Annotated in this window: 52 protein-coding genes (1 of these 52 running past the window's edge); 28 read left to right on the plus strand and 24 right to left on the minus strand. The window is 67.0% G+C overall.

Annotation, left to right across the window (positions count from 1 at the left end; genetic code table 11):
* The 4 genes from F3J10_RS10805 to F3J10_RS10820 form a co-directional block, all read right to left on the minus strand.
* On the minus strand, positions 1–257 hold a 257-nt coding region (locus F3J10_RS10805), incomplete at its 3' end, for a DUF4880 domain-containing protein (protein ID WP_167242053.1).
* 4 nt (positions 258–261) lie between these two features.
* On the minus strand, positions 262–771 hold the full coding sequence (locus F3J10_RS10810) for a sigma-70 family RNA polymerase sigma factor (protein WP_025102208.1): 510 nt from the start codon (positions 769–771) through the stop codon (positions 262–264).
* Between the two features lie 238 nt (positions 772–1,009).
* Positions 1,010–2,389: an ATP-binding protein gene (locus F3J10_RS10815; RefSeq protein WP_167242054.1), complete on the minus strand. Its 1,380-nt coding sequence runs from the start codon at positions 2,387–2,389 to the stop codon at positions 1,010–1,012.
* A complete protein-coding gene (locus tag F3J10_RS10820) occupies positions 2,386–3,048 on the minus strand; it encodes a response regulator (protein WP_025102206.1) in 663 nt (220 codons plus the stop codon). Before F3J10_RS10820 ends, F3J10_RS10815 begins: the two co-directional genes overlap by 4 nt.
* Before the next feature lie 718 nt (positions 3,049–3,766).
* Between F3J10_RS10820 and F3J10_RS10825 the strand changes: the two genes are divergently transcribed.
* Together F3J10_RS10825 and F3J10_RS10830 are read left to right on the plus strand one after the other, a co-directional pair.
* Positions 3,767–5,506 carry a hypothetical protein gene (locus F3J10_RS10825; protein ID WP_167242055.1) on the plus strand — a complete coding sequence of 580 codons (1,740 nt, stop codon included), beginning with the start codon at positions 3,767–3,769 and terminating at the stop codon, positions 5,504–5,506.
* The gene (locus tag F3J10_RS10830) at positions 5,503–5,802 is read left to right on the plus strand and encodes a hypothetical protein (RefSeq protein ID WP_167242056.1); all 300 of its coding nucleotides are present in this window, start codon (positions 5,503–5,505) and stop codon (positions 5,800–5,802) included. The genes F3J10_RS10825 and F3J10_RS10830 overlap by 4 nt, the downstream gene beginning before the upstream one ends.
* Positions 5,803–5,955: 153 nt before the next feature.
* On the opposite strand, the gene copD is transcribed toward F3J10_RS10830, so the two are convergent.
* The 4 genes from copD to F3J10_RS10850 are packed head-to-tail and all read right to left on the minus strand — an operon-like array spanning position 5,956 to position 10,084.
* The gene (gene copD / locus F3J10_RS10835) at positions 5,956–6,879 is read right to left on the minus strand and encodes a copper homeostasis membrane protein CopD (RefSeq protein ID WP_240155512.1); all 924 of its coding nucleotides are present in this window, start codon (positions 6,877–6,879) and stop codon (positions 5,956–5,958) included.
* Entirely contained in the window at positions 6,876–7,262 is a 387-nt protein-coding gene (copC, locus tag F3J10_RS10840) for a copper homeostasis periplasmic binding protein CopC (RefSeq protein ID WP_167242057.1), read from the minus strand. Before copC ends, copD begins: the two co-directional genes overlap by 4 nt.
* A gap of 54 nt (positions 7,263–7,316) precedes the next feature.
* Positions 7,317–8,174: a copper resistance protein B gene (locus F3J10_RS10845; RefSeq protein ID WP_240155515.1), complete on the minus strand. Its 858-nt coding sequence runs from the start codon at positions 8,172–8,174 to the stop codon at positions 7,317–7,319.
* 8 nt (positions 8,175–8,182) lie between these two features.
* A complete protein-coding gene (locus F3J10_RS10850) occupies positions 8,183–10,084 on the minus strand; it encodes a copper resistance system multicopper oxidase (RefSeq protein WP_167242059.1) in 1,902 nt (633 codons plus the stop codon).
* Positions 10,085–10,304: 220 nt separating this feature from the next.
* On the opposite strand from F3J10_RS10850, the gene F3J10_RS10855 reads away from it, so the two are divergent.
* The 3 genes from F3J10_RS10855 (at position 10,305) to F3J10_RS10865 (ending at position 12,764) form a co-directional block, all read left to right on the plus strand.
* Positions 10,305–10,976, plus strand: a complete 672-nt coding sequence (locus F3J10_RS10855; RefSeq protein WP_046582068.1) for a heavy metal response regulator transcription factor — start codon at positions 10,305–10,307, stop codon at positions 10,974–10,976.
* Positions 10,973–12,376, plus strand: a complete 1,404-nt coding sequence (locus F3J10_RS10860) for a heavy metal sensor histidine kinase (protein ID WP_167242060.1) — start codon at positions 10,973–10,975, stop codon at positions 12,374–12,376. Before F3J10_RS10855 ends, F3J10_RS10860 begins: the two co-directional genes overlap by 4 nt.
* Positions 12,377–12,494: 118 nt before the next feature.
* A complete protein-coding gene (locus F3J10_RS10865) occupies positions 12,495–12,764 on the plus strand; it encodes a DUF4148 domain-containing protein (RefSeq protein WP_167242061.1) in 270 nt (89 codons plus the stop codon).
* Positions 12,765–12,841: 77 nt separating this feature from the next.
* Here the strand turns inward: F3J10_RS10865 and F3J10_RS10870 are convergent, their stop codons facing one another.
* Positions 12,842–13,165: a DUF4148 domain-containing protein gene (locus tag F3J10_RS10870; protein WP_167231917.1), complete on the minus strand. Its 324-nt coding sequence runs from the start codon at positions 13,163–13,165 to the stop codon at positions 12,842–12,844.
* Positions 13,166–13,433: 268 nt separating this feature from the next.
* On the opposite strand from F3J10_RS10870, the gene F3J10_RS10875 reads away from it, so the two are divergent.
* From F3J10_RS10875 to F3J10_RS10895, 5 genes are all read left to right on the plus strand, one after another.
* Positions 13,434–14,183 (plus strand): hypothetical protein, encoded by a 750-nt coding sequence (locus F3J10_RS10875; protein WP_167242076.1) that lies wholly within the window; start codon positions 13,434–13,436, stop codon positions 14,181–14,183.
* 60 nt (positions 14,184–14,243) lie between these two features.
* Positions 14,244–14,642, plus strand: coding sequence for a histidine kinase (locus tag F3J10_RS10880; protein ID WP_167242062.1), 399 nt, complete (start codon positions 14,244–14,246; stop codon positions 14,640–14,642).
* Positions 14,643–14,949: 307 nt separating this feature from the next.
* Positions 14,950–15,465 (plus strand): hypothetical protein, encoded by a 516-nt coding sequence (locus tag F3J10_RS10885; protein ID WP_167242063.1) that lies wholly within the window; start codon positions 14,950–14,952, stop codon positions 15,463–15,465.
* 311 nt (positions 15,466–15,776) lie between these two features.
* A complete protein-coding gene (locus tag F3J10_RS10890) occupies positions 15,777–18,035 on the plus strand; it encodes a TonB-dependent siderophore receptor (RefSeq protein ID WP_167242064.1) in 2,259 nt (752 codons plus the stop codon).
* A gap of 118 nt (positions 18,036–18,153) precedes the next feature.
* Entirely contained in the window at positions 18,154–18,942 is a 789-nt protein-coding gene (locus tag F3J10_RS10895) for a hypothetical protein (protein ID WP_167231884.1), read from the plus strand.
* Between the two features lie 6 nt (positions 18,943–18,948).
* On the opposite strand, the gene F3J10_RS10900 is transcribed toward F3J10_RS10895, so the two are convergent.
* The 3 genes from F3J10_RS10900 to F3J10_RS10910 form a co-directional block, all read right to left on the minus strand.
* Positions 18,949–20,661, minus strand: coding sequence for an amidohydrolase (locus tag F3J10_RS10900; protein WP_167242065.1), 1,713 nt, complete (start codon positions 20,659–20,661; stop codon positions 18,949–18,951).
* A 390-nt stretch (positions 20,662–21,051) separates the two neighbouring features.
* The gene (locus F3J10_RS10905; protein ID WP_166912594.1) at positions 21,052–22,356 is read right to left on the minus strand and encodes an ATP-binding protein; all 1,305 of its coding nucleotides are present in this window, start codon (positions 22,354–22,356) and stop codon (positions 21,052–21,054) included.
* Positions 22,353–23,015: a response regulator transcription factor gene (locus F3J10_RS10910; protein ID WP_166912593.1), complete on the minus strand. Its 663-nt coding sequence runs from the start codon at positions 23,013–23,015 to the stop codon at positions 22,353–22,355. Before F3J10_RS10910 ends, F3J10_RS10905 begins: the two co-directional genes overlap by 4 nt.
* Before the next feature lie 263 nt (positions 23,016–23,278).
* Here F3J10_RS10910 and F3J10_RS10915 point away from each other — a divergent pair, with 263 nt between their 5' ends.
* From F3J10_RS10915 to F3J10_RS10950, 8 genes are all read left to right on the plus strand, one after another.
* The gene (locus F3J10_RS10915; RefSeq protein WP_240154582.1) at positions 23,279–23,677 is read left to right on the plus strand and encodes a Fur family transcriptional regulator; all 399 of its coding nucleotides are present in this window, start codon (positions 23,279–23,281) and stop codon (positions 23,675–23,677) included.
* 297 nt (positions 23,678–23,974) lie between these two features.
* Entirely contained in the window at positions 23,975–24,955 is a 981-nt protein-coding gene (locus tag F3J10_RS10920) for an AraC family transcriptional regulator (protein WP_167242066.1), read from the plus strand.
* 184 nt (positions 24,956–25,139) lie between these two features.
* A complete protein-coding gene (locus tag F3J10_RS10925; protein ID WP_025100166.1) occupies positions 25,140–26,198 on the plus strand; it encodes a sugar ABC transporter substrate-binding protein in 1,059 nt (352 codons plus the stop codon).
* A gap of 70 nt (positions 26,199–26,268) precedes the next feature.
* The gene (locus F3J10_RS10930) at positions 26,269–27,105 is read left to right on the plus strand and encodes an ATP-binding cassette domain-containing protein (protein ID WP_025100167.1); all 837 of its coding nucleotides are present in this window, start codon (positions 26,269–26,271) and stop codon (positions 27,103–27,105) included.
* Positions 27,095–28,354, plus strand: coding sequence for a sugar ABC transporter permease (locus F3J10_RS10935; RefSeq protein ID WP_167242067.1), 1,260 nt, complete (start codon positions 27,095–27,097; stop codon positions 28,352–28,354). Before F3J10_RS10930 ends, F3J10_RS10935 begins: the two co-directional genes overlap by 11 nt.
* A 22-nt stretch (positions 28,355–28,376) precedes the next feature.
* Entirely contained in the window at positions 28,377–29,105 is a 729-nt protein-coding gene (locus F3J10_RS10940; RefSeq protein WP_166912588.1) for an SDR family oxidoreductase, read from the plus strand.
* A 40-nt stretch (positions 29,106–29,145) separates the two neighbouring features.
* Positions 29,146–30,768, plus strand: a complete 1,623-nt coding sequence (locus F3J10_RS10945) for an FGGY-family carbohydrate kinase (protein ID WP_167242068.1) — start codon at positions 29,146–29,148, stop codon at positions 30,766–30,768.
* Between the two features lie 130 nt (positions 30,769–30,898).
* Entirely contained in the window at positions 30,899–31,654 is a 756-nt protein-coding gene (locus F3J10_RS10950) for a hypothetical protein (RefSeq protein WP_084152566.1), read from the plus strand.
* Between the two features lie 75 nt (positions 31,655–31,729).
* On the opposite strand, the gene F3J10_RS10955 is transcribed toward F3J10_RS10950, so the two are convergent.
* Together F3J10_RS10955 and F3J10_RS10960 are read right to left on the minus strand one after the other, a co-directional pair.
* A complete protein-coding gene (locus tag F3J10_RS10955; protein ID WP_226285356.1) occupies positions 31,730–32,518 on the minus strand; it encodes a polysaccharide lyase family 7 protein in 789 nt (262 codons plus the stop codon).
* Positions 32,519–32,875: 357 nt separating this feature from the next.
* Complete coding sequence (locus F3J10_RS10960) at positions 32,876–34,099, minus strand: acyl-CoA dehydrogenase family protein (RefSeq protein ID WP_167242069.1); 1,224 nt, start codon at positions 34,097–34,099, stop codon at positions 32,876–32,878.
* Between the two features lies 1 nt (position 34,100).
* Here F3J10_RS10960 and F3J10_RS10965 point away from each other — a divergent pair, with 1 nt between their 5' ends.
* The 4 genes from F3J10_RS10965 (at position 34,101) to F3J10_RS10980 (ending at position 37,231) form a co-directional block, all read left to right on the plus strand.
* Complete coding sequence (locus tag F3J10_RS10965; RefSeq protein ID WP_167242070.1) at positions 34,101–34,361, plus strand: hypothetical protein; 261 nt, start codon at positions 34,101–34,103, stop codon at positions 34,359–34,361.
* A gap of 173 nt (positions 34,362–34,534) precedes the next feature.
* A complete protein-coding gene (locus F3J10_RS10970) occupies positions 34,535–35,458 on the plus strand; it encodes a spherulation-specific family 4 protein (RefSeq protein ID WP_166912584.1) in 924 nt (307 codons plus the stop codon).
* Between the two features lie 171 nt (positions 35,459–35,629).
* Positions 35,630–35,893 (plus strand): helix-turn-helix transcriptional regulator, encoded by a 264-nt coding sequence (locus F3J10_RS10975; RefSeq protein WP_205195364.1) that lies wholly within the window; start codon positions 35,630–35,632, stop codon positions 35,891–35,893.
* A gap of 6 nt (positions 35,894–35,899) precedes the next feature.
* The gene (locus F3J10_RS10980; RefSeq protein WP_025100176.1) at positions 35,900–37,231 is read left to right on the plus strand and encodes a type II toxin-antitoxin system HipA family toxin; all 1,332 of its coding nucleotides are present in this window, start codon (positions 35,900–35,902) and stop codon (positions 37,229–37,231) included.
* Between the two features lie 66 nt (positions 37,232–37,297).
* On the opposite strand, the gene F3J10_RS10985 is transcribed toward F3J10_RS10980, so the two are convergent.
* Genes F3J10_RS10985 through F3J10_RS11000 form a run of 4 tightly spaced genes read right to left on the minus strand, consistent with a single transcriptional unit; the run spans position 37,298 to position 44,172 of the window.
* On the minus strand, positions 37,298–38,830 hold the full coding sequence (locus F3J10_RS10985; RefSeq protein ID WP_161783306.1) for an efflux transporter outer membrane subunit: 1,533 nt from the start codon (positions 38,828–38,830) through the stop codon (positions 37,298–37,300).
* A 10-nt stretch (positions 38,831–38,840) separates the two neighbouring features.
* Positions 38,841–42,026, minus strand: a complete 3,186-nt coding sequence (locus F3J10_RS10990) for an efflux RND transporter permease subunit (protein WP_167242071.1) — start codon at positions 42,024–42,026, stop codon at positions 38,841–38,843.
* A 50-nt stretch (positions 42,027–42,076) separates the two neighbouring features.
* Positions 42,077–43,291 carry an efflux RND transporter periplasmic adaptor subunit gene (locus tag F3J10_RS10995; RefSeq protein ID WP_166912580.1) on the minus strand — a complete coding sequence of 405 codons (1,215 nt, stop codon included), beginning with the start codon at positions 43,289–43,291 and terminating at the stop codon, positions 42,077–42,079.
* A 35-nt stretch (positions 43,292–43,326) separates the two neighbouring features.
* Complete coding sequence (locus tag F3J10_RS11000) at positions 43,327–44,172, minus strand: alpha/beta hydrolase (protein WP_025100179.1); 846 nt, start codon at positions 44,170–44,172, stop codon at positions 43,327–43,329.
* Positions 44,173–44,351: 179 nt separating this feature from the next.
* Here F3J10_RS11000 and F3J10_RS11005 point away from each other — a divergent pair, with 179 nt between their 5' ends.
* On the plus strand, positions 44,352–45,362 hold the full coding sequence (locus F3J10_RS11005; RefSeq protein ID WP_013689313.1) for a LysR family transcriptional regulator: 1,011 nt from the start codon (positions 44,352–44,354) through the stop codon (positions 45,360–45,362).
* A gap of 92 nt (positions 45,363–45,454) precedes the next feature.
* Here the strand turns inward: F3J10_RS11005 and F3J10_RS11010 are convergent, their stop codons facing one another.
* From F3J10_RS11010 to F3J10_RS11020, 3 genes are all read right to left on the minus strand, one after another.
* On the minus strand, positions 45,455–46,477 hold the full coding sequence (locus F3J10_RS11010) for an Ldh family oxidoreductase (RefSeq protein ID WP_167242072.1): 1,023 nt from the start codon (positions 46,475–46,477) through the stop codon (positions 45,455–45,457).
* A 167-nt stretch (positions 46,478–46,644) separates the two neighbouring features.
* Entirely contained in the window at positions 46,645–48,207 is a 1,563-nt protein-coding gene (locus tag F3J10_RS11015) for an APC family permease (protein WP_167242073.1), read from the minus strand.
* Between the two features lie 268 nt (positions 48,208–48,475).
* Positions 48,476–49,396 (minus strand): dihydrodipicolinate synthase family protein, encoded by a 921-nt coding sequence (locus tag F3J10_RS11020; protein WP_013689310.1) that lies wholly within the window; start codon positions 49,394–49,396, stop codon positions 48,476–48,478.
* Positions 49,397–49,971: 575 nt separating this feature from the next.
* On the opposite strand from F3J10_RS11020, the gene F3J10_RS11025 reads away from it, so the two are divergent.
* Positions 49,972–50,280 carry a DUF4148 domain-containing protein gene (locus F3J10_RS11025; protein WP_025100182.1) on the plus strand — a complete coding sequence of 103 codons (309 nt, stop codon included), beginning with the start codon at positions 49,972–49,974 and terminating at the stop codon, positions 50,278–50,280.
* 326 nt (positions 50,281–50,606) lie between these two features.
* Here the strand turns inward: F3J10_RS11025 and F3J10_RS11030 are convergent, their stop codons facing one another.
* On the minus strand, positions 50,607–51,683 hold the full coding sequence (locus F3J10_RS11030) for a purine nucleoside permease (RefSeq protein ID WP_167242074.1): 1,077 nt from the start codon (positions 51,681–51,683) through the stop codon (positions 50,607–50,609).
* Positions 51,684–52,089: 406 nt separating this feature from the next.
* Positions 52,090–53,151, minus strand: coding sequence for a selenide, water dikinase SelD (selD, locus tag F3J10_RS11035; protein WP_025102149.1), 1,062 nt, complete (start codon positions 53,149–53,151; stop codon positions 52,090–52,092).
* Between the two features lie 216 nt (positions 53,152–53,367).
* On the opposite strand from selD, the gene F3J10_RS11040 reads away from it, so the two are divergent.
* Positions 53,368–54,204 carry a DMT family transporter gene (locus F3J10_RS11040; RefSeq protein WP_017918438.1) on the plus strand — a complete coding sequence of 279 codons (837 nt, stop codon included), beginning with the start codon at positions 53,368–53,370 and terminating at the stop codon, positions 54,202–54,204.
* A 34-nt stretch (positions 54,205–54,238) separates the two neighbouring features.
* On the opposite strand, the gene F3J10_RS11045 is transcribed toward F3J10_RS11040, so the two are convergent.
* Entirely contained in the window at positions 54,239–54,709 is a 471-nt protein-coding gene (locus tag F3J10_RS11045; protein ID WP_025102147.1) for an Lrp/AsnC family transcriptional regulator, read from the minus strand.
* Between the two features lie 156 nt (positions 54,710–54,865).
* On the opposite strand from F3J10_RS11045, the gene F3J10_RS11050 reads away from it, so the two are divergent.
* From F3J10_RS11050 to F3J10_RS11060, 3 genes are all read left to right on the plus strand, one after another.
* Positions 54,866–55,804, plus strand: a complete 939-nt coding sequence (locus F3J10_RS11050) for a 2-dehydropantoate 2-reductase (protein WP_166912577.1) — start codon at positions 54,866–54,868, stop codon at positions 55,802–55,804.
* 186 nt (positions 55,805–55,990) lie between these two features.
* Positions 55,991–56,416: a DUF6088 family protein gene (locus tag F3J10_RS11055; protein ID WP_025102145.1), complete on the plus strand. Its 426-nt coding sequence runs from the start codon at positions 55,991–55,993 to the stop codon at positions 56,414–56,416.
* Positions 56,379–56,741, plus strand: the 5' portion of a protein-coding gene (locus F3J10_RS11060; RefSeq protein ID WP_166912576.1) for a nucleotidyl transferase AbiEii/AbiGii toxin family protein. The gene runs 684 nt beyond the window's last position; only the first 363 of its 1,047 coding nucleotides appear in the window; its start codon is at positions 56,379–56,381; its stop codon lies beyond the right edge, outside the window. Before F3J10_RS11055 ends, F3J10_RS11060 begins: the two co-directional genes overlap by 38 nt.

Consider the following 56,741-nt stretch of genomic DNA (forward strand, 5'->3'; position numbering starts at 1 on the left):
TCCGGCGCCGCGCGGGCCGGCAGCAGCGCGGCCCGCGCGGCGCCGGCATCGACGCCGCCGGCCAACTGCGAGAAACGGCCCTGCATGGTCTGGATATGGCACCACGCGGCTTCGTGCAGCGGATGCTCGGCGCGCCAGCGCTCGAAGCCGCCGAGCAGGGCCGGGTCGCGAGCGCCCTCGCCCTGCAGATCGACCCACCATTGCACCGCGCGCCGCGCGATCTCCGGCGGAATCGCCGAGGCTGCCTCGTGCTTCATCGGTTCAGAGCGCCATCGCGAAGAAACACCGGGCCGCGGCCTTGACCAGGTGACGCTTGACGGTGGACAGCGAGAGGCCGAGCTCGGCGGCGATCTCGGCCTGCGTGAGGCCGTCGAGCTGGGACAGCAGGAAGGCCCGCTTGGCCGCGACCGGCAGCCCGTCGAGCAGGCGATCGATTTCGAGCAGGGTCTCCATCACCAGCGCGCGCGTTTCCGGCGAAGGCGCCACCGCCTCGGGCTGCGCGGCCAGCGCCTCGAGATAGGCCTGCTCGAGCTGCTCGCGACGCCAGTGGTTGTAGAGCACGCGCTGCGCGACGGTGGTCAGGAAGGCACGCGGCTCCTCGGCGCGGATCGGCTCCTCGCGGGCCAGCAGGCGCAGGAAGGTGTCGTGGGCGAGATCGGCCGCGCGATGCGCGCAGCCGAGCTTGCGTCCGAGCCAGCGCTGCAGCCAGGCGTGATGGTCGCTGTAGAGCAGATCGACTTCGCGGTGCAGCAGCAGTTTGTTGGCCGACATCTAAGCTCTCCCGGCCGGGCGCGGCGGGTTTCAACAGGTAAATGAGAATGATTATTATATACAACAACAAAAATCATCTCGAAAACTATCTGTCGGCTTCGCGTCGGCGGGAAGGCAGCCCAGATGCGGATGCACGGCCTCGCCGCGCCCCGCGCGGGACGCGGCGACGAGCACCGAGGAAGGAAAAAACGGCGATATCGGCTCCGGGCCGCCGGGCGCGCCACGAGGCAGCGGTACTTCAGGCAGCGACGGCCAACACCTGCCCCTCGAAGCGCACCTCGACCGCGAGCCCGAGCCCGCAAGGCCCGTCGCGCAGGACCACGCGGGCCCGATGCTGCTCGGCGATGCGCTGCACGATCGACAGGCCGAGCCCGCTGCCCGATTCGGCGACGCCCTGCGCGCCGCTGCCGCGATAGAAGCGCTCGAACACGCGCGCTCGATCGGCCGCCGGGATGCCCGGGCCGGTATCGCAGACCTCGATCACCGGCACGCCGCCGGCATCGCGCCGGGTGCGCACGTCGATGCTGGCGCCCGCTCCCGCGTAGCGGATCGCGTTGTCGACCAGGTTGTTGAGCAGCACGCGCAGCGTATCGGCGCAGCCGGGTACCACCAGCGCGCCGCTCGCGTCGGCGCCGAGATCGACGCGCCGCGCATCGGCCAGGCGCGAGCGTTCGCCGACCACCGAGCGAGCCAGCGCGGCGAGATCGACCGGCTCGAACGGCTCGGCCTGCGTCTGAGGCTCGAGCCGCGCGAGCGTCAGCAACTGCTCGGCGAGATGACCGAGCCGCGTCGCGCCGGCCTGGATCTGCGCGATCACGCGCAGGCGCTCGGCCTCGCTGCCGGCGCGGCCGAGCAGCTGCGCCTGGATCGACAGGCCCATGATCGGCGTGCGCAGCTCGTGCGCGGCATCGGCGATGAAATGGCGCTGCAGCGTAAACGAAGCGTCGAGCCGCTGCAGCAGGTCGTTGATGGCGCCCGCGAGGGGCCGCACCTCGTCGGCCACCGCCTCGGCATCGAGCGGATCGAGATGCGTCGCGTGGCGCTGCCGCAAGCTTTCGGCGATCGCCCGCAGCGGCCGCAGCCCGTAGCCGATGCCGAACCACAGCGCCACCGCCAGCAGCGGCAACAGCGACAGCACCGGCCACAGCAGATGGACGGCGATGCGCGCCAGCGCGTCCCAGCGTGCCGTGCGCGGCTGCGCGACCCGGATCGTGGTGCCGGCTCTCTCGCGCACGTAGCTGTGCCAGCGCTGGCCATTGGCTTCGAGCGTGCCGAGCCCCGGCGCGCCGGGCGGCGGCAGCACGATGCCGGGATCGGTGGTGAAGGCCAGCCGGCCGCCGCGCCAGAGCTGCAGCACCACGTCGTCGGCGTCGTCGAGCTGGCGCGCCGGCGCCGCGCCGTCATGGCCCGCGAAGGCGGGCAAGCCATGCTGATTGATCTCGATCTGGCGCGATACGCTGCGCAACTGGTCGTCGAGCAGCACGTCGAGTTCGCGCACCGCCGCCCAGTAGGTGCCGGCGCTGGCCAGCACGCCCACCACGCAGGCGGCCGGCAGCAGCCAGATCAGCAGCCGGCCGCGCAGCGAGCCGGCCAGGCGGCGCCAGGGCGAGCGGCTCATGCCGCCTCGCTGATCCGGTAGCCCACCCCGCGCACGGTCAGGATCGCGACGTGGCCGAGCTTCTTGCGCAGGTTGTGGATATGCACCTGCACCGCATTGCTCTCGATCTCCTCGCCCCAGCTGTAAAGACGCTCCTCGAATTGCTCGCGCGAGATCACCGCGCCGGGATCGACCATCAGCTCGTGCAGCATCACGAACTCCTTGGGCGACAGCGCCACCTCGTCGCCGCCGAGCCAGACCTGGTGCCGCACCGGATCGAGCCGCAAGGCGCCGGCCGACAAGGTGGTCTGCGCGCGGCCAGAGTGGCGGCGATTGACGGCGCGGATGCGCGCCAGCAGTTCCTCCAGCGCGAAGGGCTTGACGAGGTAATCGTCGGCGCCGGCGTCGAGCCCGGCGATGCGATCCGACAGCGCGTCGCGCGCGGTGATCACGATCGCCGGCAACGCATCGTCGCGGCGCCGCAGCGAGCCGAGCAGGGACAGGCCGTCCCGCCCGGGCAGGCCCAGGTCGAGCAGCATCAGCCCATAGGGCGTGGTGCGCAGCGCGAGCGAGGCGGCATCGCCGTCGCGCACCCAGTCCACCGCGAAACCTTCGTGGCGGAGTCCTTCCTCGAGCCCGCTGCCGATCAACGGGTCGTCTTCGACGAGCAATACGCGCATGGTGGGGTTCCGTGAACGGGCGGCCCGGCACTTCGGGCACGCATCGAGCACGGATCATAGGCAGGCGATGCTTAGGGGGTACTTAGCTGTGTCGATGCGCTCGTCCGCGATGGATCGCGCCCTGGTTTCAAACCTGGATGTCACCTCGGCTCCCGCGCCCCGAGCACCGCGACCGCCAGCAGCAGCGCCATTGTGCGAGCGGGCTCGAGCCGGGGTACCAGGCGATAGCGGTTCAAGGCTGTCTCAGCGGTTGTAATGCTTCTCGTCGGAAAGCTCCACGGCTACATGGGATCGAGCTTTCGGAAACTCAAGATGGCATCGGGGAGTCCTCGTGCAATGCTCAGCCACCGACCGTTCTACGATTTCGCACTTTGCGCAAGCAACCGGCCCGATGTTGTCAGCACGGCGTCGAGCAATGTTGTCGTTCTCGTCCAGCGATGCCGCGCACCAACGAAATGGTCCCGCCTCTTGCTCCAGAACAATCTCTCTGCAGCCCGTCGCTGCCATCCATGCTCCTTGAGGACACGCAAGTTTCTCGTGCGAAAGCGATGAGCTCCATGACGTAGTCACCCAATGGGCAAACCTGGACATCAATAGGGCCAGAATTAAATTCTGCGCAGGATCAAGCAAAACCATCAAAACATGACAAATCAGATTTCCATATATAGAGATCATCGGAGAATAAAAACTCACCAATCCTCGAAATACACCAATTTCCATGACCTCCCTGGGCAACGCCACCAATCGAACTTTATTAATCTATGTCGGCGGGGATGCCGCGATGAATTTATCAAGAGCCTCCACCGGGCAAGAACTTGTTTCCGCGTCAGGTCAGACCATCGCTTTATTAGGCACGATTTCTCCCGCGAGCGTTCTGGCAACCGCCCCCGCGGCAGCAACCACCACACTCGGAAAAATAGCAATCGACATTCAATCAGGCAACGCCCCTTCCATTGGCGATTTAATATCAATTGCAGGAAACGTAATGAGCATTGTCGGAGCGACAGCATCATACGTTCCAGCCGCCCAGGGAATTGCATCATTTGCACTGGTATCCGGAAAACTGATTTCCACCGCTGGACTCTTGATTGATGCACCCGACTTTGGAAGAGCAGTTTTCAACATACTGAATCCCGGAAACGACAACGAATCACCATCCGACGCAGAGACAATCCGCGATGTTATTTCAACCGGCCAAGCAGGAGAAGGATCAATTTTTGATGCGAACGGCAATGTAATTGGAAGTCGAACGACAGATGGCACGACGACGACGGACAGATACATCAGCCAGGACGGCGAAAGAGTAACAACAACTGACTATGGAAACGGCGAAACAAGCACCTTGGCGATACACAAAGATGGAACGAGCGACTCCTTGCTAATTGAATCAAGCGCCACCGGCACCTATTACAGAAAAATAACCAGCCTCTCCAAGGATAGCGACGAGATAGAAGTTGGCTTTCTCGACATACACGGAAACTATATTCGCAGAACAATATACCTCGACGATTCGACGACACACATCGCCTATACCGACGGAATCCCAGAATTAAGCACAACAACGACAATACCATCCATAGGCACAAGGAAGGAGCAAATATTTTCGCTCAAAGAAAAATCATTTACCGAAAAACTCTACGAAAACGACACCTTGATCTTAAAAACAAAAAATGGGATTCTGCGATTTACGTCGGAAGAGAACGAAATGGGCTACACCCATCAGAAGCACTATGCCAAATCTGGATTGATAGAAATGGAAATCAAGATTTACCATTCCGGAAAAACTGAAATATTAAATTACAGAGATGGCACCCTTGAATCACTCGACGAAATCAGCAGCGCATCATCAAAGCATACCGCATACACACCCGCAGGAGATCCAAGTTATTTTGTCGAAAAAATCAACAACACGAAAGCAATAGAAATATATTACAAGAACGGCAAGATCGAGCACGAATACTTCAATAACGATGGATTGATTACCTCGCAGAAACATTGGCCCGAGAAATCCGACCATTTTAATTACGAAAATCCTTCAACAACAACTGACGAATTACCCAATCTCACGATACCCAATCGTGGAATGACATCAATCAGCCACGGCATGCTCAATGCGCAAACCCCTGATTTATCAAAAACTCAACTCACACATCAACCCAATGGAGAAAACAAACCAAACTCGATAACAATATCAGACCTGCTGTTGCAACCAAGCGACACAGAAATCACCTCCGCGCTGCTCAACCTGACAAACGCCTCGGACTCTGCCCCGAAACCACCAAACCCAATAAACCTTCATCACGAATCCGCAAACAAAAACAGCAATGACCTCAAAATTCTCGAAACCGAATTTTTCGATGAAAAACAAAACGCCAACGGATATTTGACGGCCGACTTCAATACCACAAGATACCTTCTCGATGAGCAGCCACTGGATCAATTACCCTACCCAACATGAAAAAATCAAGCATCGACTACATTTCAGCAACGTTCATTGTGGCATGGACACTCTCGCTCACATCATCAAATTCCACGGAAAAGGGCTGCACCTTCGACACTTGCAACACTCTTTTTAAAATTGCATTCCTGTCGACCCCCTTGGCCATTGCGGCACTGGTCTGGCTGGCTTTCGCTTTCGTCAGAAAATTTCCCGAACAAGCAATGAAACTTGGAAAGTTGAATCATTCATGGAAATTCAATTTTTTTATATATTTCACAGCCATACTTGCGTTGCTGCTGAAGATCATGAAATGAGACTTGCGATCCTCGAAGAAGACTATAAAACGAGTACCTCGACACGCCAAAGTTCGGTGGATTTGCTGATATGGGCAAATCCACCCGCGTGGCTACTCGACGAACGCCATCCGGCACCCAAGCGAAATTCTGCGCCTGGCGCCAGCCGCGATATCACCTCGGCTCCTGCACCCCGAGCACCGCGACCGCCAACAGCAGCGCCATCGCGCAAACCAATTCCAGCACCAGGCTGCCGCGCAACGACGCCATCGCGCCCGGGCTGTCCCCGGAGCGCAAGCGGGCCTCGAGCCCGGGAGCCAGGCGATAGCGGTTCAAGGCAGCCAGCCCCAGCATCGCGCAGAACAACACCAGCTTGACTAGCAGCGCGCGGCCGTAGCTGCTGTCCGGGAACCCGACCAACGGCCAGCCGACCACCATCACGGTATTCACCATGCCGGTCGCGATCAGGGCCGCCACAGCGGCACTGCCCACCGTGGCGAACTGAGCCAACGTGCGAACCAGCACTTCGATATGTGTCACGCCGCCGGCCGCCAGTTGAATCGCGAATCCGCCAAGGGCGCCGAGCCAGATCGCCGCCGCCGCGAGATGCACGAGGTCGGCCATCAGATGAAGCACGCCGCGCCGGCCGTCGTCCATCACCGCGTGGCCGCCCCAGGCGAGCGAACCGAGTACCACGAGGCCGGCGGCCGCCGCTGCCGCGAAGGCCGCCATCGTCGGCCGGCGTGCCAGCCGCCTGGCCAGGCAACAGGCGCCCAGGCAGGCAAGAACGCGAGCAAACCAGGCCGAGCCGAAGGCAGTGCCGCCGAGCAGCGCGCCGAGTACATCGAGATTCGCGTCGAGATCGTCGCTCCCCGACATCGCGCGCGTCATCACCGCCAGCGCGGCCACCGACGCGATCAGGCCAAGCCATGCCGCGCCGGCCAGCACGCGCGTGAACGGCACGACGAACCACGGCGCCCCGCGCTCCTCGCGCCGCAAGGCATACAGCGCGAACATCGGCAGCCCGGCGAACAACATCGCGGCCGCATACAGCACGAAGCGGATCGCGATATTCAGCGCCCCATCCATCGCGCTCATCGGACCGTGAAGCTCACCGAGCCTGCCACCGGATGCGTATCGGCCGACACCGCCCGCCAGGCGACGCGATAGGTGCCCGCCCGCAGCGCCTGGTTCGGCACGATCAGCATGATTTTCGGGTCGGTGGTTCCCGACACGGTCGAGGCGATCTTCATCGGTGCGTGACCGGCCATGCCCGGCATCGCCGTCATTTCCAGCACGGCGCCCGACAGGCGCGGCATCAGATCCTCGGAGAAGCGCAGCTCGATGCGCTCGGGAGCCGGGCCCTCGATCTGGTTGGCGGGAGTCGAGGCAAGCAGCGCGGGATGGGCGGATGCGGTACTCGCCAGGATCAGGGACGAGACGACGAGCGACAGGCCGGGCAGAATCAGACGACGCGACATGAATGGACTCCTAAAGGATGGGAAAACGGGTGGAAAGACCGGGCGCCGCGTCGCTCAAAACCACACGCGAACGCCCGCCAGCACCGACAACTCCGAGCGCCGGCCGCCCTCCCGGACGACCATGCGCGCGCTGTTGCCGTAGGAACGATCCCAGCTGATGCCGAGATAGGGAGCGAACTGACGATCCACTTCGTAGCGCAGGCGCAAGCCCAGCGAGGTATCGCCGAGGCCGGCGCCTTGTCCGCGCGCCGCGTCGTTCTTCGCGAACAGATTGGCCTCGAACGACGGCTGCAGGATCAGGCGATTGGTGATCAGCAGGTCATAGCGCCCCTCGACGCGCAAGGAAGCCTGGCCGCGCTGGCCGACAAAGGCCGTCACCTCCGACTCGAAGTTGTAGAGCGCCAGGCCCTGGATGCCGAAGGCGAGCCAGGTCTGCGCCGCCGAGGGCCGGAAATCGTGGCGCACGCCGGCTACCAGGTCCCACCAGGGCGTGATCGAATGCCCCCAGAGCGCCTGGACTTCCGCATCCTCGAGACGCGAGCCGACGCGGCTTCCCTCGGTGCGCAGCCACAGACGGTCCAGGTCGCCGCCGATCCAGCCGTTGCCGTTCCAGTTCAGGGTGCCGCCGGCGGTGCGATGCTGCCATTCGAGCTGATCGAATACGAAGTACGAATGCAGTTCGGTATCGCCCATGTCGTGCAGCGCGCCGCCGCGATAGACCGCGCGGCGATCCGCATCGGTCAGGGGCGCGACCGGCGACGCCGGGCTCGGCGCCATCGGCTGCACGAGCGGCTCCGGCACGGCGGCCGGCGAGGGCATCTCTACCTCGGCGGCATGGACGCCGGAGATGCCGAGCGCAGCCGTCATGCCGAACAAGCAGGCGACAGCGCGCGGACGAAGGGACATCTTCATGAGGCGGCTCATTCCTCCACCACCACTTCGCGGAACATGCCGGTTTCCATGTGGAACAGCAGATGGCAGTGATAGGCCCAGCGGCCCAGTGCATCGGCCGTCACGCGGTAGCTGCGGCGCGTGCCGGGCGGCATGTCGATCGTATGTTTGCGGACCTGGAACCGGCCAGCCTCGTCCTCGAGATCGCTCCACATGCCATGGAGGTGGATCGGGTGCGCCATCATCGTGTCGTTGACGAGCACGAGCCGCACACGCTCGCCGTAGCGCAGCCGGATCGGCCCCGCGTCGGAGAACTTCAGGCCGTTGAACGACCAGGCGAACTTCTCCATATGGCCCGTCAGATGCAGTTCGATGCTGCGCATGGGCGAGCGGCCGTCCGGATCCGGGAAGGTGCTGCGCAGGTCGGCATAGGTCAGCACGCGCCGACCGTTGTCGCGCAGGCCGACACCGGGATCGTCGAGCCGTGCCGTGGGTGCCATCGCCTGGGCATCGACCAGCGGGTTGCCGCGCTCCGTCGCCGGATGCTGGATCATGCCCGCCATCGCGCCATGGTCCATGCCTTGCATCGTGTCGGGCGACATGCCGGCCATCGAACCATGGTCCATGCCCTGCATCGCATCCGGCGACATCCCCGCCATCGCGCCGTGATCCATGCCCTGCATCGCATCCGGCGACATCCCCGCCATCGCGCCGTGATCCATGCCCTGCATCGCGTCCGGCGACATCCCCGCCATCGCGCCATGGTCCATGCCCTGCATCGCATCCGGCGACATCCCCGCCATCGCGCCGTGATCCATGCCCATGTCGGCCATCGTCAGCAGCGGGCGCGGGTCGAGCGCCGGAACCGGCGCGGCCAGCCCCTCGCGTCGAGCCAGCGTGGCGCGTGCATAACCACTGCGATCCATCGATTGCGCGAAGATCGTATAGGCCTCGGCCGAACCCGGCTCGACGACGACGTCATAGGTTTCCGCCACCGCGATCCGGAATTCGTCCACCGCAACCGGCTCCACGTCCTGGCCGTCGGCGGCGACCACGGTCATCCTGAGCCCCGGGATGCGCACATCGAAATAGCTCATGGCCGAGGCATTGATGAACCGCAGCCGCACGCGCTCGCCCGGATTGAACAGGCCCGTCCAGTTGTCGTCCGGCGCCGCGCCGTTGACCAGATAGGTATAGGTGTAGCCGCCGACGTCCGACAGGTCGGTCGGGCTCATCCGCATCGCGCTCCACATCCGCCGATCGGCGAGCGTGGCGCGCCAGCCATCGCGCCGCGCGTCGCGAAACAGGTCCACCAGGGTGCGCTGGTGGAAGTTGTAGTAGTTCGACTGCTTCTTGAGCCTGGACTTGATGCGACGAGGATCCTCGTCGCTCCAATCGGACAGCATCACCACGTAGTCGCGTTCGCAGCGCCTCGCCTCGGGTTGCGCCGGGTCGATGATCAGCGGGCCATACACACCCGTCTGCTCCTGCAGCGAGGAATGGCTGTGATACCAGTAGGTGCCGTGCTGGCGGACCTTGAAACGGTAGGTATAGCTGCTGCCCGGCGCGATACCGTCGAAGCTCAGCCCCGGCACGCCGTCCATGTTCGACGGCAGCACGATGCCGTGCCAGTGGATCGAGCTCGCCTCGTCCATCCGGTTCGCCACGCGCAGCGTGACGGTATCGCCTTCCCGCCAGCGCAGGATCGGCCCCGGCAGGGTGCCGTTGACGGTGGTCGCGCGGCGTGACTTTCCGCCGATCTCCACCGAGCTGCGCGCGATCGCCAGGTCGAATTCGGATCCGGCGAGCACGCGCGGGCGGTCGCCGGCTTCGAGCGCCCACACTTCGGGCCGCCACATGCCGAGCCCTCCCGCGACGCCGGCCGCGCAAAGCCGCGTCACAAAATTTCGTCTTCCCAGATTCGTATGCATTGCCGAGGATCGTCCGATCGCCTTGATTCACTTGGAACGCCGCGGCGTCGATATCGCCGCGGCCCGGCCGGGTAGGGCCTGCCGAGCAGATTAAGAAGGGACCGACGACTGCCGGATGGCTCCCAAATGACGGTTTTTTCATCTTCGGCAAACGTGGCGCGTCATCCGATTTGGCGTTATCGTTTGCCGCATCGCTCCACTGCCCCAGCCTCTGCCCGCCATGCGCATCCTGATTGTCGAAGACGAAGAAAAAATGCGGACCTACCTGCAGCGGGGATTGACCGAGGCCAGTTATGGCGTCGCGGTCGCCGGCAACGGCGAGGACGGCCTGTTCATGGCGCTCGAAGAGGACTTCGACCTGCTGATCCTCGACGTGATGCTGCCGGTCATCGACGGGCTCGAAGTGCTGCGCCGCCTTCGGCAGCGCAAGTCGACGCCGGTGCTGCTGCTCACCGCTCGCGACTCGGTTCCCGACAAGGTCGAGGGGCTCGAGCTCGGCGCCGACGACTACCTGGCGAAACCCTTCGCGTATGCGGAACTGCTCGCGCGAATCCGCTCGCTGCTCCGGCGCTCGCGAGACGTCGGCACAACCACGTTGCGGATCGCCGATCTCGAACTCGACCTGGTGAAGCGGCGCGTGAAGCGGGCGGGCGCGCGTGTCGAACTGACCGCGCAGGAATTCGCGCTGCTGCAACTGCTGGCCGAACGCGAAGGAGAAATTCTCACGCGCGCCTTCATCACCTCACAGGTCTGGGACATGAACTTCGACAGCGACACCAACGTGGTCGACGTCGCCATACGCCGCCTGCGCCTGAAGATGGACCACCAGGAGCCGAAGCTGCTGCACACCGTGCGCGGCATGGGCTACGTGCTGGAAGATCGGTCCGCATGACGCGGCAGCGTCGTTATTCGCTGGGCGCGCGCCTGGCCGCCGCGTTCGCGTTGGCGGGCCTGGCGGTGCTGGCCATGCTCGGTGGCTACCTGTACCAGGCGCTGTCGACACAGTTGCGGCAACGCGACGACATCGAGATCGCCGACAAGCTCAAACAGGTCACGCAACTCACCAGCGCGGCGCGCACGCTCGCCGGCGTGCGGCTCGCCGCGCCGGCATTTCACGAAACCCTGCTGTCGCATTCCGGCTTGTTCGTCGGGGTCTTCGACGCGAGCGGCGCCCCCATCGTCGAGCATTCGGAGGAAGCCGGGCTCTCGCTGGATGCCGGCATCGCACAGGGCCATCGGGCAGGCGTCGCCTATGCCTGCGCGCCGGCCGGCATCGGCTCGGCCGAATGCATCCACGGCGCCGTGCCGCTCGGTGACGGCAACCGGATCACGATCGCCATCGCGCGCAGCGCCGACGATCGCAGCGCCCTGCTGCGCGCCTATTGCCTGGATATCGTCGCGGCCACCGTGATCGGCGCCTTGCTGGTCGGCACGCTGGGATACCTGATCACCCGCCTGGGCCTGCGCCCGGTGCGCAACATCGGGCGCCAGGCCTCGCAGATCGAGGCCAGCAGCCTGCACGAGCGGCTCGATGTGGCGCATGGCCCCGCCGAACTCGTCGATATCGGTGCCTCCATCAATCGCATGCTGGATCGACTGGAGCGCGCGTTCGCGCGCCTGTCGCGCTTCTCGTCCGACGTCGCGCACGACATGCGCACGCCGCTCGCCAACATCATCAGCGCCTCCCAGATCATCCTGTCGCGCGATCGCGAGCGCGCCGACTACGAGACACTGATCGAATCCAACATCGAGGAATGCGAGCGCCTGCAACGGATGCTCGACGACATGCTGTTCCTCGCCCGCTCCGATCACGCCACGCAGCACCTGTCGCCGACGCGACTCGATGCGCGCGAGACGCTCGGCAGGATTGCCGTGTATTACCAGGCGCTCGCTGACGAAAAAAACCTGCGCATCCGCATCGACGGAACGGGCACCGTGCTGGCCGATGCGCTGCTGCTGCGGCGCGCGGCGGCGAACCTGCTGTCGAATGCGGTGGAACATGCCGCTCCGGGCAGCACCATCGCAATCGAGGTGGCGCAACAGAACGAGGTCAGCACGATTCGTGTCGAAAACAGCGGCGCGACGATTCCACCAGCCCACCTCGAGAACATCTTCGAGCGTTTCTATCGCGTCGACCCCTCTAGGCAAGGTTCGGCGAAGAACGCCGGCCTAGGCCTCGCCATCGTCCGCTCGATCATGGAACTGCATCGCGGCAGCGTCGACGTGACGAGCCGCGACGGGCTCACCGCGTTCACGCTGAGGTTTCCGCGCGAGGCAAGCCGGCACGATTGACACGGTCGTGACGAAAAGATCATCCACGCGTCACCGCTCGCTCGGGCGCGGCTCTCCAGAATCCATGGCATCGGGATCGCATATCGCCATGCCCGGATCAAGACTGGAGAACGCCACCATGAAGCTGCGCACCCTCATGCTCATCGCCGCCATCGCCACCGCATCCACCACGGCGCTGGCGGATGCCGGCCACGACGCTCCCGGCTCACGAACGGCGCCGACCGCCGCCGGCAAGACCCGCGAGCAGGTTCGCCAGGAACTGATCCAGGCGTATCACGACGGCTTGCTGCCGGCCAGCAAGAACGACTATCCGCCGAGCGCGTCGACCATCGAACGAAACCAGGAACTTCATCGGATCGCGCGGCCTGATTGGGATACGCATCGCTGACGGGCTCGGCGCGCGCGATCGCGAGATCGGCGCACGCCCCGACCTCGCGGGAGCAGGGCGCGGAGCGCCCACGCGAATCAATGATGCGCATAGATGCCGCCGCGCGGGCCGGCAATCGGCGTCGCCACGCCACCGCCCTGGGCCGATGCCGCGGACATCGTCCCGTAACCCGACGTATCGCGTCGGGCGGCCGTGTCGCCGTTCAGCCTGGCTTCGGCAGCCTGGATATCGTCGGGATACTGGTTCGAATTGCGAGCCGGCTGGTAGCCGGCCCGCTCCAGGCGAATCAGTTCGGAACGCACGCTGTCGCGCGAGGTCAGGTGCGTGACGTCGGCATGCGCGGCACCGGCCAGCAGGGCGAGAGACGAGGCGACGAGAAGCGAAACGATAGGGAATTTCATGATCTGCACTCCTGATATTGAACGATGGAAGAAAGGCGAGGCACATCGCCAACGCCTATCCCCCATGATCCCGACGCGCGGTTAAGCCGAGCTTAACGAGCCGCAATCGCAACGAGACACGATCCTGATCGCAACGGCATCCAGTCCATAAGCAACGCTTAAGTCTCGCGCCGGCACAGTAGCGCCACGATCCACCCGGATCGCGCCCGCTACCGTGGAGACTCCCGTGACTTCGATGACAAGGCCCCGAGCCGACGATACCGCCCGGATGCTGAACAAGGTGCCGCCCGTCACGCTGGCGTTCTGGCTGGTCAAGATCCTGGCCACCACCGTCGGCGAGACCGGCGCCGATTACCTGGCCGTCCACGTCGGGCTCGGCACGGCCCTGACGGCCGGCTTGATGCTGCTCCTGCTGGCCCTCGCGCTGTTCGCCCAGTTTCGCGCGCGCGCCTACCTGCCCTGGCTCTACTGGCTCAACGTGGTACTCGTCAGCGTGGTCGGCACGCAGATCACCGACGCATTGACCGATGGCCTGCATGTCAGCCTGTACGCCAGCAGCAGCGCATTCGCCGTCGCGCTCGCCGCCGCCTTCGGGATCTGGTATCGCAGCGAGGGCACGCTGTCGTTCGACAGCATCGTCACGCCACGGCGCGAAACGTTCTACTGGAGCGCGATCCTGCTGACCTTCGCGCTCGGCACCGCCGCCGGCGATCTCGCCACCGAAGCGCTGGGCATGGGCTTCCGGCTCGGCGTGCTCGCCTGCGCCGGCCTGATCGCACTGAGCGCCCTCGCCGCCTGGCTCGGCGCCTCGCGCGTGCTCACCTTCTGGATCGCCTACGTGTTGACGCGCCCGCTCGGCGCCTCGCTCGGCGACCTGCTCTCGCAGGCACGCGAATACGGCGGCCTCGGCCTGGGCACCGTGCACACGAGCCTCGTATTCCTGGCCGTGATCGTGCTGCTGGTCGGCATGCTGGAGATCGCGCACCGGCGCGGGCCCGCATCCCGCTCGCCAGCCTGAGGCGTCGCCCCATTGCATTCATCCGCCCACCCGTTCATTCACTTCATCAGGATTCCTCTCATGCCTATCCGCAAACTATCCGCCCCCCTGCTCGCCGTTGCGATATCGCTCGGCGCCGCGGTCACCCTGCCTCTCTCGCCGATCGCCACCGCACAGGCTGCCGCCGCCTCGCGGCTCGGCGATCTGTCCGGCTTTCGCGCGATCGTCGTCGATACCTCGAAGCTGGTCGAGGCCGGCAGGCTGCCGGACGCGAAGCTGCGCATCAAGGACCTCGAAACGCGCTGGGACGATGCCGAGCCTTCGCTGAAGCCGCGCGACGCCGCCGACTGGCATCACGTGGACGATGCGATCGACCGCGCGCTGTCCGCCCTGCGGGCAAGCCGGCCCGATGCTGTCGCCTGCCGGCAGGCGCTGGCCGATCTGCTGGCGGCGATGGACGGCGCCGGCGGCAAACCCTGAGTCCACCCTGCCCACCGAGCACACTGGAAGAAAAAAGACCCGGCCATCATGGCCGGGTCGAAAAGAGTGAAACGGGATCGTCAAGGGGGACGCCGTCCGAATCACTCCACGTGGACGGGAGCCCAATCGGCTCATGTCGCCAGCATGCCGGAAGCGAAGTTAACAGCCCGTTAAGACCCCTGCCGGCCGCCCGCATATCCGGCCCTGTTTTTTCTCTAAGTTTCGGCCGCCACGCTGGCTCGCTTCGAGTGACCACCTCCGCCTTCCGGGTCTTCGGTGGCCAGCCAGCTCATCCCGCTCCTGCCTCATGACATCCGCTCCGTTTCGCCGCCTGCTCGCCGCCCTGACCTGCGCCGCCGCCCTGCTTCCGGCCGGCATCGTGCTGGGCAGCACCCCGCCGGCCGGCTACGCGAGCGCGCCGCGCGCGATCGATTTCGTGGTCGCCGTGGCCAGCCGCGATCTCGCCCAGGCCCGCGCGGATCAAACGCACGGCCTGAACTATGCCGAGGATGAAACCGAGGCCAGGCTGGCGGCCGCGATCCGCGAATGGCTCACCGACGGCAACGACGGCAGCCTGCACCTCGCGCCGGCCGACCGGATGAGCCTGTTCGCACTGTATTGGTCGGCGCAGCAGATGCCGGCCAACTCGAGCTGCTTCCAGGATCCGGACGACGATGGCTGCGAACAGGAACTGGCGCATTGGATGGGTGCCGTGCGCGACGATGCACCGGCCTTCCTGGCGGCCTACCATCGCGCCGAGCGATCGCTGAACCTGCCCTCGCTGCCCGCCCCGGCGAACCGCCTGCAAACCGGCAGCCCGTGATTGTCGGTATCTCGTCCATCCGCGCCATGCATCACGAACAAATCAATGATTCATCCGTGATCGACACCGGGCGCCGCGCATCGATATGACGATTCGTCCCGCTCGCTCGATTCCCTCGATCCGGCACGACAGCGCACCGCGTCACGGTTTCGCACTCGTCAACAAACCCCAGGATTTTTGAAAGCATTCATTTACAAAGCACGAGGAGGTCACTAGAATCCGGAACGCAATCACGAATCATTCTCATTAATATCAATATTCAGTCGAACATCCGGCTCGACGAAACCGCTTTCGATAACGCTCTCTCGCCCATGTCCACCGCTCTTCGCACGAGGCCTCGCGTCCTCGTATCGGCCCTCGCCTGTTCCGCGTTGTTCACCCCGCTCCTTGCCGCCGCGCAAACCAGCCCGGCCGCGCCCCCGTCGGCCGGCACCGCGCCCGCTGCTTCGCCTTCGCACGACGCTTCGCAGTCCTCTTCTATTCGCGGCGGCGCCCTGCCCGCGATCTCGGTGACCGCGCAAGCGCAGATGCAGACGCGCACGCTGCCGTCCTACAAGTTCACGGCGCCGCTGCTCGACACGCCGCGCTCGGTCACGGTGATCCCGGAGGAAGTGATCCGCGAGAAGAACGTGACCACCTTCGCCGACGCGCTGCGCACGGTGCCCGGCATCACCTTCCTCGGCGGCGACGCGGCCGCCAATCCCTCGGCGGACCGGCCGGTGATCCGCGGCTTCGAATCGCGCAACTCGATCTTCGTCGACGGCCTGCGCGACTCCGGCGTGCAGAATCGCGAAACCTTCGACATCGAGCAGATCAGCGTCGTCAAGGGCCCCGACTCCGTCTACGCGGGGCGCGGCTCGGTGGGCGGCAGCATCGACATCGTCACCAAGGCGCCGAAGAACGACAACTTCACCAATGCCAGCCTCGGCTTCGGCACCGACAGCTACAAGCGCGCGACGCTCGACGTCAATCGCAAGCTCGACGACACCACCGCCGTGCGCCTGAACGTGATGGGCCACGACAGCGACCAGGCGGGCCGCACCGACGTCTACAGCAAGCGCTGGGGCATCGCGCCGTCGGTCACCTTCGGCCTGAACACGCCGACCCAGGTCACCGTCAGCTACTACCACCTGAACTCCTGGGACATGCCCGACTTCAGCGTGCCGTTCCGCGCCAGCGGCACGCCGGTGCCGTCCGATCGCGGGCTGTTCTACGGCCTGAACACGCGCGACTACCGCTACGGCCAGACCGATACGGCCGAGGTGCGCGTCGAGCATCGCCTGGAGGGCGGCTGGAAGCTGCGCAACACCACCATGGTCGGCCGTTCGACGCTCGACTACGTGGCCACCAATCCGCAACTCACCTCGCCGAACTCGAACACCATCAGCCTGCAGGCCAAGAGCGGCAAGTACGCAACCAACAGCATCGCCAACCAGACCGAGCTGACCGGCCGTGCCACCCTGTTCGGCATGGAGCACACGTTGACGGGCGGTATCGAATTCAGTCACGAGCAGAGCCGCTACGAGGGGTACCTCGTGAGCGACGTCAACGGCAACAACATCCGCTCGGGCGGCCCCTGCTCGGTGGCCTTCAACTGCACGCCGCTGGGCAGTTGGAACCCCAACAATCCCTGGATCGGCAACCTGGTCCTGAACGGCGACAAGGGCTTTCCCGGCGCGACCACCAACACGCGCACCGACGTCGCCTCGGCCTACCTGTTCGACACGGTCCGGCTCTCGGAACGCTGGCGCTTCAACGCGGGCCTGCGCTACGACCGCTACGACGTGCGCGCGAAACAGGCCGGCGTGGCCGACCTGAGCAATACCGCGAACCTGTTCAGCTACCAGTTCGGGCTGGTGTTCAAGCCGGTCGAGACGCTCAGCCTCTACACCTCCTACGGCACCTCGTCGAATCCGCCCGGCGCGAACGCCGGCATCGGCGGCGGCAACGACCAGCTCACCGCCACCAACCAGGACCTCTCGCCGGAGCGCTCGCGCAATATCGAGGTGGGTGCGAAGTGGGACGTGCTCGACCAGCGCTTGTCGCTGAGCACCGCGCTGTTCCAGACCGACAAGACCAATGCGCGTGTCTCCGACGGCCTCGGCCACACCGTCAATGCCGGCTCGCAGCGCGTACGCGGCTTCGAGTTCGGCTTCGCCGGCGACGTCACGCGCAAGTGGCACCTGTTCGGCGGCTACTCCTACCTGAACGCCGTCACCACCAACGCCGGCGCCGGCAGCCCGACCGCCTCGGGCCTGCCGATGGTGATGGTGCCCAAGCACAACTTCACGCTGTGGACCAGCTACGACGCGCTGCCCAAGCTCACGCTCGGCGCCGGCGCGACGGTGTCGAGCCTGACCTACGCCTCGGTGTCGGCCACCGCACGCAAGTGGACGCCGGGTTACGCACGCTTCGACGCCGCCGCCACCTACCACGTGACGAAGTCGATCGACCTGCAGTTGAACGTGCAGAACATCTTCGACAAGAAGTACTACGCCACCGCCTACCCGATCTACGCGGCCTGGGCGCCGGGCCGCTCGGCGATGCTGACCTTGAACCTCTACCAGTAAGCCGGGAATGCACCGGGAAGCCGAAGGACTTCCCGGTGCCGCCACCTTAATCCTCCGTTAAGCCGCCGCTCGCTACCCTTGCGTTTCGTTTTCCAATCAAGCGAACAAAGGGGCAGGCATGCACGCCAAGGCAGCACAAACGGCCGAGCACGCGATCAGCAAGGTTCCCGCGCTGACGCTCGGCTTCTGGATCATCAAGATCGCGGCCACCACGCTCGGGGAAACCGGCGGCGACTGGGTCACCATGTCCCTCGACCTCGGCTACCTGGTCGGCTCGCTGATCTTCCTCGCGGCCTTCGTGGTGCTGGTCGCCGCCCAGGTCCGTGCCTCGCGCTTCAACGCCTGGCTGTACTGGGCGACCATCATCGCCACCACCACCTTCGGCACCACGCTGGCCGATTTCTGCGATCGCTCGCTCGGGCTCGGTTATGCGGGCGGGGTGTCGATCATCGTCGCGCTGCTGGCCGCGAGCCTGGCGACCTGGTATCGCGTCGAGGGCACGGTTTCGGTGGGCAGCGTGACCGGCGCACGCGCCGAATGGTTCTACTGGGCCACCATCATGTTCTCGCAGACGCTCGGCACCGCGCTCGGCGATTTCGTCGCCGGTCACGATCTCGGCGGCCTCGGCCTCGGTTACGAGACCGGCGCCGCGATCTTCGGCGCGGGCCTGGCGCTGGTTGCGGTACTGATGCTGTGGCCGCGCGTGTCGCGCACCGCGCTGTTCTGGGCGGCCTTCGTGTTGACGCGCCCGCTAGGCGCCACGCTGGGCGACTGGCTCGACAAGCCGGTGGCACAGGGCGGGCTGGAACTGAGCCGCTTCTACGCCACCGCGCTGCTGGCCGTCTTCATCGTGGCCTGCGTGCTGCTGGTTCCGCGACGCGCGGCGGGAAGCGGCGCGCGCGCCTGAGCTCGCTCAGGCCACGGCCGGCATGCCCGGTGCACCAAAGTGATAGACGGGGGATTCGCGCTCGATCCGGGGTACCTCGATTTCTGAACTACCTGAAAATTCCTCGTCGCCATGGACGATTCGCCCTCCGACCACGGTGAGCACGCTGCCCAGCTCGGGAATCTCGTCGCTGTCGATCTCGAAGAAATCACGGGTGAGGACCGCGAAATCCGCCAGTTGACCGGCCTTGATCATGCCCTTCTCGCCGATGTCGCGGCTGAACCAGGCGCCATTGCGGGTCCAGTGCCGAATCGCTTCATCGCGCGTCAGGCAATCCCGTTCGTTCCAGATCCGCTCGCCGCCCATCCCCAGCCCGGTGACGAGCCAGTGGATGCAGAACCAGGGGTTGTAGCTCGTCACGCGGGTGGCATCGGTGCCGGAGGCCAGCGGCACGCCGGAGGCGATCATCTTGCGCACCGGCATGGCCTCGCGCAAGGCCGCTTCGCCATACTGCTCTCGAAACTCGCGTACCTGGAACGGCAAGCGGTTCTGATACGAAATCCCGCCGCCCAGACGCGCAACTCGCTCGATGGTCTGTTCGCTCAAGGTTTCGCCATGATCGAGAATCCAGTTCAGCTTGCCCAGCTCCTCGCTGCCGGCCACGCTCTCGATCACGTCGAGCAGGCGCCGGGCGCTCTCGTCGTAGGTGCAATGGAAACGGAACGACCAGCCGTTGGACAACAGGAAATCGAGCACCGGGCGCAGTTCGCCTTCCATCTGTGGCGCCAGCGTCGGGCGTGGAAATGAAAAATCCTCGTAGTCGTAGGCCGACGCCACCAGCATCTCTCCGGCGCCGATGCATTTCAGGTAACTGTCGCCCCTGCCGCTGCCGTTGATGTCATTCCAGCGCTTGAAATCCTCGAGTTCCTTGCCGGGCCGTTGCGCGAACAACTGATATCCCATCCGGACCGTGAGCTGCTGCGTGGCGTGAAGGTCCGTGATCACGTTGTAGTCGTCGGGGTAGTTCAGGAAACCGCCGGCGCAATCGAGCAAGCTGGTCACGCCGAGCGCGTTCAGCGCCTGCATGTATTGCCGCGTGGAGCGTCGCTGACCCTCCCGGTCCAGCTTCGGCGCCATGTCCAGCAGCGCGTAGAGCGGGAATGCATTGGGACGCGCCAGCACCAGCCCGGTCGGCACGCCGCGATCGTCGCGCACCAGGTGCCCCGCATGCCAGGTCTCGTAGTAATGCTCGTCGATGCCGAGCGCGTCGAGCGCCGCGCGATTGAGCCAGGCGCGATCGTAGACATGCAGTACATAGACCGGCACATCGGGCGACACCGCGTTGATCTCCTCGATGGTCGGCAGCCGTTTTTCCTCGAACTGCGAGAGCGACCACCCGCCCACCACGCGTATCCATTGCCCGGGAGGGGCGATCGCCGCGTAGTCGCGCAGCATCGCGAGCGCTGCTTCCAGCGTGCGCACTCCGTCCCAGCGCAGTTCGAGCGCGAAATTGAGCCCCTGCCGAATGCCGTGTGTATGCGTGTCGTTCAGGCCGGGAATCACGCAGCGCCCGGCGAGATCGATCACCTCCCCGTCGCCGATCCGCCTCAATGCCTCGGCGTTCGACCCGACGAAACTGAAGCGATCGTCGATCACGATCACCGCCTGCGCCATCGGATTGTCGTCGTCCTGCGTATGGAATTTCCCGTTCACATAGGCCCTACGCTGATTCATCTTCATGCCTCTCTCGCCAGTGATCAGTGGATAAAGTCCGGCCATTCCACCTGAAAACGGGAAGCGAAAACATGCAAGAAACGGAATCGGAAGAATTCCGCGAATGAGATTCGAGCAAGAATAAAAGCAGCGTGACGGCGCGGTGATTTGTTTCGTTTCAACGTCTTGAGACGAAGCATCGAAATGCGCGCCGCCATCAAGCCAGGCCGGCCGCCGGGCATTATCAATCCCGCGGAAGAAATACGCCGTTGACGGCATCCCGAGCGCGAACCTTGCTGCGCAAGACAGGAACCCGATGACTCAATTAATGAGAATCACCGGAATACTGGAATTAGAAAAATTTGACAGGCGAGACTTGTTCGAGCTCGATACGCCGGCATCGGCAAGGCCATCGGCTCACCGCGCGCGCGGCAGGCTCACCGTCACGCGCAGCCCGCTCGGCTCGACATCCCCGAGCTCGATGCGCGCCCCGATCCGCTCGACGATGGTGCGCACGATCGCCAGCCCCAGCCCCGAGCCGATCGCCTCGTTGCCGACGATCCGGTAGAACGCATCGAACACGCGCTCGCGCTCGGCCGGCGCGATTCCCGGCCCGCTGTCGGCCACCGACAGCTCGACATGGTCCTCGCCGGCGCGCACCGCCAGGTCGATGCGGCCGCCCTCGGGCGTGTAGCGGATCGCGTTGTCGACCAGGTTGCGCACCAGCATGCGCAGGTCGAGCGGGCGGGCCAGCACCTCGCCCTCGTCGAGCGCGACCACGCCGATATCGATGCGGCGGCGATCGGCGAGCGGCATCAAGTCCTCCAGCACGGCACGGCACTGCTGCGCCACCGACAGACGCTGATCGGCCGCATCGGGCGCGTCCTGCACGCGCGCGAAGTTCAGCAGTTGCTCGACCAGCGCGCTGCCGCGCGCCAGCCCGCGCCGCAAGGCCAGCACGCGCTCGTGCGCGGGCGTGGCCAGCGTCAGCGGCTCGAGCCGCTCGGCCTGCAGCGACAGCGCCGTCAGCGGCGAGCGCAGCTCGTGCGCCGCATCGGCGATGAAGCGGCGCTGCGCGGCCACCGATTGCCCGACGCGATCGAGCAAGCGATTCAGGGCGACCACGAACGGCCGGATCTCGTCGGGCAGCCCCGCATCGGACAGGCTCGACAAATCGCGGCTGTCGCGTCCGTCCACATGTGCCGACAGCGCGCGCAGCGGCGCCAGCATGCGGCGCACCACGTAGCCGAGCACCAGGACCAGCACCGGCACGAACACGATCAGCGGCGCGGTGGTGGCCAGCGCGCTGCTTTCGGCCACGTCGTTGCGGCCGGCCGTCTGCTGGCCGACAGCCACGCGCGTGCCGGCGTCGAGCGTGCGCACCACCACCCGCCAGTCCACGCCGGCCACGTTCACGTCCTGCACGCCGTCGGGCAGCGAAGCCGGCAGCGCGAGCGTCCCGCCGCCGGCATCGAGCCGCTGCACCACCAGCTCGGGCTTGCGATGCACGGCCTTCACCCGCTTGCCGACGATGCCGCCTCGCTCCATCTCGGCCAGCACCTGCGGCGTCATCATCGCCGCGACCTGTTCGAGCTGCCAGTCCTGCAACTCGTTGGCCTCGTGGAAGGAAGCGAAGAACGAGGCCAGGCCGGCCACCAGGGCCGCCAGCAGGACCATCACCGACAGCCACGCCGAGAGCCGGAATTGCAGGGAATATTTCATTGGTTCTTCGACACCATCCAGCCCACGCCGCGCACGTTGCGGATCGTCTCGCTGCCGAGCTTGCGGCGCAGCGAATAGATCAGGAATTCCACCGCGTTGCTCTCGACCTCCTCGTTCCAGCCGTAGATGCGATCCTCGAGCTCGGTGCGCGAGAGGATGGCGCCGGGCCGCTGCAGCAGCGCATGCAGCAGGGCGAATTCGCGGCTCGACAGGCGCACCGAGCGCTCGCCCGCGCGCGCCTCGTGGGTGGCGGGATCGAGCGACACCACGCCGTTGCCGAGCACCGGCGCGGCCGTGCCGCCGCCGCGTCGTGCCGCCGCGCGGATTCGCGCCAGCAATTCGGTGATCTCGAAAGGCTTCAGCACGTAATCGTCGGCGCCGTTGTCGAGGCCGCGCACGCGGTCCTCCACCGCGTCGCGCGCGGTCACCACCACCACCGGCACCGGATTGTTGGCGCCGCGGATCGCGGCCAGCACCTGGAAGCCGTCCTGTTTCGGCAAGCCGAGATCGAGCAGCACCAGGTCATAACGTTGCGCGCGCACCGAAGCGATCGCCCCGGCCCCGTCGCGCACCCAGTCCACCGCGTAGCTGGCGTCGCGCAGCGCGCCGGCCATCTCGTCGCCGATCATCTCGTCGTCCTCGACCAGCAATACCCTCATCGGCCCGATCCCCCGTGCGTTCATGGATGCCCTCGCCGGCGGCTGCAATCCACCGCCTTCCCAGGCTACAGGCGCGAATTTACCGCAATTCCCCTCGCCCGCTGCGGCATCGATGATGGCCCTGTTTTCAATTCGTCCCTATTTTTCAGCTAAGTCTGGCCGGTCATGCTTCCTCGGCCCGGCGCGCCCGATTCCAGAGGCGCGCCGCGTCCACCGCCCGGCTGCCCATGAATGCGATTTTTTCGGATCTGAAAAAGGCCCATATGCGGCCGACCGCGACGCGTATCGCGGTCTACCGGCTGTTCCACGAGGAGCCGACCGCCCATTTCACCGCCGACCAGGTGTTCCGCCAGCTCGGCGAGCGCGACGAGCCCTACAACCTGTCGAGCATCTACCGCGCGCTGGGTTCGCTGCAGGACGCCTCGCTGATCCTCGGTTCCTCGCTGGGCATGGCCAAGGTGATCTACGAGCTCAATCGCGGCCAGCAGCACATCCACCTCGTCTGCACGCGCTGCGAGGCGATCCAGGACATCCACGATCCCGAGTTCGAGGCCCAGCAGGCAAGCATCGCCTCGGCTCACGACTTCCGCTACCTCAGCTACAGCCACGCCGTGTTCGGCATCTGCGGCGCCTGCCAGCAGCGCCTCGGCGGCCGGCACTGAGCCCCGGCCGGCGCGCCTGGCCGCCGCCGGCATCGTTCCTCCCGCCTCCCTCCGGCGCCCTTTCCGGGCGTTCGCTCCCCGCTTTCCCTGTTCCCGCCGCATTGCACGAAAGTTGACCTTGGCCCGGCTACGGGCTAACCCGAATGCAAAAAAGTATCGGTAAACGGTCTTATTTTCAGTGGCCGCCAGGCCCCGCCACGGCTATTTTTCATGCATCGGGCGGCAGCCCCGATCCGCGCCACGGCGCGGCGAGACACGCGGGAAGGCAGACGTGGCGGTGCCGGAGGACCAGGACAGATGAAGGCGATGCGGATTGAGGATGCACACGAGGCCGGGCGGCCGGGCGAGTTCGCCCAGCCCGACCTCGAGCTGGTGGCGGTGCCGCGCGACGAATCCTTCAAGGTCTGGTCGCACGGCTACCCCTATCGCACGGTGCGCTGGCACTTCCATCCCGAGTACGAGATCCACCTGATCACGGCCACCACGGGCAAGTATTTCGTCGGCGACCATATCGGCAATTTCGCGCCCGGCAACCTGGTGATGACCGGCTCGAACCTGCCGCACAACTGGGTCAGCCACGTGCCGCGCGAGGAACGCGTCGAGGAGCGCTGCCTGGTGCTGCAGTTCGGCGCCGAGTTCGTCGAGCGCGTGATCGCCGCCTTCCCCGAATTCCGTCGCGTCGAGACCCTGCTCGACGCCTCGCGCTGGGGCCTGCTGTTCAGCCCCGAAACCGGCGCGGCCGCCGCGCCGATCCTGCGCGAGATGCTCGGCGCGCAAGGCATGCGCCGCATCGTGCTGTTCGTCTCGCTGTTCGAGCTGCTGGTGCGCAGCCCCGCGCCGGCGCGCCTGGCCAGCGCCGCCTACTGCGCGAACCCGGCGCGCTACGCCGAATCGCGCATCAACCACGTGCTCTCGCATATCGGCAAGAACCTCTCGCAGGAGCTGCGCGAAACCGAATTGGCCGAGCTGTCGGGGCAGAGCGCGAGCGCCTTCTCGCGCTACTTCCGCCGCCATACCGGCGTGCCCTTCGTGCAATACGTGAACCGGCTGCGCATCAATCTCGCCTGCCAGTTGCTGATGACCGACGAACTGAGCATCACCGACATCTGCTACCAGGTCGGCTTCAACAACCTGTCGAACTTCAACCGGCAGTTCCTCCAGCTCAAGGCGATGTCGCCGTCGCGGTGGCGCGCCTGGCAGCGCCTGAACGCCGCCAGCGCGAGCGGCGCCAGCGCGCCGCCGCTGATCGAGGAGCCCGGCATCGAAGCCTTCGGCTGACCCGGCGCGCTTCGCGCCGCGCCGGCACGGCTTGCCGGCACCGCTCGACGAGCGGATCCATTGATTCGTCATGCAGATCATCCACGGAGCATCGCAGCCTGCTCCCGATGCTTGCCCGATCCACACCGCTGCAACAGAACGGCAGATCCGAAGCCGGCCATTTTCGACAACACGGAGACATACGATGAACCAGTCCTTCTCTCTCGCCCTCGGCGCCGCCGCGCTGGGCCTCGCGCTGGGCGGCATCACGCCGGCCTTCGCGGCGCCGTCCGGCACGGTGGCGTTCCTGATGCCGGACCAGGCCTCGACGCGCTACGAGCAGCACGACTTCCCCGGCTTCAAGGCGCAGATGCAGAAGCTCTGCCCGGATTGCAAGGTGCTCTACCAGAACGCCAATGCGGACGTGGCGCTGCAGCAGCAGCAATTCAACTCGGCGATCGCCCAGGGCGCCAAGGTGATCGTGATCGATCCGGTGGATTCGACCGCGGCCGCCTCGCTGGTGCACATGGCGCAGGGCCAGGGCGTCAAGGTGATCGCCTACGACCGGCCGATCCCGGCCACGCCGGCCGACTACTACGTCTCCTTCGACAACGAGGCGATCGGCAAGTCGATCGCGCAATCGCTGGTGCAGCACCTGAAGGACAGCGGCGTGCCGGCCAGCCGTGGCGGCGTGCTCGAGGTGAACGGCTCGCCCACCGACGCGGCCGCCGGCCTGATCCGCAACGGCATCCACGCCGGCCTGCAGGGCAGCGGCTACAAGACCCTGGCCGAGTTCGACACGCCCGAATGGGCGCCGCCGAAGGCCCAGCAATGGGTCAGCGGCCAGATCACGCGCTTCGGCTCGCAGATCGTCGGCGTGGTGGCCGCCAACGACGGCACCGCGGGCGGCACCATCGCCGCCTTCAAGGCCGCCGGCGTGAACCCGCTGCCGAGCGTGACCGGCAACGACGCGACCAATGCCGCGCTGCAGTTGATCATCGCCGGCGACCAGTACAACACCATCCTCAAGCCCAGCGAGATCGTCGCGGCGGCGGCGGCCAAGGCGGCGGTCGGCTTCCTGTCGGGCCAGGCGCCCAAGGGCGAGACCACGCTCTACAAGACGCCCACCCAGTTGTTCACGCCCGCGGTGATCACGGCGAGGAATCTCAAGGCCGAGGTGATCGACAAGGGCTTCGCCAGCGCCAGGGAGCTCTGCACCGGCCGCTACGTCGACGGCTGCAAGAAGCTCGGCATCAGCCAGTAATTCCCGGCAGCAATCCGCGCGGGCCGGCATCGCAGCCGGGCCCGCGCCGCAACTCACAGGCCATTGCCTCATGAACCAAGACTCCACGACGACCCGCGCGACACCCGGCGAGCTGGTGCTGAGCCTGCGCGGCATCTCGAAACAGTTCGGCGCGGTATCGGCGCTCAGCGATATCGAGCTCGACGTCCACGCCGGCGAAGTGGTCGCGCTGGTCGGCGACAACGGCGCCGGCAAATCGACGCTCGTGAAGATCCTCGCCGGCGTGCACCAGCCCACCTCGGGCAGCATCCACTTCGGCGGCAAGCCGGTCACGCTGTCCGATCCCGGCACCGCGCTCGACCTCGGCATCGCCACGGTGTTCCAGGATCTCGCGCTGTGCGAGAACCTCGACGTGGTCGCCAACATCTTCCTCGGCCGCGAGCTGAGCCCGCTGCGGCTCGACGAGGTCGGCATGGAAGTGCGCGCCTGGACCCTGCTCAATGAATTGTCGGCGCGCATCCCGAGCGTGCGCGACGTGGTCGCCTCGCTGTCGGGCGGCCAGCGCCAGACGGTGGCGATCGCCCGCTCGCTGCTGCTCGACCCGAAGCTGATCATGCTCGACGAGCCGACCGCCGCGCTCGGCGTGGCGCAAACCGCCGAGGTGCTCAACCTGATCGAACGGGTGCGCGATCGCGGCCATGCCGTGATCATGATCAGCCACAACATGGAGGACGTGCGTGCCGTCGCGGACCGCATCGTCGTGCTGCGGCTGGGCCGCAACAACGGCGTGTTCTACCCGGATTCGTCGAATGCGTCGCTGGTCGCGGCCATCACCGGCGCGACCGAGAACGCGGTCTCGCGCCGCGCCGGCCGCCGCCAGGCGCACCTCGACACGCAGCCCCTGCAAGGAAACGATCATGCGCAATGACAGCCCCCAAGCCTCGCAGCCGGCGCCGCTGCTCGACCGCGCCGACGTGCGCGTGGCGCATGCCAGCGGCCTGGGCGAGACGCTCGCCGCCTTCGGCCGCCGCGTGCGCGCGGGCGACCTCGGCTCGCTGCCGGTGGTGGCCGGCCTGATCATCATCTGGACCGTCTTCACCAGCCTCAACCCGGTGTTCGTCTCGGCGGACAACCTGGTCAACCTGCTGTTCGACTGCTCGACGGTGGGCGTGATCTCGCTGGGCATCGTCTGCGTGCTGATGGTCGGCCAGATCGACCTGTCGGTCGGCTCGATCAGCGGCTTCGCCTCGGCCCTGGTCGGCACGCTGTGGGTCAACGAGGGCTGGCCGGTGCCGCTCGCGATCCTCGCCGCGCTGGCGGCCGGCGCCTTGATCGGCGCGCTCTACGCGCTGCTGTTCAACCGGCTCGGCATGCCCAGCTTCGTGACCACCCTGGCCGGGCTGCTCGCGATCCTCGGCCTGCAACTCTACGTGCTGGGCCCGCCCGGCTCGATCAACCTGCCCTACGACTCGGCGCTGGTCACGCTCGGCCAGCAACGGGTGCTGCCGGCCGCGGTCTCGCACGGGCTGGCGCTGCTGCCCGGCCTCGCGCTGGTGCTGCTCGGCCTGCGCACCCGCGAGCGCCGCCGCGCGGCCCGGCTCTCGGCGCCCTCGGCGCTCGGCGTGCTGGTGCGCGCGGCCGTGATCACGGTGCTGCTCGAGCTGGTGGTCGCCTACCTCGATCGCGGCCGCGGCGTGCCGCTGATGTTCGCGCTGTTCGTCGCGCTGGCCGCCGCCATGCACTACGCGATGACGCGCACGCGCTGGGGCCGCTCGATGCACGCCGTGGGCGGCAACAACGAGGCCGCGCGCCGCGCCGGCATCCATGTCGGCGCGATCTATACCAGCGCCTTCGTGCTCTGCACCAGCCTGGCCGCGCTCGGCGGCATCCTCACCGCGGCGCGCCTGGCCTCGGCCAGCCAGCAGGCCGGCACCGGCGACGTCAACCTCAACGCGATCGCGGCGGCCGTGATCGGCGGCACCAGCCTGTTCGGCGGGCGCGGCAGCGCCTGGTCGGCGGTGCTGGGGATCGTCGTGATCCAGTCGATCGCCAGCGGCCTGACCCTGCTGAACCTGTCGTCCTCGCTGCGCTTCATGATCACCGGCGCGGTGCTCGCGATCGCGGTGATCGTCGATTCGCTCGCGCGCCGTTCGCGTGTCTCGCACGGCCGCGCCTGAGCCCTCACCTGGAGAATTACGCATGTCTGAATCGTTGAATGGAAAGGTCGCCGCGATCACCGGCGCGGCATCGGGAATCGGCCTGGCCTGCGCGCGCGCGCTGGTCGAGGCCGGCGCGAAGGTGGTCTTGATCGATCGTGCCGAGGACCGCCTGGCCGCGTGCCGCGAGGAACTCGGCCCCAACGCGCTGAGCCTGGTGGTGGACCTGCTCGCGCCCGCCGAGGTGTCGGCGATGCTGCCGCGCATCCTCGAACTGGCGGGGCGCCTGGACATCTTCCACGCCAATGCCGGCGCCTACGTGGGCGGCGAGGTGGTGGCAGGCAACCCCGACGACTGGGACCGCATGCTGAACCTCAACATCAACGCCGCGTTCCGCTCGGTGCACGCGGTGCTGCCGCACCTGGTGGCCCAGCGTTCCGGCGATATCATCTTCACCAGCTCGATCGCGGGGATGGTGCCGGTAGTCTGGGAGCCGATCTACACGGCCTCGAAGTTCGCCGTGCAGGCCTTCGTCCACACCACGCGGCGCCAGGTGATGCAGCACGGCGTGCGCGTCGGCGCGGTGCAGCCGGGGCCGGTGATCACCGCCCTGCTCGACGACTGGCCGCAGGCGAAGATGGACGAGGCGCTGGCCGCCGGCAGCCTGATGCAGGCGGACGAAGTGGCCGACGCGGTGCTGTTCATGCTGACGCGCCCGGCCAACGTGACGATCCGCGACCTCGTGATCCTGCCGACCCGCGTCGATCTCTGATCGGCCGCCCCGACACGTCCTATCGACAGGAACCCGAAACATGACGGACCACCCGAACCCCGACGCGCGCTACGTGATCGGCATCGACGTCGGCACCGGCAGCGCGCGCGCCGGCATCTTCGACGCGTCCGGCCGGATGGTCGCCTCGGCCCGGCACGACATCCAGGTGTTCCATGAGCGCGGCGCGATCGTCGAGCAGTCGAGCACCGACATCTGGCAGGCGGTCTGCACGGCGGTGCGCGCGGCGCTGGCGCAGGCCGCGATCGCGCCGGCCCAGGTGGCCGGGCTCGGCTTCGACGCGACCTGCTCGCTGGTGGTGCTCGGCGAAGGCGGCAAGCCGCTGCCGGTCGGGCCTTCCGAACAGGCCGAGCGCGACATCATCGTCTGGATGGATCACCGCGCGCTCGACCAGGCCGAGCGCATCAACGCGCACGGCCACGCCGTGCTCGACTTCGTGGGCGGGCGCATCTCGCCCGAGATGGAGACGCCCAAGCTGCTGTGGCTGTATGAAAACCGCCGCGCGATATTCGATGCCGCCTGGCAGTTCTTCGACCTGAGCGACTTCCTGACCTGGCGCGCGACCGGCGAGCTGGCGCGCTCGACCTGCACGCTCACCTGCAAGTGGACCTACCTGGCCCACGAGCGGCGCTGGGACGAAAGCTATTTTCGCGGCATCGGCCTGGGCGTGCTGGCCGACGAGGGCTTCGCGCGGATCGGGCGCGAGGTGGTCGAACCCGGCACACGGCTCGGCCAGGGCCTCAGCGCCCAGGCCGCCGCCGAGCTCGGGCTGCCGGTCGGCACGCCGGTCGCCGCCGGCGCGATCGACGCGCATGCCGGCGGGATCGGCACGGTGGGCGCGCAGCACGAGCCCGAAGCCTGCCTCGCCTATGTGTTCGGCACCTCGTCCTGCACCATGACCACCACGCGCGAGCCCGTCTACGTGCCCGGCGTGTGGGGGCCGTATTTCTCGGCGATGGTGCCCGGTTCCTGGCTCAACGAAGGCGGTCAGTCGGTGGCCGGCGCCGCGATCGAGCGGCTGGTCGCGATGCACCCCGCCGCCGCCGAGGCGCAGGCCGAAGCCGAGCGAGCCGGCCTGGCCCTCCCGGCCTGGCTGGCCGAACTGGCGGCAAAGCGAGCCGGCGGCGAACTCTCGGCGGCCGCGAAGCTCGCCGACGGCCTGCACGTGGTACCGGAATTTCTCGGCAATCGCGCACCCTTCGCCGATCCGCACGCGCGCGCCGTGATCGCCGGGCTCGACATGGAGACCGGCATCGACAGCCTGGTCGCGCTCTACGTGGCGGGCCTGGCCAGCATCGGCTACGGGCTGCGCCAGATCATCGACACCCAGGCGGCGGCCGGCGCGCCGATCGAGAAGATCGTGATCAGCGGCGGCGCCGGGCGGCTCGACCTGGTGCGCCAGTTGCTGGCCGATACCACCGGCAAGCCGGTGCTCGCCACCGAGGCCGACGAGCCGGTGCTGCTCGGCGCCGCGATGCTGGGCGGCGTGGCGGGCGGCCTGTATGGCGACCTGCGTTCGGCGATGGGCGGCATGTCGAGGATCAGCCGCAGCTACACGAGCGCCGAGGGCGGGATCGCGGCCCTGCACGCGGCACGCTATCGGGCCTTCGAGGCGCTGCAGCGGGTGGCGCGCGAGATTCGCTGAAGAGGCGCCGGGCTCAACATCCTGTTGTCACACAACACGTGTCTGATTCCCGGATCCCACCGTGTTTCTTCGTGTTCCGGTTCGTCGCGCGGGCTGCCCCGCCCGCGCGGCATCGACTCCCGTCATCGAAATGAAAGAACGGCCGATGCTCGAATACGCGCTGCATCCCGTCGAGGACCGCCTGGTCCATGTCGACGAGTTCTGTCGCGACCTGCCGCTGCTGCGCGGGCTGGCACGCTGCCCGCTCTGCTCCGGCGTGCTGCGCGTGGTGCAGTTGCGCGATCGCACGCACGCGCGCCGCTTCGTGCACGCGGCGGGGCCGTTCGCGCGCTGCCCGCTGGTGTCCGACGCGGTGCCGAATCCGCTCGCCGTCAATGTCGGGCCGCCGCTGACCGAACGCGCCAGGCAACTGCGCGCGAGCTTCTTCGCGCAATGGCAGCGCCACCTGCAGACCATTCGGCAGACGGCATCCGCGTTCAACGTGACGCGCTTCACCGGCGCGATCGAACACGCGGACGTGTTGAAGATGTGGGGCTGGCCGACGCTGGCGCAGCGGGATATTCCGTATGTGATGCTGGTGCTGACCGACTTCATCGCCGCGCCGGGCAACGAGAAGCAGGCGGCCTGGATCCGCTTCTGGTTCGATGCCTCGGTGCAGCAGATCGGCGATCTGGGCAAGCCGGACCGGGTGATGCCGCGCTTGTTCCGGTTGCGCTACAAGCGGCCCCGCATGTCCAAATACCCCAGCGTTCGGCATCTGATCGATTGCCAGCAGGTGCCGATGACGGCGCACGACATGGTGGACGCGGAAGCCTTGTTGACGGGAGCGGATGTGTCGGCGTTCGAATCGTTCGCCCGGAAGATGGCGAGAACGCCCGCCGAGTAAACGCGGCGCGGCCGGTTCCCGTGAATCCCGCCCCACGGGAGCCGGCCGCGCCGGATCAGCCTTGCCCGCTCAGTCTCAACCGTGCGTCAGGCTCAGCGCGTAGAACTTCACCACCGTCCCCGGCGTCGTCAGCGGCGTCCCCGACACGGCGCTCTGGTCGTAATCGCCGGCCTTGAAGTAGAAACTCTCGCCATCGAAGCTCGAGTCCATCGTGAAGGACTTCGACGTGCCGTTGATCTTCGCGGTGATCTTGGTGCCGCTCAGGCTCAGTTCATAGGTGAAGGACTTGCCGATCGTCACATTGGCGATCGAATAGGTCTGGCCCGAGCCGCCCTGGTTGGTGTCCTCGATGAACAATTGCGCGACGCCGCCGGAGGTCACCTGCAGCTCGCAGAGCGGCTTGCTCGGCCCGCTGCCCTGGAAGATCTGGCCGATGGTGGTGGTCTTCGGCACCTGCGCGACCGTCACCGTGGCGTCGAGCTTGTTGGTGCCCGAGGTGCTCCAGGTCGCGTTCTCGCGCATTTCCGTGCGCGGGTGCTGCGAGCCCGAGGTGGTCCAGCCCTGCTTCGGGTCCATCATCACCATCGAACCGTCCGACTTGTCGGTGTAGAAGTAGTACTGGTTCGTGTAGCCGGCCGCGAGGCTGTCGCCATTGACGGTCGTCACGCTGCCCGACGAGCCCGTCGGCAATTGCAGCGTCCAGGGCTTCAGGTTGAAGTTCGAGCCCGGCGGCGCCGAGGTGCTGAGGCTGGCCGCGGCCGCCGCCTGGTCGGACTGGATTTCCTGCGAGCCCGCGAACGCCGGTGCCGACACCCATGCGCCGAATACGGCCGCGACCAGGCAAGCCATCATTGATTGCTTCATGTCTCCATCTCTCCTGTTTGATTGACCGTTGATTTCCTGAATGGCGGCAAACAAGTTGTCGTTATCGTTTTTGTGATTGTCGTGCGACCCGGCTCGCGATCCTGCCGCGTGACGGGTGCCGTGCCTACTGCATGCTTCCGACGTTCGGGAACCGGCTCGCCAAGGACGATGCAGCCGCCGGTTTCCGAACGTCTCCGAGGCTACATCCATCGATTCACGCTGTAAAACGATAGAAATCTATAGTTTCCAGTGACGGAATCGATACTTGTAAGTCGCCGTAAGCATCGCTGCGAGCGAGCGGCCTCGCGCCTTCGATTCTTGTATTCATGATGAAAGGCGCGAGGCGAAGAGAAGGGCTCAGGTATAGATCGACGCCTCGGGCAAGGCGCCGGTCAGCGCATAACGGCCGACATCGCGCAGCCGATAGTCGAGCGGGTCGTGCAGCGTATGCGTGCGCGCGTTGCGCCAGAAACGATCGAGCGCGAGCGGCGCGGCGGTGGCGCGCGCGCCGCAGGCATCGAACAGCGCCTCGCCGGCATCGAGCGCCGCGCGCTGCGCGACGATCTTCGCCTCCGAGATCGCCAGCGCGACCTCGGCGCGGCCATCCGCACTCAGCGCCTCCTTGCGATCCCAGGCGGCCTGCAGGCTGCGCGCGGCGCGATCGGCCAGCGCCTCGGCCGCCACCGCCTGCACTCGCATGTCGCCGAAGCGCTGCAGCGTGTAGGGATCGTCCTGCGCATTGGCCACGCCCGAGTGAATCCACGGCCGGCCACGCGTGCTCACGTAGTCGCGCGCCTCGGCCAACGCGCCCTCGGCCAGCCCGACGAACAGGTTGGTCAGCACCAGTTGCGAAACCAGCGTGCGCAGCGTCGCGCGCGGCGTGGGCGGGGTTTCCGAGCGATGCAGCACCTCGTCGGCCTCCACCCTCACCGCATTGAACGAGACACTGCCGCTGTCGGTCTGGCGCTGCCCGATCGGATCCCAGTCTTCATGCACCGTGATGCCGTCCCGGCCGGTGGGTACCACCGCGAACACCGGCTTGCCGGTGGCCGGATCGTGCGCCGAGATCGTCATCCGCGCCGAGCCGCGCGTGCCCGAACAGAAGCCCTTGATGCCGTCGAGCCGGTAGCCCTCGCCGTCCTGCCGCGCGACCAGCCGCGTGTCGAGCGGATTGACGGCATTGCCCCACCACCAGCCCTGCTCGACGGTGCCGCGCAGGTAGCGCTCGCGCTGCGCCTCGCTGCCCCAGACATCGACGCTGACGATCTGCAGCACCTGGAAACCGACCAGATGCGCGAGCGCGCTGTCGACGCGCGCGATCGCGCGGATCGTCTGGTAGACGATCGGCCAATCGGCTTCCTGGCCGCCGAAGGCGCGCGGCACGGCCAGCGTCTGCAGGCCGAGCGCGGACATCCAGGCCTTTTCGCGCGCGGCGTGACCGCCGCGTCGGTCGCGTTCGGCGGCGCTCGCGCGCAATGCGGCGATCAACTCGCCGAAGCTGCCCGGCGCGTCGAGCGACGGGCCGGAAGCAGCGCTGGCACCTTCATGGGGTGGCGTGGCGGATGAAGGGGAATCGCTCATCGTGGAAAAGCTCTCGATCGTTTCAGGTCGGACGAATAGGGTCGAATGCGATGCGCGGCGCCTATCTCTCGCGCCACGCTCGATCTTGCCGACCGGCTGTCGTAAACACGGATATTGCCGCGGCAATCCGATGTCGGGGCGCAAGCCGGCGGCCCTCGCCGCGATGATAGATGCGCTCGCCGAGGCCCGTCCAACAAGCAATCCGCAAATGGAAATCGCCGAAACCGATATGCCCGACGGTGATCCAGAGGCACCTTCTTGATGGTTTCAGCGATTTGCAGTCTTTTTCAAAACTGCTATTCATGAATGACCGGACGGGGAAATCCGGCGCGGCAGGCAGCGAATCATCGGCAACCAGGGGCACGAACCCCATCACCAGCGGCACGACGCTCCCGCGTACGTGGCGGCGAGACCTGAAAAAATGCGAGGCTGAACATGAGCATCCAGCAACAAGCATCCGGCATTTCTCCTGCACTCCTGATCGATCGACGCAGCCGGGCTCGCACCCGCCGCGCGCCGGGCGCATTCCGGCGCTTCGCCTCGGCGGCCTGCTCGCTGCTCGCCTCGTTCTGCGTGGCGAGCAGCGCGGCACAGGCGGCCGACCTGGTGGTGCCGGCCTACTTCTATCCCTCGGGCTCGGGCGCGACTGCCTGGAACACGCTGGCCAGCAATGCCGCCTCGGTGGCGCTGACGGCCATCGTCAACCCGAACAGCGGCCCGGGCACCGCCGTCGATCCGGCCTACACGAACGTGATCTCGAAGCTTCGCGCGGCGGGCGGCAAGGTCATCGCCTACGTGCATACCTCCTACGGAAGCCGCTCGCTGTCCGATGTCGCGAACGACATCAATACCTATCTGGCCTTCTATACCGTCGATGGCTTCTTCATCGACGAGATGGCGAACGACAGTTCGGCCGCCCACGTCCAGTACTATCAATCGCTCTACAACTACATCAAGGGGCTGTCCGCCAGCTACCAGGTGGTCAACAATCCCGGCACCTATATCCCGGAGATCTACGCGAGCCTGCCGGTGGCGGATCGTTTCGTGGTCTACGAGGACAAGCAGGCGAACTACGCGAGCTACAGCGCCGCCGCCTGGCAGGCGGCCTATTCGCCGGACCGCTTCATCCATATCGTGTACAACACCAGCGCCGCGCAATTGAGCGGCGACCTGCAGTTCGCCGTGGCGCACGGCGCGGGCGGCATCTACGTGACCTCGCTGAAGCTGCCGAATCCGTACAACGGGCTGCCTTCGTACTGGTCCCAGGAAGTCGCGGGCGTCGCGGCGCTCAATCCGCCGGCGGCGAAGGCATCCAACAAGACGGCGAGTACGAAGCCTGCCGGACGAAACACACGCTGAGACGTTGGCGCCAACGTCCATCTAAACAGCCGATAAGCTGTATTTTCAAATAACAACTTATCGGCTGTATCTTGTGATTACAGCCTGCCGGCTGTATGCTGATGGCGTTCGCCATCCTCTGGCGCATCGCGCCCCTTCATCGTGAACTACCCGCTCAAGACCCTGAGCCAGATGCGGCCACTGCTGCAGGGCTTCCGCAAGGCCGCCGGCCTCACGCAAGCCGATGTCGCGGAGCGGCTCGGCGTCACCCAGCAGACTTACGCCAGGCTCGAAACCAATCCCGCAAGCGCAAGCCTCGAACGGCTGTTCCGCGTGATGCGCGTGCTCGGCATCGAGATGAATCTGAGCGACATGCAGATGCCCCAGGACACGCCCTCCAGGGGCGCCGCGACAACCCCATCCGGCAGCAAGCGCTCGTCCGGCGACAACTGGTGATCCGCGATGTCGAGAGCCTCACACCCCACTCGCCTGGTGCTCTGGATGAACGGCGTCGAAGTCGGCTACTGGGAGCGGGTACAGGGTATCGACCGCCTCGCCTACGCCGAGAGCTGGCTGGCCAGCGAGCAGCGCCGGCCGCTGTCGCTCTCCTTGCCGTTCCGGCCCGGCAATGCCCCCTACCAGGGCGCCATCGTCGCGAACTACTTCGATAATCTGCTGCCCGACAGCGACGCGATCCGGCGCAGGATCGCGCAACGCTATTCCGCTCGCGATGCATCGCCCTTCGCCCTGCTCGAAGCGGTCGGACGCGATTGCGTCGGCGCCCTGCAATTGCTGCAGCCGGGGCAGGAGCCGGACAATCTCCAGCAGATCACAGGCACGCCGCTGAGCCTGTCCGACATCGCGCACTGGCTGCGCGAGCTGCCCCGCGTGCCCGCGCCCGGTCACGATGCAAGCCGCGATCTGCGCCTGTCGATCGCCGGCGCCCAGGAAAAAACCGCCCTGCTCTGGCATCGCGATCAATGGTGGCGCCCCGACGGCAGCACGCCGACCACCCATATCCTGAAGCTGCCGCTCGGCCTGGTCGGCGGCATCGGTGCCGACATGCGCACCTCGGTCGAGAACGAATGGCTCTGCGCGCTGGTGGTCGCGGCCTATGGCCTGCCGGTCGCGCCTTGCGGCATCGGGCAATTCGAGGACCAGAAGGCGCTCGTGGTCGCGCGCTTCGATCGTCGCCACGCCGTCAACGGTCGCTGGATCATGCGGCTTCCGCAGGAAGACCTGTGCCAGGCCACCGGCACCTCGGGCTTGAACAAGTACCAGGCCGACGGCGGCCCCGGCATCGAGACGGGCATGGATATCCTCGCCGGCTCGGTCGAGGCGGAGCACGACCGCCGCCACTTCTTCACCGCGCAGCTCGTGTTCTGGCTGCTGGCGGCAGCAGACGGCCATGCCAAGAACTTCAGCATCGCGCACCTGCCGGGTGCCGATTATCGCGCCACGCCGCTTTACGACGTCCTCTCGTTTCATCCGATCATCGGCCGCCGGGCCGGGCAGATCGCGCCGCAACGAATCCGCATGGCGATGGCCGTTTGCGGCACCAACCGGCACTATGCCTGGCACGAGATCCTGAACCGCCACTGGCTTGCCCAGGGCCGACGTTGCGGCATGCCGGAGGCCACCGTGCTGCGCATCATCGAGCGCCTGGTGGCGACCACGCCACGCGTGATCGCCACCGTCAGCGCCCTGCTGCCCCGCGATTTCCCGGCCGATCTCGCCGACGCCGTGTTCGAGGGCTTGCGCAAGCAGGCCCGTAAACTGGAAACGGGCCTCTGAAGGCCCGTTTCCAGTTTCATGCGCAACGCGGCGAGCCGAACCACGGCTCGCCGCATCTTCACCGCCTCAACGCTGCGCCACCGACTGCGCGGCTGCCGAAGCCGGCACGCTGCCCACCGCGGTCGCCGGCGTGCCCCAACCGCCGCCGAGCGCGCGGATCAGGTTGACCGTCGACACGGCTTGCGCGCCGGTCAGCTGGTTCGCCTGCAACTGCGACTGCAGCACCGAGCGCTCGCTGTCGATCACGTCGATATAGGCGATCTGCCCTTCCTGGTACTGCGTGCGCGACAGCTTCGCCGCGCGCTGCGAGGCGCTGACCGCATCGCCCTGCGCGCGGATCTGGTCGTCGAGCAGGCGCAGGTCGGCCAGGTTGTCCTCCACCTCGCGGAATGCCACCAGCACCTGCTGGCGATAGTTCGCCACCTGCTCGTCATACTGCGCGCGAGCCTGCTGCACGCCCGCGGCGCGGCGGCCGCCGTCGAAGATCGGCAGCGACAGCGCCGTGCCGGCGAACGGCCCGAGCAGGAAGGTGCGGCTCGACCACATGAACAGGCTGCCGAGCGTGTTGGCTTCATAACCGAACGAGCCGGTGATGTCGAGCTTCGGGAAGTAAGCCGACTTCGCCAGGCCGATCCGCGCATTCGCAGCGGCCATGGCCCGCTCGGCCGCCGACACGTCGGGCCGCCGTTCGAGCAGGGCCGAAGGCAGGCCGCCCGGAATCCGCACGGCAACCGGCACGATCGGCGTTTCCCGGAACGAGAAATCCGCCGGCGGCTTGCCGAGCAGGATCGCCAGCGCGTGCTCGGAGGCCGCGCGACGCCGCGCGACGCCCACCGCATCGGCCTGCGCGGTCGCCAGTTCGTTCTTGGCGCGCGACACGTCGAGCTCGTTGATGTCGCCTTCGTCGAAACGGCGCTGCGCGAGCTTCAGCGATTCCTGGCGCAGGTCGACGGTGCGACGGTAGAGGTCCTGGTCCGCATCGAGCTGGCGCAGTTCGAAGTAGTTCTGCGCGACATCGGCCTGCAAGGCCAGTTGCACCGAGCGGAACAGCGCCTCGCTTTGCGCGGCGTCGGCCCGCGAGGCCTCCACGTTGCGACCGACGCGGCCGAACAGGTCCGCCTCGTAGGACACCGTGCCCTGGGCACGCCACAGCGTGGCATTGACCGGGCCCGAGCCTTGCGGCAGGAACTGCGAGGCCGAGGACGCGCCTTCGCGGGTCGGCCCGAAGCCGGCGTCGAGCGAGGGGAACCAGGCCGAACGTGCCGCGCGGGTGGCCGCCCGGGCCTCCTCGACGCGGGCCGCCGCGGCCTTCAGGTTCTGGTTCGCGTCGAGCGCCTGCTGCTCCAGTTTGTCGAGCACCGGATCGCCGAACACGGTCCACCATTCGCCGCGATGCGCGGCGTCGGCGGGCTCGGCCGGCTTCCAGGTACCGGCCTGCTCGCCGGCGGCCAGCGTCGGCGCTTCCTTGAAGGCGGCCGGCGTGGCCACCTCGGGCCGCTTGTAGTCGGGGCCCACCGCGCAGGCGGCGAGCAGCGCGGACATCAGGGCGCTGAGCCCGGCGAGCCTGGCCAGGCGCAGGATGGTCTTGTCGTTTTTCATCATCGAGTCCTCAAGCATCCGCGGCCGATACGTCATACCGCGGCGTATCCTTCTGCGCGACGTGGATCTTGCCACCCGCCAGCGTACGCAGCACCACATAGAACACCGGCGTGAGCATCAGCCCGAACAGCGTGACGCCGAGCATGCCGAAGAACACGGCGACGCCCATCGCATGACGCATCTCGGCACCGGCACCCGAGGACAGCACCAGCGGCACCACGCCCATGATGAACGCGATCGAGGTCATCAGGATCGGGCGCAACCGCAGCCGGCTCGCCTCGACGGCAGCCTGGAACGGCGTGCGTCCGTCGTGCTCGAGCTCGCGGGCGAACTCGACGATCAGGATCGCGTTCTTCGCGGACAGCCCCACCAGCACCATCAGGCCGATCTGCGTGAAGATGTTGTTGTCGCCCTGCGTGAGCCACACGCCCGTGAGCGCCGACAGGATGCTCATCGGCACGATCAGGATCACCGCCAGCGGCAGCGTCAGGCTTTCATACAGCGCGGCCAGCACCAGGAACACCAGCAACACGCTGATCGGGAAGATCAACAGGCCCGCGTTGCCCGCCAGGATCTGCTGGTAGGTCAGGTCGGTCCATTCGAACTTCACGCCGCGCGGGAACACCTGCGCCGCGATCCGCTCGACCGCCGCCTGCGCCTGCCCCGACGAATAGCCGGGCGCCGGGCCGCCGTTCACGTCGGCCGCCGTGTAGCCGTTGTAGCGCACCACCATTTCCGGCCCGAAGGTCGGCGTCACGGTGACCAGCGAGGACAGCGGCACCATCTCGCCGTTCGCGTTGCGCGTCTTCAGCAGGCCGATATCGTCGGGCTTCTGGCGGAACGGCGCATCGGCCTGCACGCGAACCTGGTAGACGCGGCCGAAGCGGTTGAAGTCGTTCACGTAGAGCGAGCCGAGGTAGATCTGCATGGTGTCGAACACGTCGGTCACGTTCACGCCGAGCTGCTTGGCCTTGGTGCGATCGAGGTCGACATTGAGCTGCGGCACGTTGATCTGGTAGCTGGTGAACAGCGGACCCAGCTCCGGCGCCTGCTGCGCACGCTTGATGAAGTCCTGCGTCGCATCGGCCAGCCGCGCGTAACCCACCGCGCCGCGATCCTCGACCTGCATCTTGAAGCCGCCCAGCGTGCCGAGCCCGAGCACCGGCGGCGGCGGGAACACGGCGACGAACGAATCCTTGATGCCCGCGTACTGCTGGTTCAGCGCGCCCGCGATGGCGCCGGCCGACAGCGCCTTGCCATGACGATGGTCGAACGGCTTGAGCGTGACGAACACGATGCCGGCGCTCGAGCTGTTGGTGAAGCCGTTCACCGACAGGCCCGGGAACGCCACCGCGCTTTCCACGCCCGGCTGCTTGAGCGCGATCGAACTCATCTGGCGAATCACCTTCTCGGTGCGATCGAGCGAGGCGCCGTTGGGCAACTGCGCGAAGGCGATCAGGTATTCCTTGTCCTGCGCGGGCACGAAACCGCCGGGCACCAGCTTGCCCATCAGCACCGTGGCACCGAGCAGCACCACGTAGATGCCGAGCATCAGCGACTTCCTCGACAGCACGCCGCGCACGCCGCGGCCGTAGTTCTCCGCGCCGCGATGGAACACCTTGTTGAAGCCGCGGAAGAAACCGCCGAACAGCCGGTTCATCACGCGCGTGAGCCAGTCGGGCTTCTCGTCATGGCCCTTCAGCAGGATCGCCGAGAGCGCCGGCGAGAGCGTCAGCGAGTTGAACGCCGAGATCACCGTCGAGATCGCGATGGTCATCGCGAACTGCTTGTAGAACTGGCCGGTCAGGCCCGACATGAAGGCCAGCGGCACGAACACGGCCACCAGGGTCAGCGCGATCGCGATGATCGGCCCGCTGACCTCGCGCATCGCCTTGTAGGTGGCTTCGCGCGCGGACAGCCCGCTCTCGATGTTGCGCTCGACGTTCTCCACCACCACGATCGCGTCATCCACCACGATCCCGATCGCCAGCACCATGCCGAACAGCGACAGCGCGTTGATCGAGTAGCCGAACATCAGCAGCAGCGAGAAGGTACCGATGATCGACACCGGCACCGCGATCAGCGGGATGATCGAGGCGCGCCAGGTCTGCAGGAACACGATCACCACGATCACCACCAGCGCGATCGCCTCGAGCAGGGTATGCACCACGGCCTTGATCGAGGAACGCACGAACTGCGTCGGATCGTAGACGATCCGGTATTCGACGCCCGTGGGCATGTCGGCCTGCAGTTCCTTCATGGTCGCGCGGACCTGATCCGAGATCTGCAGCGAGTTCGCACCCGGCGACTGGTTGATCGCCATCGCCACCGCCGGCTGGTTGTCCAGCAGCGAGCGCAGCCCGTATTCGGACGCGTCGAGATCGATCCGGCCGAGGTCGCGCAGGCGCGTGACCGCGCCGTCCGGCGCCGTCTTCACGACGATGTTGCCGAACTCCTCCTCGGTCTGCAGGCGGCCGCGCGCGTTGACCGACAACTGCAGCGGCGTGCCCGGAATCGACGGCGAGGCACCGATCACACCGGCCGCCACCTGCACGTTCTGCTCGCGGATCGCGCGCACCACGTCGTCGGCGGTCAGGTTGCGCTCGGCCACCTTCTGCGGATCGAGCCAGACGCGCATCGCGTAGTCGCCCGCGCCCCACAGCTGCACCTGGCCCACGCCCTGGATCCGCGACAGGCGGTCCTTGACGTTGATCAGCGCGTAGTTGCGCAGGTAGGTCATGTCATAGCGGTTGTCCGGCGAGATCAGGTGCACCACCATGGTCAGCGTCGGCGAGCTCTTGACCGTGGTGATACCGAGGCGCTGCACGTCCTCGGGCAGGCGCGGCAGCGCCTGGTTCACGCGGTTCTGCACCAGCTGGGTGGCCTTGTCCGGATCGGTGCCGAGCTTGAAGGTGACCGTGATGGTCACGTTGCCGTCGCTATTGGCCTGCGACTGCATGTACAGCATGTCCTCGACGCCGTTGATCTGTTCCTCGATCGGCGAAGCGACGGTCTCGGCGATCACCTTCGGGTTGGCACCCGGGTATTGCGCCTTGACGATCACCGACGGCGGCACGACTTCCGGATATTCGGAAATCGGCAGCATGAACATCGCGATCACGCCGCCCAGCAGGATCAGGACGGATAGGACTCCTGCAAAGATCGGACGATCGATGAAGAATTTGGATATGTTCATGAAAAGCTCTTTCTGGTTATGCGCGAGTGGGCCGTTTTCTCAAACGGCCATCAGGACGACGCGCGGCCGGCGGCGGGCAGCGAGGCCGCCGCGACCGGAGCCGCCGCGTCGTCGCCGCCCGTCATCGGCACCATGTGGACCTTCACCTGTTCGCCCGGGCGCACGCGCTGCGTGCCGTTGACCACCACCCGGTCGCTCGCCTGCAGGCCGCCGGCGATCACGCGCTGGTTGCCGTGCAGCGAACCGATCTGCACCTCGCGATAGGCCACCTTTCCCTGGGCGTCGACCACGAACACGAACTTCTTGTCCTGGTCGGTATTGATCGCCGCGTCGTCCACCAGCAGGGCCGGATGCGGGGCGCTGCCGTCCACCTTGACGCGCGCGTAGAGGCCCGGCACCAGGGTGCCGTCGGCGTTGTCGAAGCGCGCCCGCACGCGGATCGTGCCCGACGAGGTATCGAGCCGGTTGTCGACCGAGTCGATCACGCCGTTGCGCGAATAACCGCTTTCATTGGCCAGGCCCAGGTCGACCGGCACCTTGCGGCCGTCGCGCTGGTTGCCGATGTAGCGCAGGTAGGTCTGCTCGTCGGCGTCGAACGAGGCGTAGATCGGCGACACCGAGACCAGCGTGGTCAGCGGCGCGGCCGAGGCGCCGGCCGACACCACGTTGCCCAGCGTGATCTCGGCGCGCGAGGCGCGGCCGGTGAACGGCGCGACGATGCGCGTGTAGCCCAGGTTGATCCTGGCGGCCTCCAGCGCGGCGGCGGCGGCCTTCACGTTGGCCGCCGATTCGCGCGCGGCGTTCTGCTTCTCGTCGTAGTCGCGCTTGGCGATCGCGTTGTCGCCGATCAGGCGCTGCGCGCGCTGCCAATCGGTCTGCGCATAGCCGTCGCGCGCCTGCGCGGCGGCCAGTTGCGCGGCCGTGCGATCGACCTCGGCCTGGTACGGGCGCGGGTCGATCACGAACAGCACGTCGCCCTTCTTGACCAGGGCGCCGTCCTTGAAGTTGACCGAGACGATGGTGCCCGACACCAGCGGGCGCACGTCGACGCGCTCGATCGCCTCGAGGCGGCCCGAGTAGGTCTGCCAGTCGGTGATGGTCTTGGACAGCACGTTCGCGACATCGACTTCCTGCAGCGGCGGCGCAGCGTTCTGGGGGGCACTGGCGCTGGCGCGGATCACGCCGAACGCGCCGCCGCCGACGGCGACGACGACCGCCAACGCGGCTGCCGCGATGCGGGAGCGGGGAGTACGTAGGATGGACATGAAGATCTCCGGTTGCGTTGGAATAGGTAAACGGCTCAGGTCTGCGCCTGGAAACGGCAGGTCAGGAAGCGCACGGCTTCCTGCAGCGCGGGGGCGTAACCGCCCAGCTCCGCGTGCGTGACGTCGGGATAACGAATCACCTGGGTGAGCACGCCGGCCTCGATCAGCCGGGCGGCGTACTTCTCGGCCTCGACGTGCAGCACGTCGTTCTGCGCGGTCGCGATCAGGGTGGCCGGCAGCCGCGCCAGGCGCGCCGATTCGAGCGGCGCCGCATAAGGGTGCATGCGCTGCGCCGGCTGGGGCAGGTAGGCGCGATAGCAGGCGGCGCATTCCTTGACCGTGATGTCGGAGCCGAGCTGGCGCTCGTCGCCCATGCGCGTCATGCTCGGGTCGAGCATCGGCCCGAACAGCGCCTGCGCGGCGATCGAGATCTCGCCGCGATCGCGTGCGATGAAGGCCAGGCAATTGGCGATCTGGCCGCCCGCGTCGTGGCCGGCCACCGCGATCTTGCGCGGGTTGCCGCCGAACGCGCGCGCCCGGGCCTCGACCCAGCGCACCGCGCGATAGGCGTCCTCGGGCGCGGCCGGAAACGGATGTTTCGGGGCCAGCGAATAATCGACCGATACCACCAGCGCCGGCAGCCGCTCGGCGATGAAACGCGAAGCGAAGTCCGCGTCCGCGAGCGAACCGCGGACGAAACCGCCGCCGTGGAAATAAAGCACTACTGGCAATCCGGTCTTGTCGGGACGCCGATAAAGGCGCAATACGATGTCCTGGGCATGCCCTTCGATTTCGACATCGGAGACCGCGAGCGAGGTGCCCGCCAGCTCCGGCGCGGCCGGAGCGGAATTCAGCAGATTGCGAAAACCGGATGCATCCATGAGTCAGGCGCGAAAGCGCGTCCATTGCGAGATGGAGCGCATTCTGGGTCCGGCAGACATCAGGATAAATGCCTATAATCCGGCAACACAATTCAGGGGCCTCGAACAATCGGCGCCCGGAGCTGCCCAAAAGCCGCTCCAGACCGGCCGATCGGGGCCGAACAATACCGGAGGTAGCGATGGACCGTCTTCAAGCGATGCAGGTCTTCACCCGCGTCGTCGATACGAACAGCTTCACGAAGGCCGCGGAGACGCTGAGCCTGCCGCGCGCGTCCGTCACGACGATCATTCAGAACCTCGAAGCGTTCCTCGGCGTGCGCCTGATGCACCGGACCACGCGCCGGCTCTCGCTCACGCCCGACGGCGCCGCCTACTACGAGCGCTGCGTGCGGATCCTGGCCGAGGTCGAGGAAACCGAGGCCAGCTTCCAGATCAACAACCGCAAGCCGCACGGCAAGCTGCGGGTCGACATGCCGGGTTCGCTGGGACGGCTGGTGGTGATCCCGGCGCTCAACGAATTCCGCGATCGCTACCCCGACATCGACCTCCAGCTCGGCCTGTCGGACCGCCCCGTCGACCTGCTGCAGGAAGGCGTCGACTGCGTGATCCGGGTAGGCGCGCTGCAGGATTCCTCGCTGGTGGCGCGTCGCGTCGGCCTGTTCGAGGGCGTGACGGTGGCCTCGCGGGCCTACCTGGAACGCTACGGCGAGCCGCGCTCGATCGACGACCTGGCCGATCATCGCGCGGTCAATTATTTTTCGAGCCGCACCGGCCGCAACATCGACTGGGCCTTCCTGATCGACGGCCAGGAGGTGGAGGTCAAGATGGAGAGCGTGGTCTCGGTCAACGACGCCGACGCCTACGTGACCTGTGGTATCGAGGGCTTCGGCCTGATCCAGCCGCCGCTGTTCATGGTGCTGCCGCAACTGCGCTCGGGCGAGCTCAAGGAAGTGCTGACCGGCTACAAGCCGCTGCCGATGCCGATCTCGGTGGTCTATCCGCATAGCCGCCACCTGTCGCCGAAGGTGCGCGTGTTCGTCGACTGGGTGGCCGAGGTGTTCGACCGCTGCCCGCTGCTGAACGGCTCGGGGCGCCCGCCGCTCGACACCATCTGCAGCAAGCGCACCTTCGAGGAAGCCGAGCGCGCGCCGGTACTCGATACGCCGATGGTCACCGAATGGGTGGCCTGAGCGCCTGAACGCCGCCCGTCGGGCGGCATCGATCCTCAAGGCAAACGGGGCGGCCAACTGGCCGCCCCGTCGTGTTTCAGCGCCACGCTCGCTCAGTCGAGCAGGCCCAGGATTTCCTCATACAAGGCACGCGGCACCCTCACGCCCTGCGCGATGCTGCGCTCGCGCGCCGCGAAGCGGCGTTGCGAAGGCAGGCGCGCGCCCTGCGCGGCGATCTCGCCGAGCACGCGCTCGCCGCTCGCGCGACCGGCGTCCCGCGCGTCGCCGGCGAACACGGCCGGATCGAAGGCCAGCAGCAGTTCGCCGTGATACGGCGAGGCGCCCGCGCCACCGTCGTAGTCGAGCGATTCGGGGCTGGTCAGGTCGCCGATCAGCGCGCCCGCCATCAGCTCGACCATGGTCGAGAGCGCCGAGCCCTTGTGGCCGCCGAAGGTCCGCATCGCGCCGCGCAGCGCCGCGTGAGGATCGGTGGTCGGGCGGCCCTGCTCGTCGATCGCCCAGTCCTCGGGGATCGGCTTGTCCTGGCGCGCGTGCAACTCGATCTCGCCGCGCGCGATGGCGCTGGTCGCGAAGTCGAACACATAGGGCAGTTGCCCGTCAGGGCGCGGCCAGGCGAAGGCGATCGGGTTGGTGCCGAACACCGGCCGCGTGCCGCCGGCGGGCGCGACCCAGGCGTGGCTCGGGCACATCGCGATGCCGACCAGGCCGTGCGCGGCGATCGCCTCGACCTCGGGCCACAGCGCCGAGAAGTGATAGCAGCGGCGGATCTTCAGCGCCGCCAGCCCCTGCTGGCGCGCCGCCTCGACCAGCGCCGGCAGGCCCAGCTCGAAGGCGGGCAGCGAGTAGCCGCCGTGCGCGTCGACCTCGATCACGCTGCCGGCCAGCCGGCGCAGGCTCGGCACCGCGCGCGGATCGACGCGCCCGGTGCGCAGCGAGCGCACGCAGACGATCAGGCGGTAGATCCCGTGCGAATGGCATTCGTCGCGCTGCCCCTGCACGATCACCGCGGCGATCGCGCGCGCGTTCTGCTCGGTCATGCCGTGCCGCGTCAGCACCCGGCGCGCGAGCGTATCGACCTCGTCGAGCGACAACCTCACTTCCTCAGCAATACTCATCGACTCTCTCCAGGCCGTGCGCCGGCCTTGTTCGCGTGCCGCGGCGGCCGCGGCGGACTGTCGGCGCGCCAGTGCCACGGCACGCTCGAAAAAGAAACGCCGCGACGGCCGGAAACGCCGGCGCGGCAAGAGGGCAAACGCGGCGGGCATGAACACGGGCCCCCGTATCACTCGTCGTTGTCGAGCCGCAGCTTGGCGGCCGGCACGCCGGTGGCGGCGCCCCAGTAGTAGGTCAGCAGCGCGATCGCCGCCACCACCAGCGTATCGGCCGGGTGGCCCAGCACCCCGATCCCGCCGAAGCTGCCCAGGTAGGAGGCGAGGACGATCAGCGCGTAGAACGCGATCAGCCAGGCCGAGGAACGCACCTGCTCGCCCAGGCTCATGTGCTCGGTCGGCACGAAGCGGCGACAGGCCAGGTAGACCAGGAACAGCAGGATCTGCAGGCCGAGCAGCCAGGAGACGGTGCTCCAGCCCGACCAGTAGACGATCAGCGCGGCGACGATGAAGGACAGCGGGCCCAGCACCGCGAAGGCGCCGGCGCGAAACGGCCGCGGCAGGTCGGGCGCGGTGCGGCGCAGCGCGGCCACCGAGACGGGCGCCACCGCGTAGCTGAGCACCAGCGCCGCCGACACCACGTTGATCAGCACGTCCCAGGAAGGGAACGGCAGGGTCCAGAACACCGAGAGCGCGAGCGTGAGCCACAGCCCCGCGCGCGGGATCCCGCTGGCCTCGTCGATGCGCGTGAAGACGTTGAAGAAGGTGCCGGTCTTGGCCCAGCCATAGACCACGCGCGGCGCCGCGTTCATGTAGATGTTGCCGCAACCGCTCGGCGAGATCATCGCGTCGGCCACCACCATGTAGGCCAGCCAGCCGACCCCGAGCACCGTGGCGATATCGCGGTAGGGCAGGGAGAACGCGCGATCGATGCCGCCCCAGCCGCCGGCCAGCATGTCGGTCGGGATCCCGCCCAGGAAGGCCAGTTGCAGCAGCACGTAGATCAGGGTGGAGAGCAGCACCGAGAGGATCAGCGCGATGGGAATCGTGCGCTGCGGATCGCGCACCTCGCTGGCCACCGAGATGATCGGCGTGAGCCCGAGATAGGCGAAGATCACCCCGCCCGCCGACACCGCCATCTCGACGCCGGACAGCCCGAACGGCGCGAAGCCGGCCACCTGCAGGTTGCGCGGCTTGAAGAACACGAACAGCACCACGATCACCGCCAGCGGCACCACGAACTTGAACAGGCTGATGATGTTGTTGGCCGTCGCGAAGGTCTTCACGCTCGAGTAATTGAGCCGGAAGAACAGGCACAGCAGCGCGAACTGCAGCAGCCAGCCGAGGGTGGTCGGCGCGTTCGAGCCGGGCACGGTGAGCGCCGGGAACCAGGCGGCCGCGTACTGGCGCGCCGCCACCACCTCGATCGCGATCAGGCTGGAGAACGCGATCAGCGTGATGAAGCCCATCAGGTAGCCGAGCAGCGGGCCGTGCGAGAACACCGGGTAGCGCACCACGCCGCCCGCGCGCGGCAGCGCGGCGCCGAGCTCGCAGTAGACGATGCCGAGCAGCAGCACCGCGAAGCCGCCGAGTACCCAAGAGAAGATGCCGGCCGGGCCGGCGATGCTGGCCACGTGGCTGGCCGCGAACAGCCAGCCCGAGCCGAAGATCGCGCCGAGCCCGATGAAGGTCAGGTCGGTCAGCGAGAGTTGCCGCTGGAATTTGCCTTGTGCCATCTGTCTGTCTCCTGCCATGTAGGCCGTCCGGTCGTGCGCGCCGGCGCGTCGCCCGCCGGACGGCGGGTCACGCAACCGGAACGCAGGGACGAACGCCCGCGCCGCGCGCAGGCGATGCGCACGGTGCTCGGGGCGCCGAAGCGGCGCGGGAGGGAGAGAGCCGGGCCAGGGTGGCGGCCCGGCCGGTCGAAGCGGTTCCGGCTGCGGCGGATCGGGCGAAGCGGGCCACGCGCGCGGCGCGGGCCGCCCCGTCCTGCTCAGGTCCTGCTCAGAGGCCGACGTCGGGCAACGCGGGACGATTCGCGAGCGCCTCGGCGACGATCTTCTTCACGTGCGCGAGCGCCTCGCCTTCGAGCGCGAGACGCGGCGGACGCGTGATCGCGCTGCCGCGGCCCAGCAGTTCCTCGCACAGCTTGATGCACTGGACCAGGTCGGGACGCGCGTCGAGGTGCAGCAGCGGCATGAACCAGCGATACAGCGCGAGCGCCTCGTCGAAGCGCTTCTGCATGGCCAGGCGGAACAGCGTCTCGCCTTCCTTCGGGAACGCGTTCGACATGCCCGACACCCAGCCCTGGGCGCCCACCGCGATGCTCTCGACCACCACGTCGTCGAGGCCCGCGAACAGCACGAAGCGATCGCCGACCGCGTTGCGGATGTCGATGAAGCGGCGCGTATCGCCCGAGGAATCCTTGAAGTAGACGATGTTCTCGCAATCCTGCAGCGCGATCAGCACGTCGGGCGTGACGTCGTTCTTGTAGATCGGCGGATTGTTGTAGACCATCACCGGCAGGTCGGTGCTGGTGGCGACGGCGCGGAAATGCGCGGCCGTCTCGTGCGTCTTGGCCGAGTAGACCAGCGCCGGCATCACCATCACGCCGTCCACGCCGGCCTTGGCCGCGGCGCGCACGGTCTGCCTGGCGAATTCGGTGGTGAATTCCGCCACGCCGGCGATCACCGGCACGCGGCCGCCCGAGGCGTCGCGCGCGGCCTCGATCACCGAGATCTTCTCGGCCACCGTCATCGAGGTGTTCTCGCCCACCGTGCCGCACACCACCAGGCCCGACACGCCGTCCTTCACGAGATTGCTCATGACGCGATGCGTGGCCTCGAGGTCGAGCGAGAAATCGGGCTTGAACTGCGTGCTGACGGCGGGGAATACGCCGCTCCAGTGCTTGGCGGATTGGGTCATGTTCCAGTCTCCTCGAAGGGGAAGTCGAATCGGTGCAGCGAGTATCCGCCCGCCAAAACCTCGCGGCTTGTGACTAATTACCGGTGACGATGATGAAATCGGCACAGCCGGCAATGCCTTCGATCGGCTGACTGCGCTGTCCCGTAATGGGCGAGACGGTTCGGTATCGAGTGGTCCTCATGCGCACCGGATACCAGCCGGGGCACGCGGCGCGCGGCCGGGAACCGCCCGCGGCGGCCGCGCCGGGCGCGCATTCGAGGGCACGATCCTCTCGGATGCGATGTATTTTTGCAACGCAGCATGCCCAATGGAATCGTCAACTTCGGAGCATCACACTATTGCTCCAAATGCATCAATTCGAAAACGGCCGCCGGTGCCGGCTCGCCAGGAATCGCCGAAATCCAGTCTGGACAAGGCTTTTGCCTGACCCTATTCGCAGTACGGAAATCGATTGTTCCAGCACGACGACAATTCAATTCGCGACGGCCTTATTTATCGATGCTGCGCGCGCACCTAAATTTCACTCCATCGCGCAACCGGACCGGAAGCGCTCCCGAATCCCCAAGGAGTTGAACATGAACCGCCTCGCCCTCACCGCCGCCGCTCTCGTGCTGTCCGCCACCGCCGCTTCCGCCTTTGCCGATGGCGGCATCGGCCGCGCCGGCAGCTACGGCGACCTGCCCGCCATGCACGCGAACACCACGCAAGCCCCGCTCACCCGCGCCCAGGTGCGCGCCGAACTCGCCCAAGCCCAGCGCGACGGCACCCTGGCCCTGATGCGCAAGAGCACCTCGTATCCGCAAGGCATCGAGCTCGCCCAACAACGCGCCGCCCATTCGGAATCGGGCGCCCCGTCGAGCGAACTCGCCTCGGCCAACCGCTAAACCAGCCGCGCGCGGCCCAGGCGCCGCGCATCCCCGGCAAACCCTGTCACCGGAAGGAGGTCACGATCATGAACCCGAACGAACCGAAACCGTCGCAGCTCGACCACTGGGACCAGACCACGCCGGTCTGGATCCCGTTCCGCGCGCAGCCGCGCGGCAACGAGAGCGAGTGACACGCCGATGAAAAAACGGGCGGCCTTCGCGGGCCGCCCGTCGATGTTTCACCGCCTCGTGCCCGTCGGGCCCGGCCGTCGCTCCTCGGGAAGGCGCGACGGCCGGGCCCGATTCTTTTCAACGAGGCGCCAAGCGCGGACGAAGCACCGCGATCAGCGTGCCGGCACGCCGTCGCGCCACTCGCTCCAGTGCGTGACGATGTCCTGCACCAGCGGATTGCCGGCGCGATACAGGTTCTCGGTCGCGATCGTGAAGCCGCCCTGGTCCGCGTAGTTGAGCAGGTTGTCGACGCTGGTCTGGCCCGGGTACGGGCGATCGAAGTCGGAGCCGGTGCGCAGCACCGCCACGCGCGAGAGGTCGACCCGCTTGGTGGCCGCCGCGCGCGTGAGCGCCTCGTAAGTGGCGTTGTCTTCCTGGGCCGTCATGCAATAGGTGCCCTTGCCGTCGGTCAGGATCTTGGTCCACTGGCGCGCGCGCTCGCCGATCTTCGTGCCCGAGAACCAGGTATTGCCCGACGAGGTATCGCAGCGGACCACCGCCGGCGGCCGGTTGGCCGGCGCCGTGTCGAACTTCGCGCGCGCGGCCTGGGCCTGCGCGTTGTCGGCCAGGGTCACGTTGCGCGACAGCGCATAGGCCGCCTCGGTCAGCTTCGGATTCAGCTCGAACACCTCGGTCTTGTAGTCGAGCGGCGGCTTGTCGCTCGGGCTCTTGGTATTGATGCCGAGGTAACCGGTGTTCCAGCCGGCCGGGATCTCGCGCGCGTCGAGCTCCCACTGCAGGCTGAAGTCGACCAGGTAATGCGACCAGGCCGCCGAGCCGACCGTGCCCTGGGCCGGATCGACGCCGGCGATGCCCGAGACCAGGAAGTAGGTGCGGCGCAGGTCGAACTTCGGCGAGAAGCCCAGCGCCATGATGGTGGCCGCGGCGTTCGCATAACCCATGCCGGTGGTCACCACGCAGACGTCCTGGCGGTTGCACTGCACGTTCGGATAATCGGGCGAAAGGCCTTCCACCCTGACCTGCGTCCAGGGGCCGATCCGGTCGGTCCAGGCCTGCCCTTCCGGCCCGAACATGGTGATGATCATCACCTTGGGCGCGCGCGTGCCGGCCGCGTGGTCGGCGCCGTCCTGCGCGTCCTGGGTGGTGGCGGAGTTCTGCGCGACGGAAGGCACCGTGGCGCACGCGGCCAGCGAGACAACGGCCGCGGAAATGATCGAGCGAGTCAGCATCGTCGTTCCTTATGAATGGAGTGGTGAGAACGGCTATCGACATGCGAGGCGCGCGCGCCGCACCGGGCCCTCCGGCATGGCGCGCGCGTCGGTTTCGTCGTGACGCGGGGACACGACGCGGCCCGCGGCGATCGAGGTCGCCGTCAGCCAGGCCGCAAGCGTAGCGAACACGCGGCACGCGCCGCCGGCAAGCCCGAAGCGGCGAACGCAGGAGCGAGCGGAACCGGCGAAACCGGCCGCGAATTCGTACGACAGGATTGCGATTCTATCGGTCGGGCGCGGCCGGCCAAATTTCCGGGCGCCCGGCGCAATGAAAACGGGAGCCGCGATGGGCTCCCGTCGATGGGCGGCGACCTGCGCCGGCGGCTCAGTTCAGGGCCTCAGGTCACCTCCTCAGGTCGCCTCCTCAGGTCACCTCGATGCGCGGCGCGCCGTCGACCAGTTCGCCGATCACGGCCGCCTGCGCGAAACCGTCGGCATGGAAGCAGGCCAGCACCTCGTCGACGCTGTCTGGCGCGCAGGCCACCAGCAGGCCGCCCGAGGTTTGCGGATCGGTCAGCAGGGCCTGCGCGATCGAGGGCAGGCCGTCGCCCAGCCGTACCTCGGCGCCATAGGCGGCCCAGTTGCGCCCCGACGCGCCGGTCACCACGCCGGCCTCGGCGAACGCCTCGGCGCCGGCCAGCCAGGGCAGCGCGGCATAACGCACGCGCGCCGTCAGCCCCGCGCCGCGCGCCACCTCGAGCCCATGGCCGAGCAGGCCGAAACCGGTCACGTCGGTCATCGCGTGCACGCCCGGCAGCGCGGCCAGTTCCGCGCCGGGCCGGTTCAGCTTGGTGGTGGCCGCGATCATCGCCGCGTAGCCGGCGGCGTCGAGCTGGTTCTTCTTGAGCGCGGCCGACAGCACGCCGACGCCGAGCGGCTTGCCGAGCACCAGCACGTCGCCGGCGCGCGCGCCCGCGTTGCGCTTGACGCGCGAAGGATGCACCAGGCCCAGCGCGGCCAGCCCGTAGATCGGCTCGACCGAGTCGATCGAATGACCGCCTGCGACGGGAATACCCGCCTCCGCGCAGACCGCCTCGCCGCCCTTGAGCACCGCCGCGATGGTCTCGTGCGGCAGCACGTTGATCGGCATGCCGACCAGGGCCAGCGCCAGGATCGGCTTGCCGCCCATCGCGTAGACGTCGGACAGCGCATTGGTGGCGGCGATCCGGCCGAAGTCGTAGGGATCGTCGACGATCGGCATGAAGAAATCGGTGGTGGCGACGATCGCCTGCTCGTCGTTGAGCCGGTAGACGGCGGCATCGTCGGCGGTCTCGGTGCCGACCAGCAGGTCGGGGAACAGCGCGGGCGGCGCATTGCGCTTGAGCAGGTCGGCCAGCACGCCCGGTGCGATCTTGCAGCCGCAGCCGCCGCCGTGCGACAGGCTGGTCAGGCGCGGCGGCTGATTCGATTGCGGGTTCGAGTTCATGGCGAGGGTGTGGTGGTGGTTGGGAAAGCGCCATTATCGACAATCCGCGGCGAACGCGGGCGCGACCCGCGCCGGGCGTCACGAAACGGACACTTGGCGAAACCGGGAGCATGCTGCGATAATCCACGGCTTGCCGCATTTTGCCTCCGATTGCCGCAAGCCCGGCCGGGCTTGCGGGCAGCTAAACCGGCTCCTCGTCTCGCGCCCCCCGCCGTCATGGATCATCTGCTCGTCGCCCTCGTGCTGTTCTCCGCGCTGCTGCACGCGATCTGGAATGCCTTCCTGCACGTCAGCGAGGATCGCGTGATCCAGCTCGGGACGATGGCCGTGCCCTACCTCGTCGCCGGGGTGGCCGGCGCGCTGTGGCTGCCGGCGCCGGCCGCGGCCGCGTGGCCCTACATCGCGGCCTCGGCCCTGCTCGAGATCGGCTATTGCGTGGCGCTGCTGCGCGCCTATCGCAGCGGCGAATTCAGCCAGATCTACCCGATCGCGCGCGGCAGCTCCCCGCTGCTGGTCGCGCTGTTCGCCTTCGCCGCGCTCGGCGAACGGCCCTCGGCCTTCGCGCTGGCCGGCATCGCCCTGGTTTCCGGCGGCATCATCTCGCTCGCGCTGCGGCGCGGCCTGCGCCTGTCCGGCGAGAGCGTGCCCTATGCGGTGCTGACCGGCGTATTCATCGCCGCGTATTCGGTGGTGGACGGCATCGGCGTGCGCCTGGCCGGCAATTCGCTGTCGTATATCTGCTGGGTCTACCTGCTGTGGAACGTGCCGCAGTTCGTGCTGGTCTGCGCGCTGCGCGGCGGCCCGCGCGCGCTGCTGGCGCCGAGCGCCACGCTCTGGCGCGGCGTGGCCGCCGGCACCTGCGCGCTGGGCGCCTATGCGATCGTCACGCTGGCCTACCGCTACCTGCCGGTGGCCACCGTCTCGGCGCTGCGCGAGACCAGCTCGATCTTCGCGATCGGCATCGGCTGGTTCGCCATGCGCGAGCAGCCCACCACGCGGCGCCTGCTGGCCTGCGCGATGGTGGTGGCGGGCGCCGTGCTGATCCGGATGTAGCGCGCAGGCCGACCCATCCAGCGGCCCGGCGTGCTCAGCGATCCACCACCTTCACCGGCAAGCCGGTCTTGTACTGCACGCGGCGCAGCGTGATCGCCGTGCTGACGTCGCGCACGCCCTCGATGGTGGCCAGCCTGGACATCACGAAGCGCTCGATGCCCGGGATGTCGTTGGCGACCACGCGGATCATGTAGTCGTAGGCGCCCGTCATCAGGTAGCACTCCATCACCTCGTCGCAGCCGCGGATCACGCGCTCGAAAGCCGCCAGCGTGTCGGCCGACTTCTCCACCGCCACCGACACGTAGGCGTTGACGGGATAACCCACCTTGTCCTGGTCGAGCACCGCGACGTAGTCCTTGATCACGCCTGCCTCCTCGAGCAGGCGGATGCGCCGGTACAGCGGCGAGGGCGAGATCGACAGTTCCTCGGCCAGTTCGGCCGCCTTCACGTGCGCGTTGCGCTGCAGCGCGTTGAGGATCGTCACATCGGTCTTGTCGAGCTTCATTGGCTCCATTCCTCAATTCGACTTGAAAAATTGGCGTTTCGAGCCAGGCATGGCAGCGAATCGCACAGGTTTTGGCTGAACTGTACAGCGCTGCGCCGCTACCATTCCAGCAGTTTCGGTCCGCGAGGACGCGAACGCGAACTGTGGAGAGCAAGGATGAAGGTCGTGGTGATGGGCGCGGGCGCCGTGGGGTGCTTCTATGGCGGGATGCTGGCGCGGGGCGGCCAGGACGTGGTGCTGATCGGGCGAGCGCGGCATGTCGAGGCGATCGGCGCGCAGGGCCTGCGCTTCGAATCCGCGCATTTCGACGAGCGCGTCCCGGTGCGGGCGAGCACCGATCCGGCGGCGGCCGCCGAGGCCGACCTGGTGCTGGTCTGCGTGAAATCGGACGATACCGTCGAGGCGGCCGAGGCATTGCGCCCGCACCTGAAGCGCGAGGCGATCGTGGTGTCGCTGCAGAACGGCATCGACAACGCGGCGACCCTCGAGGCCGCGCTGGGCCGCCCCGCGATCGCCGCGGCCGTCTACGTGGCCTGCGAGATGGCCGATGCCGGGCATCTCCGGCATCACGGGCGCGGCGACCTGATCATCGGGACCGCCGCCGGCAGCGAGGCGGTGGCGCGGTGCTTCGAGGCAGCCGGCGTGCCGACCCTGGTCTCCGCCGACGTGGCCGCGGCCTTGTGGGACAAGCTGGTGCTGAACTGCTCGTACAACGCCATCTCGGCGCTGGTGCAACTGCCGTTCGGCGCGGTCAGCGGTCTGCCGGCGGCCGAGCAGGCGATGCGCGACGTGCTAGCCGAATGCCTGGCCGTCGCCCGCGCCGAGGGCGTGCGGATGGACCTCGATGCCGGCAGCCAGTACGCGCGCATTCGTCGGACTATCCCGGGCGGCCAGTATTCCTCGATGGCGCAGGATTTCGCGCGCGGCCGTGCCACCGAGATCGCGCACCTGAACGGCGCGATCGTGCGGCGCGGCACGGCGCTGGGGGTGGCGACGCCGGTCAATCAGATGCTGGTGGCGCTGATCGGCCTGATCGAGACGCGGATGGGAGGTGAGCGGGAAGCGGCGGGGACGCGCGAGGCGATGGCGGTTTGAGGGGGGCGTCAGACGTGGAGGACGTTTGCCGGAACGAGCGTCGATCGTGAGCCGTGTCAGACAGGCTGCAAAACCTGACTGTCAATACGCAGTTCTTGAGAACATAAGCTCTTGTTTCTTATAAATCTTCCTCAGTTCTCATGCTAGAGTGACTCTCGCAATTCCACCGGCATCCGGAGTCCCGCCATGAAACTCGAAGACCGCATTCGACGCTCGATATCGCAACGTGCAAGCCTGGTCGTCCTGCGCTCCGAATTCGCCAGGATGGGAAGCGATTCGCAGATCGGGCGCGTGCTGGCCCATCTGGTCGAGAACGGCGAATTGGTCAGGGTGAGCAAGGGCGCATTCGCCAAGACGCGCATCAACAAGTTCACCGGCAAGCCGACACCGGCGGGAACCCTGGAAGTCATCTCCGCGGAATTGTTCGCCAAGCTTGGAATCGAGATCAGATCGAGCCGGCTCGTCGACGAGTACAACCGCGGCGAAACTACTCAGGTTCCGGTGAGCAGCATCGTCAATACTGGCCGTCGACGCATCACTCGCAAGGTGACCGTAGGGAGTCGCACGCTGGCCTATGAAAGTCATTCCGGACGAACTCATCTCCGATATTGAAGATGCCGCTGCCGCGGGAATACTGAAAGCCCTCTCTCCCGCCGTGGCGGAGAAAGACATACACGTCACGGATGCGCTCCATGCCTTGTCTCGAATTCAACTCAGGCATGTCGCCCACCAGTTGAATCGGGCGCGGGGCAACCCGGCGCCCGCGACACTGGATGTAGCCACGCACTTGATCTTCGCCGGTGGCACCTGCCTTTCCAAGGCACATGGGCTGATCGAGCGGATGTCCGAAGACATCGACATCAAGGTCGTGCTCGATGCCATTCCACCGGGATACGCCCTGCCGCACCGGCAAGGCGACCGGAAACGTCTCGGCGAC

Origin of the sequence: Burkholderia sp. Cy-637, from assembly GCF_011753175.1 — a bacterium.
GTDB classification, from domain to species: Bacteria; Pseudomonadota; Gammaproteobacteria; order Burkholderiales; family Burkholderiaceae; genus Burkholderia; species Burkholderia gladioli.

Coding starts and splice junctions, on each gene's coding strand:
- F3J10_RS10810 (WP_025102208.1), bottom strand. CDS start 771: ATGTCGGCCAACAAACTGCTGCTGCACCGCGAAGTCGATCTGCTCTAC.
- F3J10_RS10815 (WP_167242054.1), bottom strand. CDS start 2,389: ATGAGCCGCTCGCCCTGGCGCCGCCTGGCCGGCTCGCTGCGCGGCCGG.
- F3J10_RS10820 (WP_025102206.1), bottom strand. CDS start 3,048: ATGCGCGTATTGCTCGTCGAAGACGACCCGTTGATCGGCAGCGGGCTC.
- F3J10_RS10825 (WP_167242055.1), top strand. CDS start 3,767: ATGACCTCCCTGGGCAACGCCACCAATCGAACTTTATTAATCTATGTC.
- F3J10_RS10830 (WP_167242056.1), top strand. CDS start 5,503: ATGAAAAAATCAAGCATCGACTACATTTCAGCAACGTTCATTGTGGCA.
- copD (WP_240155512.1), bottom strand. CDS start 6,879: ATGAGCGCGATGGATGGGGCGCTGAATATCGCGATCCGCTTCGTGCTG.
- copC (WP_167242057.1), bottom strand. CDS start 7,262: ATGTCGCGTCGTCTGATTCTGCCCGGCCTGTCGCTCGTCGTCTCGTCC.
- F3J10_RS10845 (WP_240155515.1), bottom strand. CDS start 8,174: ATGAAGATGTCCCTTCGTCCGCGCGCTGTCGCCTGCTTGTTCGGCATG.
- F3J10_RS10850 (WP_167242059.1), bottom strand. CDS start 10,084: ATGCATACGAATCTGGGAAGACGAAATTTTGTGACGCGGCTTTGCGCG.
- F3J10_RS10855 (WP_046582068.1), top strand. CDS start 10,305: ATGCGCATCCTGATTGTCGAAGACGAAGAAAAAATGCGGACCTACCTG.
- F3J10_RS10860 (WP_167242060.1), top strand. CDS start 10,973: ATGACGCGGCAGCGTCGTTATTCGCTGGGCGCGCGCCTGGCCGCCGCG.
- F3J10_RS10865 (WP_167242061.1), top strand. CDS start 12,495: ATGAAGCTGCGCACCCTCATGCTCATCGCCGCCATCGCCACCGCATCC.
- F3J10_RS10870 (WP_167231917.1), bottom strand. CDS start 13,165: ATGAAATTCCCTATCGTTTCGCTTCTCGTCGCCTCGTCTCTCGCCCTG.
- F3J10_RS10875 (WP_167242076.1), top strand. CDS start 13,434: ATGCTGAACAAGGTGCCGCCCGTCACGCTGGCGTTCTGGCTGGTCAAG.
- F3J10_RS10880 (WP_167242062.1), top strand. CDS start 14,244: ATGCCTATCCGCAAACTATCCGCCCCCCTGCTCGCCGTTGCGATATCG.
- F3J10_RS10885 (WP_167242063.1), top strand. CDS start 14,950: ATGACATCCGCTCCGTTTCGCCGCCTGCTCGCCGCCCTGACCTGCGCC.
- F3J10_RS10890 (WP_167242064.1), top strand. CDS start 15,777: ATGTCCACCGCTCTTCGCACGAGGCCTCGCGTCCTCGTATCGGCCCTC.
- F3J10_RS10895 (WP_167231884.1), top strand. CDS start 18,154: ATGCACGCCAAGGCAGCACAAACGGCCGAGCACGCGATCAGCAAGGTT.
- F3J10_RS10900 (WP_167242065.1), bottom strand. CDS start 20,661: ATGAAGATGAATCAGCGTAGGGCCTATGTGAACGGGAAATTCCATACG.
- F3J10_RS10905 (WP_166912594.1), bottom strand. CDS start 22,356: ATGAAATATTCCCTGCAATTCCGGCTCTCGGCGTGGCTGTCGGTGATG.
- F3J10_RS10910 (WP_166912593.1), bottom strand. CDS start 23,015: ATGAGGGTATTGCTGGTCGAGGACGACGAGATGATCGGCGACGAGATG.
- F3J10_RS10915 (WP_240154582.1), top strand. CDS start 23,279: ATGCGGCCGACCGCGACGCGTATCGCGGTCTACCGGCTGTTCCACGAG.
- F3J10_RS10920 (WP_167242066.1), top strand. CDS start 23,975: ATGAAGGCGATGCGGATTGAGGATGCACACGAGGCCGGGCGGCCGGGC.
- F3J10_RS10925 (WP_025100166.1), top strand. CDS start 25,140: ATGAACCAGTCCTTCTCTCTCGCCCTCGGCGCCGCCGCGCTGGGCCTC.
- F3J10_RS10930 (WP_025100167.1), top strand. CDS start 26,269: ATGAACCAAGACTCCACGACGACCCGCGCGACACCCGGCGAGCTGGTG.
- F3J10_RS10935 (WP_167242067.1), top strand. CDS start 27,095: ATGCGCAATGACAGCCCCCAAGCCTCGCAGCCGGCGCCGCTGCTCGAC.
- F3J10_RS10940 (WP_166912588.1), top strand. CDS start 28,377: ATGTCTGAATCGTTGAATGGAAAGGTCGCCGCGATCACCGGCGCGGCA.
- F3J10_RS10945 (WP_167242068.1), top strand. CDS start 29,146: ATGACGGACCACCCGAACCCCGACGCGCGCTACGTGATCGGCATCGAC.
- F3J10_RS10950 (WP_084152566.1), top strand. CDS start 30,899: ATGAAAGAACGGCCGATGCTCGAATACGCGCTGCATCCCGTCGAGGAC.
- F3J10_RS10955 (WP_226285356.1), bottom strand. CDS start 32,518: ATGAAGCAATCAATGATGGCTTGCCTGGTCGCGGCCGTATTCGGCGCA.
- F3J10_RS10960 (WP_167242069.1), bottom strand. CDS start 34,099: ATGAGCGATTCCCCTTCATCCGCCACGCCACCCCATGAAGGTGCCAGC.
- F3J10_RS10970 (WP_166912584.1), top strand. CDS start 34,535: ATGAGCATCCAGCAACAAGCATCCGGCATTTCTCCTGCACTCCTGATC.
- F3J10_RS10975 (WP_205195364.1), top strand. CDS start 35,630: ATGCGGCCACTGCTGCAGGGCTTCCGCAAGGCCGCCGGCCTCACGCAA.
- F3J10_RS10980 (WP_025100176.1), top strand. CDS start 35,900: ATGTCGAGAGCCTCACACCCCACTCGCCTGGTGCTCTGGATGAACGGC.
- F3J10_RS10985 (WP_161783306.1), bottom strand. CDS start 38,830: ATGAAAAACGACAAGACCATCCTGCGCCTGGCCAGGCTCGCCGGGCTC.
- F3J10_RS10990 (WP_167242071.1), bottom strand. CDS start 42,026: ATGAACATATCCAAATTCTTCATCGATCGTCCGATCTTTGCAGGAGTC.
- F3J10_RS10995 (WP_166912580.1), bottom strand. CDS start 43,291: ATGTCCATCCTACGTACTCCCCGCTCCCGCATCGCGGCAGCCGCGTTG.
- F3J10_RS11000 (WP_025100179.1), bottom strand. CDS start 44,172: ATGGATGCATCCGGTTTTCGCAATCTGCTGAATTCCGCTCCGGCCGCG.
- F3J10_RS11005 (WP_013689313.1), top strand. CDS start 44,352: ATGGACCGTCTTCAAGCGATGCAGGTCTTCACCCGCGTCGTCGATACG.
- F3J10_RS11010 (WP_167242072.1), bottom strand. CDS start 46,477: ATGAGTATTGCTGAGGAAGTGAGGTTGTCGCTCGACGAGGTCGATACG.
- F3J10_RS11015 (WP_167242073.1), bottom strand. CDS start 48,207: ATGGCACAAGGCAAATTCCAGCGGCAACTCTCGCTGACCGACCTGACC.
- F3J10_RS11020 (WP_013689310.1), bottom strand. CDS start 49,396: ATGACCCAATCCGCCAAGCACTGGAGCGGCGTATTCCCCGCCGTCAGC.
- F3J10_RS11025 (WP_025100182.1), top strand. CDS start 49,972: ATGAACCGCCTCGCCCTCACCGCCGCCGCTCTCGTGCTGTCCGCCACC.
- F3J10_RS11030 (WP_167242074.1), bottom strand. CDS start 51,683: ATGCTGACTCGCTCGATCATTTCCGCGGCCGTTGTCTCGCTGGCCGCG.
- selD (WP_025102149.1), bottom strand. CDS start 53,151: ATGAACTCGAACCCGCAATCGAATCAGCCGCCGCGCCTGACCAGCCTG.
- F3J10_RS11040 (WP_017918438.1), top strand. CDS start 53,368: ATGGATCATCTGCTCGTCGCCCTCGTGCTGTTCTCCGCGCTGCTGCAC.
- F3J10_RS11045 (WP_025102147.1), bottom strand. CDS start 54,709: ATGAAGCTCGACAAGACCGATGTGACGATCCTCAACGCGCTGCAGCGC.
- F3J10_RS11050 (WP_166912577.1), top strand. CDS start 54,866: ATGAAGGTCGTGGTGATGGGCGCGGGCGCCGTGGGGTGCTTCTATGGC.
- F3J10_RS11055 (WP_025102145.1), top strand. CDS start 55,991: ATGAAACTCGAAGACCGCATTCGACGCTCGATATCGCAACGTGCAAGC.